We start from the raw sequence: 57,671 nt of genomic DNA, 5'->3' as shown, positions 1-57,671 counted from the left end.
CCAATTGCTGATCGGTTAGCTCCAGAATCTCATTATCAGGCATATATCTCGCCATACTCTCGATCGTTTGTTCATCATTGCTATTAATAAGTTGTTTGCGTAAGTTTGCTGAAATTCCTTTAAGTGTTGGCAGTGTTCGCATTACGGCAAGATCAAATGTCGCAATGTCTCGGCCTTCAAATGCAGCTACTTTGCCTTCATCCAGCATTTGTAACTCCTGAGCTAATTCTGGAGAAAGATTAGGGCGAAACAGCGCCCCCTTTTCCATCTGATTACAGACATTTCCTGCCATGCGAATATTACTTCGCTTAAACAACCCTTGCAGAGCATTCTCATCATTTATTACACCCCAGAAATATGCATCAGGATTTATTAGTACCAGCGCTTTTTTAATATTTTCAGTGTCATTTTTATCACTGGCGCGCACCGTGAATTCACTATTTGTCGAAGATACAACAACAGGTGCAATTATGTCATTGATAAATATCCCGCGCGCATTGATATTCCCCTTAATCGTAGACGGATTATCGTAATATGAGTCGATGAATACCAGTCCGCTTGCGTTTATCGAACCGGTAATTAGCAGTGGCGAATCTGTTACTATATTCGTTGCTGTCACGTTGCCGAGAATAACCCATGGGTTAGAAAGTGAGTAAGTGGAAATGTCACCCTTGACAGTCAAATTACCAAGAACAATCAACTTTTCATTACTTTCTATATTCCCTTCCACCACTAAATCACCACGATGCACTTTCCAGTCCGGTGCAGATAAACCGACGGGGACAAGATTAACGCTACCGTTGATAGCTTGTTCAACTTGCTGTTTATCTTCAGCTGTAGCCACAGAAAAAAATGGTTCAATATCAACTTCATTTGCAACACATCGAAGTTCCGCCTCTGCTGGAAGACTCAGCATAAACAGGGGAAGTAAACGTATCCAGCCGCAAATCCTGGCCTTAAACATATGCACTCCATGCCATTAAAAAGGGAAACAAAATGCTTCCCTGATGTGAAATTAGTTATTCTCGTGAAATGCTCTCTAACGTTGCCAGCACATCCGCAGAAAGATGCAATTTTTCAGCAGCCATATTCTCCCGTAGATGCTCAACAGATGACGTTCCAGGAATCAGCAAAATATTCGGTGAACGCTGTAACAGCCACGCCAGCGCCACCTGCATCGGCGTCGCGCCAAGGCTTGCAGCAACATCGGAAAGCGTGGAGGATTGCAACGGCGTAAAACCACCAAGCGGGAAGAACGGTACATAGGCGATACCGTCACGCGCCAGCGCATTGATCAACGCATCGTCGGCGCGGTGCGCGATGTTGTATTCGTTCTGCACGCAGACAATTTCCGCAATTTTACGCGCTTCAGCGACCTGCGTCGGCGTGACGTTGCTCAGGCCGATATGCTTCACCAGCCCCTGCTGTTGCAATTCGGCCAGTACGGTAAAGTGGGCTTCAATCGCCCCTTCTGCCGGGCCGTGACCGTCGCCGAGCATCACGCGCAGGTTAACCACATCCAGCACGTCCAGGCCGAGGTTACGCAGGTTATCGTGTACTGCTTGCTTGAGCTCCTCAGGGGAGAATGCCGGAATCCATGAAGCATCGTTCCCGCGACGCGCGCCAATTTTAGTGACAATTGTCAGATCGTCAGGATAAGGATGTAACGCTTCGCGGATAATCTGATTGGTGACATGCGGACCATAAAAATCGCTGGTATCGATATGATTGACGCCCAATGCCAGCGCTTCACGTAAAACCGTAATAGCAACATGGCGATCTTTTGGCGGCCCGAAAACACCGGGACCAGCCAACTGCATCGCGCCATACCCCAGTCGTATTACCGATTTTGAACCAAGAGTAAACGTACCACTGTTGTTGCTCATAACACCCTGTCCTGTTTAAGGCAGATTAAGAACCCACAGTATAGAAATGAACGCACTGGGAGGGCATGTGTAATAAATGCGAATGTGTAAAAAAACATGCAGGATGCGCTTTGCTTATCCGGCAAACTGATTTTCTACCCCCTGTAGATTAACGGTATTTCCTGTTCCCGTAACGTTGTTTCCGCGTTTCGTCTGTTGACTCAGTTGCAGTGGTATCCGCAGCCCATGTCTGGCTACTTAACGCCATCGCAACACATGCAGACAACAATTTTTCCCTATGCATATATAACTCCTTAAAAATAGTTCTCGTGTAACAAACTTCGCAAAACTTGAAGGCAGAAAGCACTAAATGCTTACAGCGAAATATTCAATAAACAAAAGTTATTTTATTTACATAGCGAACATTAAGGTGAAGCATATTTAAAATAACACCATGGCATTCGTTAAAATATATTGCACACAGAAAACAGTTCAAACAAACATTCAGGAAGAAGAGAGAAAATACATTAATGACGCCATTTGCGTAGCGAATGAATTATTTAATTACACCCATCGTAATAGTGAATTTCAATTAACCGCCGAGATAATAAAAGAGCATATAAGTAACATCGATAACAATAACTCACGCACTAATAATGACCGGCATTATAGAAACACTAATATAAATGTTTTGTTTCTAAAGGTAATTTATTTTCGCAACCATTTACCATTAATCCCCTGTACATATTCACCCGGCTTCGCGCGAGCGACAAGTTTTTGCCCTGCCAGTTTTGCTATCTCATCCGTGGATACCTTATTTTGCTTTGCCAGTTGCTGGTAGCTACGATTACGAGCTTCATTAATATCTCTTACTAATGCCTGTGTTTCGGCATCCGTTTCCAGCGCAACCACGTAACCGTTAAGCGTTTCACCGACCCGCCCCTGACTTCTGGCTTCGTTCAGGGTTAATGCCATCGCACTGCTGCTCATCAGGCCAATAATCCACACCATTATGAGTAATGTTCTTTTCATCGTTACCTCAAAAAAGATCGCTACGGGTTTTGAGCAAATCTTCAACGTCTTTGTCCGCCTTGATGACGATCTCATGCTCAATTTTAACGTTCATATTGATGGTAATCGGCTCTTTCGGCGCAGCCACTTCAATGCGCGGCGTACAGCCAACTAACATAAAAGAGGACGCCAACGTGGCTATCACTATTTTCATTGTTTTTCCTCACACTCTTTTCCTGATGGGCAGCCTGTTTCCGGCAGCCGGGCATTCTGCTCCAGCCATGCCTGGAGATTATCGCCAAAGCGTAAACTACGCCATAACATAAAAATATTCTCTTCATGACTGTAATTCAGATTCACCGTGCCTGTTTTGCCATCAACACGACTATTACCGCTGATCGTTGCCTGCATGGTTAACACACCAAGATTATCTAAATTAATTTTTGTCGATGAACGACTAATTTCCATATAACGCAACCAGTTAATGGCAGTTCCAGCGGTCATATTGTCTTTTGCTACTGCATCCGCCGTATCTTTATCCAGACGTAAGGTCATGGGACCTGAGTTTGCCAGCCAACCATCTTTTACAATCCATTTTTCATTATTCAGCCATAATGGTAATGCCCCACTAAATGCCCCTGACATCGCGAATTGTTTCGGGTTGACGGCGCTAACCAGTTCACTGGATGAGAGATTATTCAGGCGCAATAGTGCCGGATCGTGCTGCGGCATACGTAATTGTTTCATCAGCACGTTACCGCCTAAAACATCAACACTCACATTGGTCAGTAGCAAGGGTTCGTCTTCGGTCCACGGATAACGCCCCTGAAGATCGGCAGTAATATTTTTTGCCGTCACAAGGTTAACCACTTCAGCAATGCGTAATGATACAGGTCGCCGTGTTCCCAGATACCACGCACCGTCGCCAAAACGGAACGGTAGTACAAAATCGACGCCGTTGACCTGGTTATCAGGCATCCAGGCGCTGCCACCTTTTAATACGCCATGACCACCCGCACGGAAGCCTTGATCAGGCGCCGCGGAAAAGGCTACCTGAGCATACAACTCGCCATCGCGTAGTTTCATCTTCCAGTCAGGTGGCACTAGCGGCTGAAATACAGTGAGCGATTGTTTTGGCCACCAAGCGTTGCCACGCAGACGAATACCGTCCCAGCGCCCATTTACCCGTACCGGACCAATCTCGCCAGCATGTAAATCACCTTTGAAGAGGAAATACGTTGGTTCGCGCCCTTCAACACTAAATTTTAAGGTTGATGGCGGTAACACGCTGCCCCCCGTGAACAGCGTTTGCCCTGCATCCAGCGAAAGCGCACCACTAAAAGACGGATTCTGTGGGTCGCGTACCCAGACAACAGGTTTCTCAAGAATTAAGCGCGGCGTTTTCACCGTCATCGTGCCATATTGCAACTGATCGAAACCGGTCGAGAGATCGGTAAGCGTAATCGTGCTGTCATGCCACTCGCCTTTTCCTGCGACATCCCAGGTAGCATTCATCGGGGTAAAACTGCCTTTTCCCCAGTAACGCCACTGCCAGCGTCCTGCATCCGGGAGAAAATCTTTTGCCTGCCCATCCATGTGTAGTACAAAGTCGCCCAATTCATTTTCATGAGCCTGCAAAATGGCCTGCAAGCGACCGTCCACACCGCGCTGCGTCACTTTTACGCCAGCTAAAGGCCAGCGGATTTCGTCAATGTCCAGCGAATCGATGACTCTCCCTTTAGAGCGTAACAATGCGCCCGGTTCAAAGGCCAGCGTTGGGTCAGCCAGACTTCCGCTTAACTGTGCCGGTAAGCGGGCATATAAAATGAGATCTGCCTGTTTCGCCTCGCCTGTCAGTTGAAGTGGCATTTGGCTGTTATCCATGCTTAATTTTCCTGGACCAAAATTAAGCACCGCGTTGCCTTTTCCCGCTTGCCCCTGGGTCAACACACTCAGACGACCACTGACCAACGCGTCCTCAAGCCCTGCCTGCCAGTTGTCGACTTTGATACCCAGTCGCCCACTCAGGGGAAAACCTACATATGGCCAGCTCCAGCGACCATCACTTACCGTCAATTGCTGACGGGTAATTTCCCACGGTAAATCGAGCAACGGATCACCGTTATCTCGTGCCATCACAATCAATTGCCCACTATTTTCCTGCCATTCCAGCTCGGCATCCACCAGTGACGGTTCCTGCGGCAAATTCAACGTCGCGGTCGCATGACCACTTACCGGAAGCCCATCCGGCACTAGCGGCAGGGTAAATTCCCCCACCAGTTTTATCGGCGGCTGATTTTCAAACGCGGCGACATCCAGTTCACTGACGGTAAGTTGTTGCCCTTTAAGCTGGCCTTGAAATTTGACTTTTTCGCCCTGATAACGCAGTTGCTGGATATCAGCGGTCAATGCGAGAGAGAGTTTTCCCTGCCATTCCTGCCAGGGAGAAAAAATCAGTTTATCAATATTGATCCAGGTGTTAGGCAACATAGCTTGCCACTGCGCGAGGGTTTTCGGCGCTGCGGGAGAGGGTTCTTCCTGTGGCAGTTTCGCCAGGCAAGCAGAGTCAAGTTCTACAGAACCGACATTCAATAACCAACGGCTGGGATGTGAAAGGCTGGCGTTGGTGATATGTGCAAGCTGGCAATCTCCTACCAGATAACGGAGATCGGGAATGATTAAGCCTTTACGTGTAATACGTGGACTTTCATCCAATGCGATACGTGTACCGAGCGGTAGCCAGATACCCGCCAGCGTGGGAACCCACAACCCGAGCGTCATCAGTAGCGTCAACGGCACAAGAATAATCAGTAATAGCAGCGCGAGAACGGCTTTATATTTACCCAACATGGGTAGTTAATATCCTGATTTAGCGAAAAATTAAGCAGTCAAGACAGGTATTGTGGCATGTTTAACCGTTCAGTTGAAGGTTGCGCCTACACTAAGCATAGATGTTCCTGGAATTTTTAATATCGCCATAACTTTCAATTAAATTTGAAATTTTGTAAAATATTTTTAGTAGCTTAAATGTGATTCAACATCACTGGAGAAAGTCTTATGAAACTCGCCGTATATAGCACAAAACAGTACGACAAAAAGTACCTGCAACAGGTGAACGAGTCCTTTGGCTTTGAGCTGGAATTTTTTGACTTTCTGCTGACGGAAAAAACGGCAAAAACCGCCAACGGTTGCGAAGCAGTATGTATTTTCGTAAACGACGACGGCAGCCGTCCGGTGCTGGAAGAGCTGAAAAAGCACGGCGTTAAATATATCGCCCTGCGCTGTGCCGGTTTTAATAACGTTGATCTCGACGCAGCAAAAGAACTGGGGTTCAAAGTGGTGCGTGTCCCGGCTTACGATCCGGAGGCTGTCGCTGAACATGCGATTGGTATGATGATGACGCTGAACCGTCGTATTCACCGTGCATATCAGCGTACCCGTGACGCTAACTTCTCTCTGGAGGGGCTTACTGGTTTTACTATGTACGGTAAAACAGCGGGGGTTATTGGTACCGGTAAAATCGGTGTGGCGATGCTGCGCATTCTGAAAGGTTTTGGTATGCGTCTGCTGGCGTTCGATCCGTACCCAAGTGCAGCAGCGCTGGAACTCGGCGTGGAATATGTCGATCTGCCGACTTTGTTCTCTGAATCAGACGTTATCTCCCTGCACTGTCCGCTGACGCCGGAGAACTACCACCTGCTGAATGAGGCAGCGTTCGATCAGATGAAAAATGGCGTAATGATCATCAACACCAGCCGTGGTGCGCTGATTGACTCACAAGCGGCGATTGAAGCGCTGAAAAACCAGAAAATTGGATCGCTGGGAATGGACGTGTATGAGAATGAACGCGATCTTTTCTTTGAAGATAAATCCAACGATGTGATTCAGGATGATGTTTTCCGTCGTCTGTCAGCCTGCCATAACGTACTGTTTACCGGACACCAGGCGTTCCTGACGGCAGAAGCCCTGACCAGTATTTCCCAGACTACACTGCAAAACTTGAGCAATCTGGAAAAAGGCGAACCCTGCCCGAACGAACTGGTTTAATCTTACCGCTCCCCTGTCTTACAGGGGAGCTTATTCAGATAATCCCCAAAGATATTTGATCTTCTATTCTTAAAATATGTTTTAAGGACGGATAAGACGCAATCAGCGTTGCCTCCGGCAAGCAGCACCAAATTTATACCTTAAGTAGAGAACTAAAATGAAGAAAGTTGCCGCGCTAGTCGCACTAAGCCTGCTGATGGCGGGATGTGTAAGTAATGACAAAATTGCTGTAACGCCAGAACAGCTACAGCATCACCGTTTCGTACTGGAAAGTGTGAATGGTCAACCTGTTGCCAGCGAGAAAAACCCGCCAGAAATCAGCTTTGGCGAAAAGATGATGATTTCTGGCAACATGTGCAACCGCTTTAGCGGCGAAGGTAAACTTTCGGACGGAGAACTGAAAGTTAAAGGAATGGCAATGACCCGTATGATGTGTGCCAACCCACAGCTTAACAAACTCGATAACACCATCAGCGAAATGCTGAAAGAAGGTGCGCAAGTGGATCTGACCGCGAATCAGTTAACGCTGGCGACCGCGAAACAGACATTAACGTATAAGCTGGCGGATTTAGTGAATTAATAACTGCCACAACTTCCGGCGGCAAGCGACTGTTCGCTACAGCGTTTGCCGTTGGGTAATGCACACATCCCGATCGCTGTACCATCCAGTTGACGGGCAACGGAAAGCGAACCGCCAATCATTGCACAATTTGCCTCTCCGCTACTCGACATCGACGCTTTTAAACCAGGGGCCACATGCGCCGCGGTCGCCTGCTGAACAGGTTCACTACTACACGCTGACAACAATAAAACGGCAGCCCCAACGCACAACATTACTCGCATCTTTACTTCCTCAAATCTTTAAGTCCAACGAAACCGCCGTAATAATAGGCAGCATAAGCGGCTACGTCGAGAACTGTATTGCGAATTGCAACGTATTTTTACTATTTTGTGGCTTTTTTTTCGCCCAGGGCTTGATCAAAACATTCATTACGCGATGTAGAGAACACAAAAGCGAAAATGCAGCAGAAAGCCATTTGCTAAAATTAAAAGATTACTACTGGGCGCGCAGTTTTTTCGTGCGCCCCTCATTTGCGCAATGTAAGGGTGTCGTATGATCACAATTGACGGAAATGGCGCGGTAGCTTCGGTGGCATTTCGCACCAGTGAAGTTATCGCCATTTACCCTATTACCCCGAGTTCCACGATGGCAGAACAGGCTGATGCCTGGGCCGGAAACGGCCTGAAGAACGTATGGGGAGATACACCTCGTGTAGTTGAAATGCAGTCAGAAGCTGGCGCTATCGCAACTGTGCATGGTGCTTTGCAAACAGGCGCTCTTTCGACATCATTTACATCGTCGCAGGGTTTACTGCTGATGATCCCGACGCTGTATAAACTGGCGGGTGAGTTGACGCCGTTTGTACTGCATGTGGCTGCGCGTACTGTGGCCACTCATGCGCTCTCTATTTTTGGCGATCATTCAGACGTGATGGCGGTGCGTCAGACTGGCTGCGCCATGCTGTGTGCAGCAAACGTGCAGGAAGCCCAGGACTTTGCTCTCATTTCGCACATCGCCACGCTGAAAAGCCGCGTGCCATTTATTCATTTCTTTGATGGTTTCCGTACTTCCCACGAAATCAACAAAATTGTCCCACTGGCCGACGACACTATTCTTGAGCTGATGCCCCAGGCAGAAATTGATGCTCATCGCATTCGCGCACTTAATCCGGAACATCCGGTGATCCGCGGTACGTCGGCTAATCCGGACACTTACTTCCAGTCACGTGAGGCCACTAACCCGTGGTACAACGCGGTCTATGACCATGTTGAACAGGCGATGACTGATTTCGCTGCCGCTACAGGTCGCCAGTATCAGCCGTTTGAGTATTATGGTCATCCGCAGGCGGAACGGGTGATTATCCTGATGGGGTCGGCCATCGGCACCTGTGAAGAAGTCGTGGACGAATTGCTGACCCGAGGCGAAAAAGTGGGCGTGCTAAAAGTTCGACTTTACCGCCCTTTCTCCGCCAGACACTTACTGCAAGCATTGCCGAGCTCTGTACGTACTGTGGCGGTGCTGGATCGCACCAAAGAGCCTGGTGCGCAGGCAGAACCACTGTATCTGGATGTAATGACGGCGCTGGCTGAAGCCTTTAATAATGGCGAGCGCGAAACACTGCCGCGCGTCATTGGCGGGCGCTATGGCTTATCATCCAAAGAGTTTGGCCCGGACTGCGTGCTTGCAGTATTCGCCGAACTCAACGCAGCCAAACCGAAAGCACGCTTTACCGTCGGTATTTATGACGATGTAACCAATTTGTCGCTACCGTTGCCGGAAAATACTCTGCCGAACTCCGCAAAACTGGAAGCACTCTTTTACGGGCTGGGTAGCGACGGCAGCGTTTCCGCAACTAAAAACAATATCAAAATTATCGGTAACTCGACGCCGTGGTACGCACAGGGCTATTTTGTTTACGACTCTAAAAAAGCGGGGGGCCTGACGGTTTCCCATCTGCGCGTAAGCGAGCAGCCCATCCGTTCCGCGTATTTGATTTCGCAAGCTGATTTTGTTGGCTGCCACCAGTTGCAGTTTATCGACAAATATCAAATGGCCGAACGTTTAAAACCAGGCGGTATTTTCCTGCTCAACACACCGTACAGTGCCGATGAAGTCTGGTCGCGGCTGCCGCAAGAAGTCCAGGCTGTGTTGAACCAGAAAAAAGCGCGTTTCTATGTGATTAACGCGGCGAAAATTGCCCGCGAATGTGGGCTGGCAGCCCGCATTAACACCGTCATGCAGATGGCGTTCTTCCACCTGACGCAAATTCTGCCTGGCAACAGCGCCCTGGCCGAACTTCAGGGCGCCATTGCCAAAAGCTACAGCAGCAAAGGCCAGGATCTGGTGGAACGCAACTGGCAAGCTCTGGCGCTGGCGCTCGAATCCGTTGAGGAAGTACCACTGCAACCGGTAAATCCGCAAAGTGCCAACCGTCCGCCTGTGGTATCTGATGCCGCACCCGATTTTGTCAAAACGGTTACCGCTGCGATGCTCGCCGGACTTGGCGACACCCTCCCCGTTTCGGCGCTACCACCAGACGGCACCTGGCCGATGGGGACTACTCGCTGGGAAAAACGCAACATTGCTGAAGAGATCCCTATCTGGAAAGAGGAACTCTGTACCCAATGCAACCACTGCGTCGCGGCTTGCCCACACTCCGCCATTCGCGCGAAAGTCGTACCGCCCGAAGCGATGGAAAACGCTCCGGCCAGCCTGCATTCACTGGATGTGAAATCTCGTGATATGCGCGGGCAGAAATATGTGTTGCAGGTCGCACCGGAAGATTGCACCGGTTGTAATCTGTGCGTCGAAGTTTGCCCGGCGAAAGACCGTCAGGCTCCAGAGATCAAAGCCATCAATATGATGTCGCGTCTGGAACATGTAGAAGAAGAGAAAATCAACTACGACTTCTTCCTGAATTTACCAGAAATCGACCGCAGCAAACTGGAACGTATTGATATTCGTACTTCGCAGTTGATCACTCCGCTGTTTGAATATTCTGGCGCTTGCTCCGGCTGTGGTGAGACGCCGTATATTAAATTGCTCACTCAGCTCTATGGCGATCGGATGTTGATTGCCAACGCTACTGGTTGTTCTTCAATTTATGGCGGTAACCTGCCTTCCACGCCATATACCACCGATGCCAACGGTCGTGGACCTGCCTGGGCAAATTCTCTCTTTGAAGATAACGCCGAATTCGGCCTTGGTTTCCGCCTGACGGTCGATCAACACCGCGCACGCGTATTGCGTTTGCTGGATCAATTTGCCGATAAAATCCCGGCTGAGTTACTGGCGGCGTTGAAATCAGACGCCACGCCAGACGTTCGTCGTGAACAAGTCGCTGATTTACGCCAGCAACTCAACGATGTTGCCGAAGCACACGAACTGCTGCGTGACGCCGATGCGCTTGTTGAGAAATCAATCTGGCTGATTGGTGGTGACGGCTGGGCTTACGACATCGGCTTTGGCGGTCTGGATCATGTGCTGAGTCTGACGGAAAACGTCAACATCCTGGTGCTGGATACACAATGCTATTCCAATACCGGTGGTCAGGCGTCGAAAGCCACTCCGCTTGGCGCGGTAACTAAGTTTGGTGAGCATGGCAAACGCAAGGCACGCAAAGATCTTGGTGTTAGCATGATGATGTACGGTCATGTTTATGTCGCGCAGATTTCTCTTGGCGCTCAACTCAACCAGACGGTGAAAGCGATTCAGGAAGCTGAAGCGTATCCGGGGCCATCGCTTATTATTGCTTACAGCCCATGTGAAGAGCACGGTTATGATCTGGCATTAAGTCACGATCAGATGCGTCAACTCACCGCAACTGGCTTCTGGCCTCTGTATCGCTTTGATCCGCGTCGAGCCGATGAGGGTAAACTGCCGCTGGCGCTGGATTCCCGCCCGCCTTCAGAAGCTCTGGAAGAAACGCTTCTTCATGAGCAGCGTTTCCGCCGTCTGAACACGCAACAGCCAGAAGTGGCAGAACAGTTATGGAAAGATGCCGCCGCTGATTTGCAAAAACGTTATGACTTCCTGGCACAAATGGCCGGAAAGGCGGAAAAAAATAGCACCGAGTAAACTTTCTGGATAACGATTATCCAACTCAAAAAAAAGCCCGAACGAAAGTTCGGGCTTGTCTTTTTATTCATTGGAAGAACATTAGTAATGCAATGACCCAACCGAAAATAAAATCTGTGACAATAAAGGCATATAACCCGCGCAGAATAACCCATGCTTTATTAAATGTATAATTTTAATTTTGCATGAATCCTCAATAACACATTCATCAAACTTATCACTATTTCCGTAGAATTATTTGATTAAGGTTTTACTTAAGGCGTAACAAATGATATTTATCTGCTAACTGAACTTCTCCTTTAGGATGTTTTCATTCCCCAAGCAGGGGAAATTAATGCAAATAAAATAACTAAAGGATTTATTCAATGAAAAGCAAAGTACTGGCGCTCTTAATTCCTGCCCTGCTCGCCGCAGGTGCTGCACATGCAGCAGAAGTTTATAATAAAGACGGCAATAAATTAGACCTGTATGGCAAAGTCGATGGCCTGCATTATTTTTCTGATAATGCGAATAGCGATGGTGATCAAACTTATGTGCGTTTTGGTTTTAAAGGCGAAACCCAAATTACCGATCAACTGGTCGGTTATGGTCAGTGGGAATATAACGTTCAGGCTAATGGCTCTGAAAATGATAAAGGCGACTCCTGGACTCGTCTGGCATTTGCCGGTCTGAAATTTGGTGACTTCGGTTCATTTGACTATGGTCGTAATTATGGCGTGATGTACGACATCGAAGGCTGGACAGATATGCTGCCTGAATTCGGTGGCGACTCTTATACTAAAGCCGATAACTATATGACCGGTCGTGCAAACGGCGTCGCGACTTACCGTAACACCGATTTCTTTGGTTTGGTTGATGGCCTGAACTTTGCGTTACAGTATCAGGGAGCGAACGAAAACCAGGTTAGCCATGAGCAAGAAGGTACTGCAAACGGTGGCGATCGTAATATTAAGAATGCAAATGGCGACGGCTTCGGTATTTCCTCTACCTATGACTTAGGTATGGGGGTGAGCATTGGTGCTGCGTATACCAGTTCTGATCGTACCAACCAACAGGCGGAATTCTCTACAGCAAAAGGCGATAAGGCTGACGCATGGACGGCAGGGGCAAAATACGATGCTCACAATATCTACCTTGCAACCATGTACTCTGAAACCCGTAACATGACGCCTTACGGCAATTCAGCAAATACGATTGCCGACAAAACTCAGAGCTTTGAAGTTACAGCCCAGTATCAGTTTGATTTTGGCCTGCGTCCGGCTGTCTCTTTCCTGATGTCTAAAGGCAACGATTTGGTCGGGACTGATGGCGATAAAGATCTGGTTAAATACGCTGATGTTGGCGCAACATATTATTTCAACAAAAACATGTCCACCTATGTTGATTATAAAATCAACCTGCTTGATGAAGATGACGGCTTCTACGCTGCGAACGGTATCTCTACCGATGATATCGTTGCTTTAGGTCTGGTATACCAGTTTTAATCTTGCCTGCCCGCCGTTTGGCGGGCTTTTTCTTCATATTTTTCCGCCCTTGATCTAAATTAAAAATGTGAACTCCGTCATTACACAAAATGTGTCATCTGGCGTTACACTTTATGCGGATACTAAAACAGGAGGTTTTATGAACAGAACGATTCTTGTCCCTATCGATATTTCAGATTCAGAATTAACTCAACGCGTGATTAGCCACGTTGAGGCAGAGGCAAAGATTGATGACGCAGAGGTTCATTTCCTGACGGTAATACCTTCGCTGCCCTACTATGCCTCTCTGGGATTAGCGTATTCCGCAGAATTACCCGCAATGGATGACCTGAAAGCGGAAGCCAAATCGCAACTGGAAGAGATAATTAAAAAATTCAAACTGCCATCTGACAGGGTGCATGTTCATGTCGAAGAGGGTTCGCCAAAAGACCGTATTCTGGAAATGGCGAAAAAGATCCCTGCTCATATGATCATTATCGCCTCCCATCGACCGGACATCACCACCTACTTGCTGGGCTCTAACGCCGCCGCCGTAGTGCGTCACGCAGAGTGCTCAGTGCTGGTCGTACGCTAACACTAACGCCCGCAGATCGCTGCGGGCTTTTTGATTCATTTCGCAAATGTGCTGACATTTTCCCCTCTAATCCGTACCATACACGCCACAGTTTTTATATCAGATTTCTTATGCTGGACGTTCCGGCATGACGCATACTTTTCTGATGCCATATAACGAATTGAGTCGCTATTAAATGTCACAAAATCAAGAAATTAGTAAGAAAGAGCAATACAACCTGAACAAATTGCAAAAACGTCTGCGTCGTAACGTGGGCGAAGCCATTGCTGACTTCAATATGATTGAAGATGGCGACCGCATTATGGTTTGCCTCTCCGGGGGCAAAGACAGCTATACCATGCTGGAGATCCTGCGTAATTTGCAGCAAAGCGCGCCAATCAATTTCTCGCTGGTTGCCGTTAACCTTGACCAGAAACAGCCTGGCTTCCCGGAACACGTTCTGCCGGAGTATCTCGAAAAGCTGGGCGTTGAGTATAAGATTGTTGAAGAGAATACTTACGGGATCGTAAAAGAGAAAATCCCTGAAGGAAAAACCACCTGCTCACTGTGCTCTCGTCTGCGTCGCGGTATCCTTTATCGCACCGCAACAGAACTGGGTGCCACGAAAATCGCACTGGGCCACCACCGCGATGATATTCTGCAAACGCTGTTCTTAAATATGTTCTACGGTGGCAAGATGAAAGGGATGCCACCGAAACTGATGAGCGATGATGGCAAACATATCGTGATTCGTCCGCTGGCCTACTGCCGCGAAAAAGATATTCAGCGTTTTGCCGATGCGAAAGCCTTCCCGATTATTCCATGTAACCTGTGCGGCTCGCAGCCTAACCTGCAACGTCAGGTGATTGCCGATATGCTACGCGACTGGGATAAGCGTTATCCGGGACGTATCGAGACAATGTTCAGCGCAATGCAAAATGTAGTGCCGTCTCATCTGTGCGATACCAATCTGTTCGATTTCAAAGGCATTACCCACGGTTCAGAAGTGGTTAATGGTGGCGATCTGGCCTTCGACCGTGAAGAGATCCCACTGCAACCCGCAGGCTGGCAACCAGAAGAAGACGAAAATCAACTGGATGAACTGCGGCTGAATGTGGTTGAAGTGAAATAACCAGGATAGTGCCCGATACGCAAGCTTATCGGGCTACTCTTATGTAGGCCGGATAAGACGCGGCCAGCGTCGCATCCGGCAATTCAACATTTCGTTATTTTAACAACCGTACCCGGCACGTTTTCCCTTTAATCTTGCCGCCCTGTAACTGCTTCCATGTCTTATGGGCAACATACTGACGCACTGCGACATAGACATGCGCTGGATGCACGGTGATTTTGCCAATATCTGCGCCATCAAGACCAATATCACCCGTCAACGCACCTAACACATCGCCCGGTCGCATTTTGGCTTTTTTCCCGCCATCGATACACAACGTTGCCATTTCTGCCTCCAGCGGCACAATGTCCCTGCTGGCTGGTGGCGTTTGCCAGTTAAGTTTCATCTGCAACATGTCGGCTATGATATTGGCACGCTGTGCTTCTTCTGGCGCACAGAAACTGATCGCCAGACCACTATTTCCTGCACGCGCCGTACGCCCAATACGATGCACATGAACTTCAGGGTCCCACGCCAGCTCAAAGTTCACCACCAGTTCAAGCGATTTAATATCCAGTCCACGCGCAGCGACATCGGTCGCAACCAGCACGCGGGCGCTACCGTTGGCAAAACGCACCAGAGTCTGGTCGCGGTCACGTTGTTCCAGATCGCCATGTAAAGACAATGCACTTTGCCCTACTTCGTTCAGCGCGTCACACACAGCCTGGCAATCTTTTTTGGTGTTACAAAACACCACACAAGACGATGGCTGATGCACACTTAATAACCGTTGCAACAACGGAATTTTGCCCTTGCTGGATGTCTCATAAAATTGTTGTTCAACAGGCGGCAGAGCATCTGTTGTGTCTATTTCAATCGCCAGGGGATCTCGTTGTACACGACCGCTAATTGCGGCGATCGCTTCCGGCCAGGTAGCAGAGAAGAGAAGCGTCTGGCGAGAAGCAGGAGCAAAACCGATGACGTCATCAATTGCATCGCTAAACCCCATATCCAGCATACGGTCGGCTTCATCCATTACCAACGTATTCAACGCATCTAACGAAACAGTGCCTTTTTGCAGGTGATCCAACAAACGCCCCGGCGTTGCTACGATGATATGCGGCGCGTGTTGCAGTGAATCGCGCTGAATGCCAAACGGCTGACCGCCGCATAAGGTCAAGATTTTGGTATTTGGTAGAAAACGCGCCAACCGACGTAACTCCCCTGCGACTTGATCCGCCAGTTCACGAGTCGGACACAGCACTAAAGCCTGAGTCTGAAACAGCGACGCATCAATTTGCTGTAACAACCCGAGGCCAAATGCCGCAGTTTTTCCGCTGCCGGTTTTCGCCTGCACGCGAACATCTTTTCCGGCAAGGATAGCCGGAAGTGCGGCGGCCTGCACCGGTGTCATGGTTAAGTAACCCAACTCATTAAGGTTAGTGAGCTGGGCGGGAGGCAAAACGTTCAGGGTAGAAAAAGCGGTCACAATCTATTCTCGTGGTCATCAGCGCAAAGTTAGCAGGCGCGTATCCTCGCAGATCTACGCTCACGTTGCGACAATTTAATCGGTTCTTCATCGGGCGGCGGGTCGGGCATAGGTTGTGGACGAGGGATTGGATCGGGAACTGGGACGGGCTCGCCAGGAATCGGTTCAGGGACAGGAATTTGCAAATAAATGAGTGTCATCATATTTCCCTTTAGTCATTGGGTAGACTCTTAAAGGGTAGACGTTGACAGATAACAGGCAAAAAAAAGCCGACTTAGATAAGTCGGCGTCGTACGAATCAATTGTGCTATGCAGTAATTCAAAAAAGGAAGTAAGACAATATGGAGCGCAACGCCCATCGCTTGACGTTGCATTCACCTGCGTGAAAGATATTGCCCTGAATGGGTAGAGAGTTTATTGACTTCGCTCAAACTTTACGGCGTTTTTGTATACAGAAAGTAGACAAATTTTCTTTTGTTACAACCATTTACTACGGTGCAACCATAAAGCAACACCACCAATAAGAACAACTAACAGAATACAAAAAAGCGAAAAACCAAATTGCCATCCTCCACCAGGAATACCGCCGAGGTTAACGCCAAATAACCCAGTTAAAAATGTACTGGGTAAAAAGACCATTGCCATCAATGACATTGTATAAGTACGGCGGGCCAGATTTTCCTGCATCACTTGGGCGATTTCGTCCGCCATCACGCCAGTTCTCGCAATGCACGCGTCAATCTCATCCAGACCGCGCCCAAGACGGTCAGCAATATCCTGCATTCGGCGCCGTTGATCGTCATTCATCCAGGGCAGGCGCTCGCTGGCAAGGCGAGCATAAACATCCCGTTGCGGCGCCATATAGCGACGCATAACAATGAGTTGTTTTCGTAGTAGTGCCAGGAAACCGCGCGGCGGAATTTGTTGATCAAGTAAATTATCTTCTAAGTCGATAATTTTATCGTGCAGTTGCTCTATAAACTCATTGGAGTGATCGGTTAATGCATCACACACATCCACCAGCCAGCCTCCGCAATCGGTCGGGCCGGTCCCCTCTTCCAGATCGCTAACGACATCGTCTAACGCCAGTACTTTACGTTGTCGGGTCGAGACAATGAACCGACCGTCCATATAAACACGCATGGCGACCAGCTGGTCGGGACGTTCATCAGTACTGCCATTAATGCAGCGCAAAGTAATCAACGTCCCTTCGCCAAGACGGCTGACTCTGGGCCGCGTGCTTTCCCCTGCCAGTGCGTCACGCACGTTATTTGGCAGCAATGGTGTCGTAGCCAGCCACTGAGCGCTGTCATGGTGCACATAATTAAGGTGGAGCCAGCAGGGATGCTCTTCATCTATCTCATCTGTATTTTCCAGCGGTTTAACGCCGCCTTTACCATCCAACATCCAGGCAAATACTGCATCCGGTACATTTATGTCCGATCCCTTAATCGTATCCACAGTGCCTCCATTATCAATGCTTTATTTTGTAGTCTAGTCTTCTGGTCATCTTACGCAACATCTCCTCACTCCATTACCCTGAAATGATTAATAAAATCCTGTCAAAACTAAATACAGAAAGCAAAATACTTTTCATGATGAGAAAAGGGGTAAAGTGTTAAATAGCGTCTATCATTATCAGAATTATCTGATCATTTGTCGTGGCATTTTTTCGATCAGATAACAACAGAAAATTGATAAAAATAACGGGATTTCAATGACTACGCACAACTTCAGTACCCTGGACTTATTAACCAGTCCTGTCTGGATCGTTTCACCCTTCGAAGAACGGTTAATTTATGCTAATAGCGCAGCACAACTGTTGATGCAAGAACTCACTTTTAGTCAGCTACGAACCGGCCTCTATTCCGTCTCCTCCCAAAACGAACTACCAAAATATCTCGTAGACCTGCGTAACCAACTCGATATTGTAGAAATTCTCACGGTCAATCGTAATGGTGAAGAGACAGCATTAAGCTGTCGGTTGACCCTTAAAGAGATGAGTGATTATGGGGAAGTGATTATATTTGAAGGAATGGAGACACCCGCGAGTCTGGGCTTAAAAGCCAGCCGCTCTGCAAATTATCAGCGTAAAAAACAAGGGTTTTATGCGCGCTTTTTTCTGACTAACTCCGCGCCAATGCTGTTGATAGATCCCTCGCGTGATGGCCAAATTGTCGACGCCAATGTGGCCGCACTCAATTTCTATGGCTATAACCATGAAACAATCTGTCAGAAACACACCTGGGAAATTAATATTCTTGGGCGCCGTGTGATGCCTGTCATGCATGAAATTTCGCGTTTACCCGGCGGGCATAAACCACTTAACTTTGTCCATAAGCTGGCAGATGGCTCTACTCGTCATGTGCAAACTTATGCCGGGCCAATTGAGATTTATGGCGACAAGTTAATGTTGTGCATCGTGCATGATATTACCGAGCAAAAAAGGCTGGAACAGCAGCTGGAGCACGCTGCTCACCATGACGCATTGACGGGGTTGCTTAACCGCCGACAATTTTATGACATCACCGAGCAAGGCCAGATGCAGCATCTCGCAATCGCTCAGGATTACAGTTTGTTGCTTATCGACACCGATCGTTTTAAGCATATCAATGACCTGTACGGTCACCAGAAAGGTGATGAAGTTTTATGCACACTGGCGCGTACGCTCGAAAGCTGCGCTCGCAAAGGCGATATGGTGTTTCGATGGGGAGGTGAAGAGTTCGTCTTATTATTACCAAGAACTCCGCTGGATACCGCAATTTCTCTCGCTGAAACTATCCGATTGAGCGTGGCAAAAGTGAGTATTTCTGGTTTACCGCGCTTTACGGTCAGCATTGGCGTGGCACATCACGAAGGCAATGAAGGCATCGATGAACTGTTTAAACGCGTAGATGATGCGTTGTATCGGGCGAAAAATGACGGACGCAACCGCGTACTGGCGGCTTGATATTTTCAATAGCGCGGAAGCGTCAATGAATTATCGACTGCGTTTAGCGTGACGCTCCCAGTTTTCTTGTTTCGCCTGCGCTGTTTTACGCAGTGCAACGTAACACGCTCCGCTGCCGCCATGATGCGGTAGCGCGGTGCAATAAGCCTGTACGTCATCAAACTCTGTCAGCCAGCGTGCAACATAACTACGGACAATGTTGGCATGAGATTTATCATCTCTGCCTTTGCCGTGAATGATAAGTACATTGCGCAAACCATCCGCCCGCGCCTGATGAATAAAACTAAACACCATTTTGCGGCACTCTTCTACCGACTGGCGTAGTAAATTCAGGCTAGCCTGTTGCGGATATTTGCCGCTGCGTAGCTTATCGAGCACCCCATGTTGTAAGCCTTCCCGACGAAACTCCAGTGGCTGATTTAGCGGGATAATATCGAGAAATCCCGTGGTGAGGAAATTATCAAGTTGCAGCGTGTCTATACGCTGCGGCGCACGTTGGTTACGCACAGGATGCCAGTGGACATCAGTAGCGCGTTTCAGTGGTTGGACATCTTCCATGGCGTCAAGAAACAGCGATTTGTCGTCAAGGTTCATGTAACCTCCTATGTACCTTCGCACGTCGTGATTCAGACGGGTTAATCGTTCATACATCTGATACTTGCTGCATCGTTCACTTCGTAAGTTGAAACAACATTTTGCTCCATACCGGCAAGTGTCCCCCGCAGGCGGGGCATTTTATACCAGCCAGGTTGCAGTATCGAACAGTTTAGGCCGGGAGTGAGCCTGCACAGGCCCTAATTAAGGCGACTTGTCCATCACAGAACCAATATATGATGAAGGTAATTCGTTGCACTTCGCCTGAAATATACTTAAGCAAGTCATTCGACAATATGTTCAAACGCCGCACAGGTTAATCACCCGCTAAATTCACCAGTCGATTAACGATGCATGATTATTCAATCACGAGATGAACGGTTTAACTTATATTTTCGTGAAATCTGTCACTGAAGAAAATTGGCAACTGATGGGCAAAACCGTTATAACACTGTCACCGGCTGACAGGAAACAGGCCGGATTCAAGACGCGGATGCACTGCTGTGTGTACTGTAGAGTCTGGCGGATGTCGACAGACTCTATTTTTTATTCATTTGTTTGCATTGCAGAAAACTACATTTTCGCCGGTGTCGGGAGAAGTAACGAAGCGGCAGACGCATTTAGCCCGGAAATCCACTTCAGCACTATCGATAAAACCGGAAGCGAATCCAGGTACCTACTATTCATTAGTCTTACCGTACCCTCTTATCTTCTTGTGGTATGGCTGCTAATGTTGCTTGCGTGGTATCTTGTCGGTCAGCTGATTAGTCCGGGGGTTTACCCACATTTATCTTAAGAGAGAACGGATGCTGAGATTACTTGAAGAAAAAATTGCCACGCCACTGGGTCCTCTATGGATTATTTGCGATGAACAATTTCGTCTGCGGGCGGTTGAGTGGGAAGAGTATAGCGATCGCATGGTGCAACTGTTGGACATCCATTATCGCAAAGAAGGTTATGAGCGTATTTCTGCCACCAATCCCGGTGGGTTAAGCGATAAACTTCGTGATTATTTTGCCGGTAATCTAAGCATTATTGATTCCCTACCCACTGCCACCGGCGGCACGCCATTTCAGCGGGAAGTATGGAAAACGCTACGCACTATCCCGTGTGGACAGGTAATGCATTACGGTCAACTGGCAGAACAACTAGGCCGCCCAGGGGCCGCGCGTGCCGTCGGCGCAGCCAACGGTGCAAACCCGATCAGTATTGTAGTGCCTTGCCACCGGGTCATTGGCCGAAACGGCACAATGACAGGATATGCAGGCGGAGTGCAGCGAAAAGAGTGGTTATTGCGCCATGAAGGTTATCTTTTACTGTAAACATTAAGCAATTTGTGCCTGCTTGTTCACACTTTTACGTAAAGTCATCATTAACAATCTAAGGTTTTTCAATTAGATAGGTATAAATTTACATCTATTATCGGAATTCTCTGCTGTTAAGGTTTGCTTAGACTTACTTGCTCCCTAAAAAGATGTTAAAATTGACAAATATCAATTACGGCTTGAGCAGACCTATGATCCCGGAAAAGCGAATTATACGGCGCATTCAGTCTGGCGGTTGTGCTATCCATTGCCAGGATTGCAGCATCAGTCAGCTTTGCATCCCGTTCACACTCAACGAACATGAGCTTGATCAGCTTGATAATATCATCGAGCGAAAGAAGCCTATTCAGAAAGGCCAGACGCTGTTTAAGGCTGGTGATGAACTTAAATCGCTTTATGCCATCCGCTCCGGTACGATTAAAAGTTATACCATTACAGAGCAAGGCGACGAGCAAATCACTGGCTTTCATTTAGCAGGCGATCTGGTGGGTTTCGATGCCATAGGCAGCGGTCATCATCCAAGCTTCGCCCAGGCACTTGAAACCTCGATGGTGTGTGAAATTCCATTCGAAACGCTGGACGATCTGTCTGGTAAAATGCCAAATCTGCGCCAACAGATGATGCGTCTGATGAGCGGCGAAATTAAAGGCGATCAGGACATGATCCTGCTGTTGTCGAAGAAAAATGCCGAAGAACGTCTGGCTGCATTTATCTACAATCTGTCCCGTCGTTTTGCCCAACGCGGCTTCTCCCCTCGTGAATTCCGCCTGACGATGACTCGTGGCGATATCGGTAACTATCTGGGCCTGACGGTAGAAACCATCAGCCGTCTGCTGGGGCGCTTCCAGAAAAGCGGCATGCTGGCAGTCAAAGGTAAATATATCACCATCGAAAATAACGATGCGCTGGCCCAACTAGCCGGTCATACACGCAACGTCGCCTGATTTTTCCGCATAACTCACTATCCTTCTGTCATATCATTAAATTTTTCTCATTTATTGATCTGGCAGAAGGTTCATCACTGTTTCATTCACCAGATCTGGGTTACTCTTTTAATACAAACTGCATTGACAGTTGTTGTAAGGAGACTCTGTATGGCTATGTATCAGAACATGCTTGTTGTTATCGATCCTAACCAGGACGATCAACCCGCATTACGGCGAGCTGTTTATTTGCATCAACGGATTGGTGGCAAAATTAAAGCCTTTTTGCCTATTTATGACTTCTCATACGAGATGACTACCCTGCTCTCACCCGACGAGCGGACCGCCATGCGTCAGGGCGTCATTAGTCAGCGTACTGCGTGGATCCACGAGCAGGCGAAATACTATCTTAACGCTGGCGTTCCCATTGAAATTAAAGTGGTCTGGCATAACCGCCCTTTCGAAGCCATCATTCAGGAAGTACTTAGCGGTGGGCACGATCTGGTGCTAAAAATGGCGCACCAACATGACCGCCTGGAAGCGGTGATTTTTACTCCAACAGACTGGCATCTGTTACGCAAATGCCCAAGCCCGGTGTGGATGGTGAAAGACCAGCCGTGGCCGGAAGGAGGTAAGGCGCTGGTGGCGGTCAATCTCGCCAGCGAAGAGCCGTATCATAATGCGCTCAATGAAAAACTGGTGAAAGAGACGATCGAGCTGGCGGACCAGGTCAACCACACCGAGGTACATCTGGTTGGAGCTTATCCAGTAACCCCCATCAATATTGCGATTGAACTGCCGGAATTTGATCCAAGCGTTTATAACGATGCTATTCGCGGGCAACATTTACTGGCAATGAAAGCCCTGCGGCAGAAATTCGGCATTGACGAGAAAATGACGCATGTCGAAAAAGGTCTGCCGGAAGAAGTGATTCCCGATTTAGCGGAGCATTTACAGGCAGGCATTGTGGTTCTGGGAACCGTAGGACGTACTGGTATTTCTGCAGCATTCCTTGGCAATACGGCGGAACAAGTGATTGATCATCTTCGCTGCGACCTGCTGGTGATTAAACCCGACCAATACCAGACACCTGTCGAACTGGATGACGAAGACGACGATTAATCGTTCGTCACCTGCTTTCAAGGCCCGTAGTTACGGGCCTTTTCTTTTACTTACTTGTCCTCTCCACCGAGGAAATAGATACCCAGCGGGATTGCCAGTAACACGGTAAAGACCAGGCTATAGACAAAAATCATTGACGACTGAATCACATACATTGATGTCGTCCATTCGGACAGCGGGATATTGTATTGTTCAATAACACCACCAATAGTCGCGCGAGTCACTACCGACGCCGCAATAATGAAAACCGCCAACAAACCTACGAGAAACTTTCTTCCCTTCGCTGACTTCAGTTTCGCCATGATCATAATGTAATCCTTTTGCAGACAAACTCTTTGTTACTTGCGTGTAACAATACCATGACATTTTGACGTTGTCTGCTCTGAAAGAAATAGATTGTCGCGTAACATATCATCAACTCGTTGATAAATTCGCTAATGTTGCTACTTCCTTCCCTGTCTATTGATGATATGCATGAATTATCGCGATAAAATAACCCCGCCAGGGGTTTCCGGCATGACGTCAACAATCTGGAGGAGCCTGATAAAACAATGATCGCTGAACTGTTTACAAATAATGCGCTTAATCTGGTCATTATTTTCGGTAGCTGCGCAGCATTGATTCTTATGAGCTTTTGGTTTCGCCGTGGAAATCATAACAGAAAAGGATTCTTATTCCACGCAGTGCAATTTTTAATCTACACCATAATTATCAGTGCTGTCGGTAGCATCATTAATTATGTCATTGAAAACTACAAACTCAAATTTATCACCCCGGACGCTATTGATTTTATCTGTACGTCCCTGATAGCGCTTATCCTGACGGTTAAGTTATTCCTTCTAATCAATCAGTTTGAAAAACAGCAGATTAAAAAAGGCCGCGATATTACCAGTGCACGGATTATGTCGCGGATCATCAAAATCAGCATCATCGTCGTCATTGTTCTGCTCTATGGCGAACATTTCGGCATGAGCCTTTCTGGCTTGCTGACTTTTGGTGGAATTGGTGGTCTTGCAGTGGGTATGGCCGGTAAGGATATTCTGAGCAACTTCTTTTCCGGCATTATGCTCTACTTTGATCGCCCCTTTAGCATTGGCGACTGGATCCGTTCTCCTGACAGAAATATCGAAGGAACGGTGGCAGAAATTGGCTGGCGAATGACTAAAATCACCACATTTGATCATCGTCCGCTGTATGTGCCGAACTCGCTGTTTTCGTCTATCAGCGTAGAAAACCCCGGTCGAATGACCAACCGTCGTATTACTACGACCATTGGTTTACGTTATGAAGATGCGGCTAAAGTGGGCGCTATTGTCGAAGCGGTACGCGAAATGCTTAATAATCATCCCGCCATCGACCAGCGGCAAACTCTATTGGTTTATTTCAACCAATTTGCCGATTCATCGCTAAATATTATGGTTTATTGCTTTACTAAAACCACGGTTTGGGCCGAATGGCTTGCCGCCCAGCAGGACGTATATTTGAAAATTATCGATATTGTACAGTCGCATGGCGCGGACTTTGCCTTCCCCAGCCAGACGTTGTATATGGAGAATAACACACTACCAGAACAGGTGAAGTAACAACCCGCAGAAACTGGATGGCGATATGCTTATTCGCCATCCAGTCTTATTTATTATTCAATTAACAGCGGCCAGCGCGACATTATTCTCGCCAGCTTTAAACTGAGCATATTGTTCCTCAGTACCAAAGAAAACTTCCGACTCTGTACTGTGACCGATCCCCGGCACCGTTTCATTCCCTGAATATTGCCAAAGTGTCCAGGGATTACGCCCTTCAAGCTTCACACCAGCTTGTCCCCAATACCCCATCCACACCATATACTGCTCGAATCGGCTATCCATGAAATGTGACAGGTTATTATGATTACCATACAATATGGGCGTTTTATGATAATTCTTGTAGATTAAATCGGCAAAACGCAAAATATCATTACGTGCATTAGACATTCCCGATTTTTTAAAGCAGTTTAATTGAGTTGTATCTTCACCTTCAGGATTTACCAATAAAATGCCGGGCGGCAACATTTTCGGGTCTGCGGGCAGGAGACTTTTTGCCGTTTCCAATTGCGCCTCAGGTGTGCGACAAAAATCAAATTTGAAATAACCTCCACGGTCAAATTTGGAATCTGCTAATTGTTTCCAGTGAGACTTAAATGATGAATCGGGACCTCTCCAGCCAACCACTCTCGCATACACAAAACGCGCAAACGATTTTTCCTGGAATAATTTCCAGTCTATTTCACCATCGTTAGAAGAAATATCATGCCCGTGAATCGGGTAAATTTCTGGCGTTTTAAAAATACGAATGTCAGGACGGTTGGGAATTGCACTTACGGGGCCATAAGGAATCTCAATCGATTTATTATCTTTTTCCTGATTATCTGCGGGAACAGGGGCTGACTTATCAATCGAGAATGAGGCCACATCAATATTCGTAAACTCCCCTGCTTTACCCGCAGCCAACTGAGTCTTATTATCCAGACGACTTGCCGCAGGTTCATTGATGAAGAAGAATCCCCCAGGCCCCGCGGGCATTTCTGTTGCACCTATCCAGGCATCGCTTAAATGTAATCCCTTACCTTGTTCATCCAGTTTTTCATTAATATCTGAATATTGATCATTAACATAGATAAATAAACTCAACGTTCTGGTTATTCCTGCATAGTATTCCTTTTTTCCATCTACCTTTACCATATACGACTTACCAAAACGTTCGTCGGCAACACCATTCGTTACTCCTTTGATAATTGTATCGAAAAAGACACTACCGCGCTTTGCCTCCAGTGAGTAAACCTCTGTTTTATCATCGCCGGCAGCTATTGCATACGCACCAGGATTAGTGTACGAGTTAGAATTACCCGCTCCGATAGTCATGCCATACAAGCCAGAACCAAAGCAAGCATTGACTAAAGTCAGAACATGGAAATAACGCTTTGCCAGAATATTAATTTGTGTGTTCAGAGCTGGCATTTCATACATGCCTTTTGAACCATCAATATCCGTAGCGTTGCTCAATACAAACGCAGGTGCTTTATCAGAATTACCATTTTGAGTGCCAAAACGACCATGGCCTGAATAAGCAATTAACAAGCGAGCTTTCTTATCAAACATCGTCCCTCTGGCAGGTAAATACTCCTTTAAAAAATAATTAATATTATCTAATGAAGCTTCCTGATCTCTCAGTAAAATAACCTCATCAAACTTCTGTCCGTTGATAAGAAAATCAGCCATTCTTTGGCCATCCACCGCGGCTGCCGGAATATCTGCATGTAATAGTGGATATTTTGAAATTGCAATAATCAACCCGATGGAGCGAGTTTTCGCTGCATCCTGATCGGGTATTTTTAACGCATCACTGATCCGGATATCCAGTTTCCCTGGGTTCTCTGGCCCATAGTGGACAAAAAAATGACAATATTCATCAGGGACCATTGCCCCATTTTTGCAAATGTCATCTGCGCGGACATCAGTCATCCCCAGTGATATTCCTGCAATTAACAGCCCCAGGACCGTTTTACATAAATTTGGCCATCGCATGTTCATGATTTAAAACTCCTGCACACCCAGAGTGGAATAAAACTCAGCGGTCGGGCCCTTGTATATACTGGCATCGAATTTCTTACTTGATCCCAAATTAAGCTGCGCAGCATCAGTAAACTGCCAGATTGCCCATTTTGTCTGGTTAATTGAACGCGGCGTTTCGCTGGCCTGTGCCTGATTAGAATAATCAGCCAGCCACAGATTATGTTCTGCAACCTGGGCAAAACTTTTTTCTCCTCCGACGGCATCTTTCCACCACGCACGCGCAGTGTAGATAACCGGTTTACGCCCTAAATCGGCTTCTACCTGCGCGGTGAATGCTTTGATCATCGTGATTATTTCAGTGGGTTTACGCTTCTGCCAGCGGTCCTTACCCGTTGATGAATCTACATCCCACTCAACATCCACCGCCGGTGGCATATCTGTCGCCCTTAACCCACCGTTGGCTTTAATAACTTTAACAAACGTCATTGCCTGCTTGCGTCCCCACAATTCCGCGTCGTCTGCCGGTGTGCCACTGGAAAGAAAGTGGTAGGCCCCACGGTGAAGTTTTATCCCTCGCTCAGTATCTCCAGCCCGCTGCCAAAAACCGGCGAATTCAGGATCAACATAACGCGTTCCTTGACTGGACTTCATATACAAGAACACAGACTTATTTTTTGCCAACAGTTCGATCGGGAAGTTTTTACCGTTATGATGGCTGATATCCACTCCAAATAAAGAACTGGGTCGTGGTTGATTCAATACCGAATCGTAAGCGACATCAGCCGGAAATTTAAAATATTTTTTTACAGCAAAGGAATCAAACTCTTTATCACGAGAAGGATCCGATTCCAGTATTTTTACAAACAATTCTTGTCGAGAGAGATCATTCGTTAAGTTTTCCAGCCCCAACGACGTGGCATCGGGCAGTGATTCTGCGGCCAGACTTAAAGAAGGATAATGAAGGAGTAATAACGAGATAACTAAAGGAATAGCTAAGGATTTTTTCATTTCACCACCCCATTTTAGCTGTGTGTCTGTTTGCGAATGAAAATTTTCACAAGGAAAGCAATACGTCTTGCGTTGTAAAGAAAAGTAAAGCACAGCTTATATTGGGAGTATGTAATACACCTTTCAAATAAAATATTTGATTATTATTTATGCTGAACATTGGCAGAAAAAATCAAATAATTATCTTGGGAGTGCTTTTTTATAGGGGGGATTTTAAAAAAGAAGGTATTTTATCGGGGTTGTTAAATCTGACGCGCATAAACGCGCCAGATGACATCATATTAATGCTTCACAATATACATTGTGCGGCTATAGGCCACATCTTCCGGGTTATTAATTGGATAACCTTTCAACCACGGTTTGATTAATCGCCCATTGGTATACTGGTAAATCGGTGCTATAGGCGCTTGTTCTATGAGAATTTTCTCTGCCGCGTTGTAATCGGCATTGCGCGCTTCAACGGTATTTTCAGTCGATGCCTGGGCCAGCACTTTATCGTATGCCGGATTATTAAACCGTGAAATATTTCCCGAGTGCGTTGACGTTAACAGCGTCAGGAAAGTAGACGGTTCATTATAGTCCCCAACCCATGATGCGCGGATAACATCAAAATTACCGGTGTTACGACTATCGATATAGGTTTTCCATTCCTGATTCTGCAATTTGACATCCACACCAAGATTCTTTTTCCACATCGACGCTACGGCAATCGCAATTTTCTGATGGTTTTCTGAAGTGTTATACAACAGCGTCAGTTTCAACGGCTTCTGGGGTCCATAACCGGCAGCGCTTAACAATGTTTTCGCCTGGGCGTTCAGTTCTTCCTGACTCATTTGTTCAAACGGCGAAGGTTCCGGCGTAAATCCAGCGGTAACATCTGGCGTAAAATGCCATGCTGGTTTTTCACCAGTACCCAATACTTTTTCCGTCATCAGGCGGCGATCAATCGTCATACTTAATGCCAGACGGACGCGTTGATCTGCCGTCGGCCCTTTTTGCGTATTGAAGGCATAATAATAAGTCCCCAACTGCGGCGGCGTATAAACCTGTCCAGGAATATCCTTCAACAGCTTTTGATACATATTTTTCGGGAAGGATTCAGTGATATCAATGTCACCTGCAAGATAACGTTTCGTGGCAGCGGACTCCTGATTAATCGGCAGGAAAGTCACTTTTTGCAGCACCGTTTTTGCGTTATCCCAATAATGGGTATTCGGTACAACCACCAGCTTTTCATTCACCACGCGTTCTTTAAGCACATATGCGCCGTTGCCGATAAGTTTCCCCGGTTTCGTCCAATCTTTACCGCTTTCAACGTTGGCTTTCTGCACCGGGAAGAAGGCAAAATTGGCCGTCAAATTAACAAACCACGGTAATGGTTTATCAAGCTGGATTTTCAGGGTATGGGTATCAACGGCAGTGACGCCAAGTTGGTCAGGAGTGGCTTTACCATCAATAATCGCCTGAGCGTTGTTTATCCCCGCCAACGCGGCAAACCAGGCAAATGGAGACAACGTTTTCGGGTCTACCAGACGTTGCCAGCTATAGACAAAATCCTGCGCTGTAACCGGTGTGCCATCTGCCCATTTAGCATCATCGCGCAGAGTAAAGGTCCAGATACGGTTGTCATTGCTTTTCCACTGGGTGGCGACGCCGGGGACAATCTCCCCTTTTTCGTTCTGATTCACGAGTCCTTCAAACAAATCGCGAATCACCTGAATTTCCGGCAAACCAACCGCTTTCGCGGGATCCAATGATGCAGGTTCATCCTTAATATGACGCACCAGCTCCTGCTTGTCTGCCAGTACTGTGCCGCTCGGAACATCAGCAGCATACGAAAGAGAAATGCTGCTGACTAACAGCGCACAACAAGTTACTGAAACAGCGTGCTTCATAAGTTACCCTCAAACCGACGTTAATATTGATGCGTAATTATTTGTTTCTCCTTGAAGAAATGCAAATAACTTCCGGTAAAAAAGTGATAAAAGATCGATGACATATCGTTGTCGAAAAGGATTTGATAATCCACAAAATTTGCACAACACTGCCTGTAATACTTCTAATGTCAGAGACGATTATGACCGTGACCCGCCCACGCGCCGAACGGGGCGCTTTCCCCCCAGGAACTGAACATTACGGACGTTCATTATTGGGTGCGCCGCTGCTCTGGTTTCCGGCCCATGCAGCCAGCAGCGAAAGTGGTTTGATTCTTGCAGGTACCCATGGCGATGAGAATTCTTCCGTCGTTGCCCTCTCCTGCGCATTACGCACATTAACACCGTCTCTGCGCCGCCATCATGTTGTGCTCTGTGTGAATCCCGACGGTTGCCAGTTGGGTCTACGGGCCAATGCCAATGGCGTGGATTTAAACAGGAACTTTCCCGCCGCCAACTGGAAGGAAGGAGAAACGGTATATCGCTGGAACAGTGCCGCCGAAGAGCGCGACGTTGTCTTGCTGACCGGAGATAAACCCGGCTCCGAACCTGAAACCCAGGCGTTATGCCAACTCATTCACCGCATTCAACCCGCCTGGGTCGTCTCGTTCCACGATCCGCTGGCGTGTATTGAAGATCCCAGACACAGTGAATTAGGTGAATGGCTGGCCCAGGCATTTGAATTACCGCTGGTAACCAGCGTCGGCTACGACACACCCGGTTCCTTTGGCAGTTGGTGTGCTGATCTGAACTTGCACTGTATCACTGCCGAGTTTCCGCCCATCTCCGCCGATGAAGCCAGCGAAAAATATCTTTTTGCGATGGCGAATTTACTGCGTTGGCATCCTAAAGATGCAATTCGCCGGTCGTAAACTGGAGAGCCGGTTCCACATCTACCGCCAGCCAGGTCGGCCCGTCGAGATCGGCGAAGCTGACCTGCGGCACCAACGGTAACGCCGCGCTAATGGCGCGTGAGGTGCATAACATGCAGCCCAACATCAGGCTGAAACCTTGTGCACGCGCTTCTGTTGCCAGCGCCAATGCTTCCGTCAGGCCACCGGTTTTATCAAGCTTGATATTAACCATCTCATAGCGCCCTTTCAGCGCCTTCAGGTTGCTGCGGGTGTGACAACTTTCATCTGCGCAAATGGGTAATGGATGAACAAAATTCTCCAGCGCCGCATCGTCCTGAGCCGGAAGCGGTTGCTCCAGCATTGCGACGCCTAAATCGGCCAGCAACTGGCATCGCGCCGCCAGTCCTTCCGCACGCCAGGATTCATTGGCATCAACAATTAACGTCGCATCCGGTACTGCCGCGCGAATCGCCACCATCCGCTCGCTGATAAGATGATTATCCAGCTTCACTTTTAGCAATTTAGCACCAGCCTGCCATAATGCTGCGGCACTGCCTGCCATCTGATCCGGCGTACCGATCACGACGGTCTGCGCAGTGGTGATCGTTTCAGGAAGATATATACCGATAAGTTCAGTCAGCGTCTGTTGCTGTTGTCGTGCGGCAAGATCCCACAGTGCACAATCCAGCGCATTACGCGCCGCACCCGCAGGCAGAACTTTTTGCAACTCTGCGCGCGTCAGCCCTTTTTCCAGTTGTGGGACCACACTCATTATTTGCGCCATAACTGAGGCATCACTTTCGCCATAGCGCGGATAAGGCGTACATTCTCCCGTACCTTTGACGCCTTCTTCTTCCAGTTCAACCACCACAACGCGCGCTTCACTGCGGCTTCCTCGCGCAATAACAAACGGGGTATGTAACGGCCAGGCTTCCTCAAATACCTTAACGGTTCTCATCTTTACTCCTTGTTGCCGCGGTGGTCTGCGGATTAAGCGCAAATAGCGATTGCTGTGTTATTGACAGTTAGCATAAACTAGGTGTGACGTTAACTATATGTAAACAGGAAAGATAATCATGTCACAAATCGTTCATTTCCAGGGCAACCCGGTTACAGTCGCCAATTCCATCCCGCAAGCGGGTAGCAAAGCGCAGACTTTTACTCTCGTGGCAAAAGATCTGTCTGACGTCACCCTCGGTCAGTTTGCAGGTAAACGCAAAGTGCTGAACATTTTCCCGAGCATTGATACCGGTGTTTGCGCCGCATCAGTACGTAAGTTTAACCAACTGGCAACCGAAATCGACAACACGGTTGTGCTGTGCATCTCCGCCGATCTGCCGTTTGCCCAGTCTCGTTTCTGCGGTGCGGAAGGTCTGAACAACGTTATCACTCTCTCCACTTTCCGTAACGCTGAATTCCTGCAAGCTTACGGCGTTGAGATCGCTGAAGGCCCACTGAAAGGTCTGGCGGCACGTGCGGTTGTCGTGATTGATGAAAATGATAATGTGATTTTCAGTCAGTTGGTAAATGAAATCACCACCGAACCGGATTACGAAGCAGCTCTCGCGGTACTGAAAGCGTAAATTATTATGCCTGATGGCATTGCGCCATCAGGCATTTATCCCACTTATTCTTCGCTCTTCTTCTGACTCAATCCATATTCCCGCAACTTATTGGCAATCGCGGTGTGTGAAACGCCCAAACGTTTTGCCAGTTTACGCGTACTGGGGTAATTGCGATAAAGTTGAGTTAATACCGAACGTTCAAAACGGCTGGTAATTTCGTCCAGCGAACCTTCCATTGCATCTTCACCAACGGCCACAGTTGCAGCGTCATAATCCGGCAGCAAAATATCCTGCGGACGCAGTTCATAACCTTCCAGTTGCGTCAGTGCGCGGTAAATGGCGTTTTTCAACTGCCGCACGTTACCCGGCCATGCATAACGCGTAAGCACGGTATTCAGATCTGCAGCTAATTTCGGACGCGGCACTCCCTGCTCGTCAGCAAATCGGGCAACAAACAGCTCGGTTAACGGCATGATGTCCTGTGGACAGTCGCGAAGCGGCGGCAGATTTAACGTCAGCACGTTCAGACGATAATAGAGATCTTCGCGGAACATGCCTTTTTGCACCAGCTCAACCAGATTCTTCTGCGTCGCGCAAATTACCCGCACATCGACATGCACTTCGTGGTCTTCCCCAACGCGACGGAAAGTGCCATCGTTGAGAAAACGCAATAATTTTGCCTGCATTCGCGGCGACATCTCGCCAATCTCATCCAGCAAAACCGAGCCGCCGTTCGCCTGTTCAAAGAATCCTTTTTTCCCCTCCGGCGCATGCCCGAACAGTTCGCTCTCTACAGCATCTTCTGGAATAGAAGCACAGTTCAGCGCCAGATATGGTTTACTCGCACGCGGGCTTGCCTGATGACAAGCGTAAGCAAAGAGATCTTTACCCGTGCCAGTATCACCCGTGATCAGCAGCGGTGCGCTTAACATTGCCAACTTTTGCGCCTGCTCTACCGCGTGCTTCATTTTAGGACTGATGGCGACAATCTGACTAAAGGCGCTGACATCCTGCGCAGCCACATTTTGCAACTGACGGCCCATACGGATTGTTGAGCGCAGCATCACTACCGCACCGGTCAGGACATGCTGGTCGTTTTCATCCTGAAGATAGACAGGCGTTATTTCCATCAGGAAATTTTGTCCATTAATCACTACATGTTCGTTATGTGAATCCTGCGGGTCGCTCTCAAGCCAACGTAAAAAATTAAATCCGTTAATCAATTGCGCAGCGGTATGATTGCGCAAGCGCTCCAGTTTTTGCCCGAATAGCTGACAGCTCGCCGGATTTGCCATGTCCACCTTGCTTTTCATATCGACAGAAAGCACGGGTTCAGGCAATGCTTCAAGCAATGCGCTCAACGCCTGATGTTCTCGCTCGGAAGGCATCCACGGCACAGTCCGCACATCGGTAACGCCCGCAATACGGCGTATTTCCGCCATCAAACTGCTGAAACTGTCAAAATCCAGTTCGGCAAAATTCAGGTAAATCCGCCCGATTGGGTCAATCTCAATACCGCGTAAATCGATGCCTCTTAGCACCAGCAGGTCGAGCAATTCGCGGGTCAGACCGAGTCGGTCTTCACAAAAGACTTCCAGACGCATGGGAACCTTCACATGAAAAAGAACAATAAATATGATGATATGACACTATTTGAGTAGCAGGAAGGTTTCTGTCAACAAACATTGACACAACGATGGATAAACGGGCACTTCGGCGTAAAGGTATCCGATCAGCGCCCGAAAGTGCACTATTTTTCGCCGGACGATTTGCTCTTTTGTAACGTCTCTTTTACCTGACCGATGAGCTGACGGCGGAAATCACCCAGACGTGGTTTGTCATTGTCAATCCACGGCAGCGGACGGCAAAGTTCCATGGCTTTAATCCCCAGTCGGGCGGTCAGTAACCCTGCCCCTATTCCCTGGGCGGCGCGGGTAGACAAACGCGCGGCAAGATCCTGCGACATCCAGTCCATCCCCACTTCACGCACCAGTTCGCTGGCACCCGCGAAAGCAATATTCAGCAAGACCAGTTTAAACAGGCGCAGGCGGCTGTAATAGCCAAGCTCAATGCCATACAGAGTGGCGATGCGGTTAATCAGGCGCAAATTACGCCAGGCGATGAAGGCCATATCCACCAGCGCCAGCGGACTGACCGCAATCATCAACGTCGATTCCGCCGCCGAACGGCTGATTTCCCGACGTGCCTGTGCATCCAGTACTGGCTGAACAAGATGGGCGTACAAACTAACCACTTCACGATCGTTCTGCGTTTCATGGATTGATGCATACCAGCGTTGCAGCGCCGGATGTGACTGATCGATTCCCGCCTGCTGCGCCAGTTTCTCGCAAAACGCACGCCCTTTCCCGGTGCCGTGACTGTGCAATAGATCGCGCGCTTCGTCGCGTTCATGCGCACGCTGACGCAAGCGCCATAAGCGCCGCCACTCGGTCACCACCGATCCCACACCTGCGCCGATAATCATTGCCCCGGCGGCACAACCGCCCAGCGCTACCCAGTCCTGAGTTTGCCAGGCATTCATCGTCCACTGCACACCCTGGCCAACAACGCTCACGCCAAACAGCGCCAACCCGCCCATCACCATTTTACGCCACAGGCTGCGTTTCGGGCGTAAAGCAGCGTCCATCACCGCTTCAACTTGCCCCTCTTCTTCCTGTGCTTCTTCGAGCGTGGCCGGGGCAAAATTTTGCGCCTGACTTTCGTCAAAGGTCTGCTGCGCCTTAAATTTAGGGTTCTGATCGACCTCCAGCGGACCGTCGAAATCAATACGTGGTTTTAACGGTTCGGTCATCGCAATTTATCTCCTATTAAAAATTCCAGCGCAGCATCAAGGCGAATGTGCGGCAGCGGTTTGTCGACATCCATTACCTGCGGACGAAACGCTTCAAACTGGAAGCCCTGATTATCCCAAAATGCCTGACCGGGTAAACGCGCGGGGACCTCACCTGGGTAAACGGTTAGCGGCGCACCGTCGCTGAGTCTATTACCACGCAAAGCCGGGATTTTCTCGCCGTTAACGTCGATAATGCCGCTGGTGGTCGCCTGTACCGAGGCCAGCCCCAGACAGTCCATACTGATCCCTTCGAACGCCGCATTTTGCCAGGCATCCTGAATCAGTTGTTGCAGTAATGAAACCATATTGGCGTGCTGATCGATGGTCACATGATCCGCTTTAGTCGCGGCAAACAACAGCTTATCGATAACCGGTGAGAACAAGCGCCGGAACAGCGTACGCTGCCCGTAATGGAAACTCTGCATTAATTGCGTCAACGCCAGACGCATGTCATTAAATGCCTGTGGTCCACTGTTGAGCGGTTGCAGGCAGTCCACCAGCACAATCTGGCGGTCAAAACGCAGGAAGTGATTTTTATAGAATCCTTTCACCACCTTCTCGCAGTAATAATTAAACCGCTCGCGCAGCATTCCGGCGTTGGTGTGCTTATCGGCCTGCGCCAGTTTCGACTCGCCCCAGGCATCGACATCCGGCCACGGGAAGAATTGCAGCGCAGGAGCTCCGGCCATATCGCCAGGCAAAACAAAGCGTCCTGGCTGAATAAAGTGCAGCCCCTGCTGTTTACAGTGATGGAGATAATCGGTCCACGCGGCGGCAATATCCGCCAGTCGGTTTTCGTCGGCAGGCGCTAACGGGTCCAGGCCTTCGCACATCATCCGCCATTTCGCCGACCACACGCCGCGCTGACCATTAAGCAAGCCAGTCATCTGCCGCGACCAGCTTAAGTAATCCTGCGCCAGCATCGGCAGGTCTAGCAGCCATTCGCCTGGATAATCCACAATCTCCAGATACAGCGTGGAGGTGTCTTTGAAGTGACGCAGCAGTGAATCATTCGATTTATAACGCAACGCCAGACGAATTTCGCTGACGCCGCGCGTTGGCGTCGGCCAGGCGGGAGGATCGCCATATAACTGCGCCAGACCTTCGTCGTAAGTAAAACGCGGGATGCCGAAATCACGTTGAGGAATACGCTTCACACCCAGCAGGCGCTCTTCACGCACCGCGCTTAATAGCGGCAACCTGGCTCCTGCATGAATATTAAGCAACTGATTTACCATCGCGGTGATAAATGCCGTTTTGCCGCTGCGGCTAAGTCCAGTAACGGCCAGTCGCAGGTGTCTGTCGACACCCCGATTCACCAGCGCATTGAGTTCATTTTTAAGTCGCTTCATTGCTGTCCTGTGCTGCCCTGAAGACCAGAAAACCATGATTAAGGTTATAAATGTGGGGACCATGCCACTGATTATCAACCTGGCCGTGTTGTCATCAAGGGGCGAACTTCATAAGATGTGCACCATTCACGTTCGGACGGAGTTCCTGACCTATGTCCCCTACTATTTATGATATCGCCCGGGTTGCAGGCGTATCAAAATCTACCGTATCACGCGTGCTGAATAAGCAAACCAATATCTCTCCAGAAGCGCGTGAAAAAGTGTTACGAGCAATTGAAGAATTAGAGTATCAGCCGAACAAACTGGCTCGCGCACTGACTTCTTCAGGTTTTGATGCAATTATGGTTATTTCCACCCGTTCCACCAAAACCACCGCAGGGAATCCATTCTTCTCGGAAGTATTACATGCCATTACCGCCAAAGCAGAAGACGAGGGGTTCGATGTGATACTGCAGACGTCGCATAATCCTGCGGAAGATCTGCAAAAATGCGAAAGTAAAATTAAGCAGAAAATGATTAAAGGCATTATAATGTTAAGTTCGCCTGCGGATGAATCGTTTTTCGCTCAACTCGATAAATATGATATTCCGGTGGTGGTAATTGGCAAAGTTGAAGGTCAATACTCCCATGTTTATTCAGTCGATACTGATAATTATGGTGACAGTATTGCGTTGACCGATGCATTAATTGAGAACGGACATAAAAATATTGCCTGCTTGCATGCTCCGCTCGATGTCCATGTTTCAGTTGATCGCGTTAATGGCTATAAGCAGAGTCTGAGAACACATAATGTTGCAGTACGTGACGAATGGATTATCGATGGCGGTTATACTCATGAAACGGCATTAAAAGCAGCAAGACAATTATTAAGTCAATCCCCGTTGCCTGAAGCAGTGTTTGCCACTGACAGTTTAAAATTAATGAGCATTTATCGTGCTGCGGCAGAGAAAAACATTGTAATTCCCCAACAGTTAGCGGTGGTTGGCTACAGTAATGAAACGCTATCCTTTATATTAACGCCTGCGCCGGGCGGTATTGATGTCCCGACGCAGGAATTAGGCCAACAAAGCTGCGAGTTATTATTCCGCTTAATTACAGGAAAACCATCAGCGCAGAATATCACTGTTGCCACACATATGTCGTTGAAATAAAAGTCTGATGTAGGCCGGATAAGGCGCTTGCGCCGCATCCGGCAATTTACAACAGTATCAGAACGAGTAATTCACCCCGACACCCGCATAATGGAATTTATCGCTGTCGCCTTCGTCGTGATCCTGCCACTCAAACGCATACTCCAGCGAAACGGAAAGACCATTCTTGAAATCATAACCGTAAAATAAACCAACACGGTTAAAATCATGGCCTTCGCGTTCGATATCATCCTGCCAGTCCCAGTTACTCCAGCGATCCAGCCCAATCCGCGTATACGGCGTCACCGAGTGGTTGCCGAGCGTCAGCGGCAAATAGGCGCGAATTTCTTGCGTGGAAAACTCACCGTTATTACGGCTGTCGTCCATATTGAAACCGCGCTCGAGATAATAGTTCACTCGCAAGGCAACTGTTTCGTTGAAGGTATATTGCAGACCTGTTTCCGTTTCTACACGGGTATCTGCATAACCAGTCGTGTTCAGATCGTTGGCAAATTTATACATCGACAGCCAACCGTTGAAACGTAAATCGTCAGTCAGTTTCACATCCCAGTCTGGCGCGATTTTCCAACGCTGCATATTCGCCGTGTCTTTACCCGGCTCATCAACATAGTGATAACCATAATTACGGAAACCGCCGGTCAGGCCGAAACTGAAATCATCGCTTTCAAGGAACTGATAATGTACTTCCAGTTCCGGGCGATCAAACCATGTTCCACGTTTACCCGCACTATAATCTACCGGCCCTTCCTGATAATAGGCCAGCGAGATTCTCCATGGACCGTTGGCGGCATTAAAATAGATAGACGGTTCGGCCAGTCCATCCATATCTTCGCCATAACCCTCGACATTTTCTATTTCGTACATCGCACCAATATTAAAGTGCCAGTCGTTCTTTTCCTCAGCCTGTGCGCAGGCCATTCCCGCACACATTACCAGTGCGGTACAGGGTAATAACTTTTTCATTATTGTTCCTTATAATGTTCTGGGGGAATCACTTCCCCCTTTTCTTTTGTTCAGCGAATCGCAATTTCCGTTTCTGCATCAAAGAAATGACATTTGGTCATATCAAAATGGATAGTAATATTTTCTCCTGCATGATAATCATTTAACGCACCGGCACGGACCACTAACTCATGCCCCCCAACCGTGGTGTAGAGCATAAATTCCGCACCGGTTAATTCCGCCACGCTAATTTTGGCGGAAATGTTATTTTCCTCTTGCGCGTCCGGAAGAATATCTTCCGGGCGTATTCCCATTACAATGGGCTTATGCAAACTTTCCTGCGTTTTCAGAACCGCTAATTTCTCTTCGGGAATGGTTAATTTAAGCGTTTCCGTAACAAATTTATCGCCATCGATCGTGCCGCGAATAAAATTCATTGCTGGTGATCCAATAAATCCGGCAACAAACATATTTGCCGGTTGGTTATAAACCGTTTTCGGCGCACCTACCTGCTGAACAATCCCATCCTTCATAATCACAATCCGCGTCGCCATGGTCATCGCTTCGGTCTGATCGTGGGTCACGTAAATCATGGTGGTGTTCAGTTTCTGATGCAGCTTGCTGATTTCTGCGCGCATTTGCACACGCAGCTTGGCATCAAGATTAGAGAGCGGTTCATCCATTAAAAACACGCCCGCTTCGCGCACTATCGCTCGCCCGAGCGCCACACGCTGGCGTTGCCCGCCAGAAAGCGCCCCCGGCTTGCGTTTCAGGTATTCACGCAGGCCGAGAATTTGCGCCGCCCAGTTAACGCGCTCATCAATCACCTCTTTGGCGATTTTCTGCATCTTCAGGCCAAACGCCATGTTGTCGTAAACCGTCATATGCGGATAAAGCGCGTAGTTCTGAAACACCATCGCGATATTGCGTGCTTTGGCCGGAACGTCATTCATTCGTTTGCCGTCTATCAACAAATCGCCGCCGCTAATCTCCTCCAGCCCGGCAATCATGCGCAGCGTGGTCGATTTACCACAGCCCGACGGACCAACAAATACGATGAACTCTTTATCGGCAATCTCCAGGTTGAAGTCCTTCACCACATGCACCTGGTTATCGTAGATTTTTTGAATATGTTGTAACGAAAGCTGTGCCATGTTGATTCCTTTGCTATACGTTTTGCCAGAAGGCCGATAACCGCGGCCAGGTCAGAGATTCCGTAGAGGGCAACAGTAATTGCGCCCCGGTTAAGCCCGCGCCGATCCCAACCGAACGCATTCCGGACGCATTAATCGCGTCAATACCCGCCTGCGCATCTTCAATGCCGATACATGCCTGTGGCGGCACGCCCAGTCCTGCACAGGCGGCGAGAAAGATTTCCGGATCCGGTTTCGAGTTTTTAAGCTGTGAGGCATCCGCGCAGAAAGTGAAAAACTCGTTCAGCTCCAGCGCCGCTAAGATCGTCGGGGCATTCAGGGAGACAGAAGCCAGCCCTACCGGGATCTGTTGTGCGCGGAGATCTGCCAGCAAAGAGCGAATGCCAGGCAGAACGGCGTTAACCGTCAGTTCACGCAGTGAGTGGACGTAAAGCAAATTTTTGCGATACGCCAGTTGCGCCCGCTCCTGAGAGTTAAAGTCGCCCTCTTTGCCCCCGTGTTGCAGAATGCGACGCAGGGATTCATCACGGCTGATCCCTTTTAAAGTCTCGTTAAATTGCGCATCTATGGTGATGCCAATTTCGGCGGCAATCTGCTGCCACGCCTGAAAATGCAGGTGCGCGGTGTCGGTAATCACGCCATCCAGATCGAAAATTACCCCTTGCAGTTTCATTCATCCTCCTTATTCGTGGTAGCGGTCCCATTGAAAGGCAAAATAAAATCACCCAAACAGAAGACAGACTCTTCGGCCACGGTAATAAGCTGACCATTTAACCGCAGTGAAACGGGCGCAGAAGTCCGAATCGCAATACGCTGCGCGTCGAGAGTGACCTGTAATTCACAGCCCTGCCAGTACAGAGGGAATGACAAATGTTGCCACTGCTCAGGTAATGCCGGATTCAAATGTAATTCACCGTCACGCACACTCACCCCGGCAAAACCCTGAATCGCGCCCAGCCAGATAGCCCCGGTTGCAGCAGCGTGGATGCCGTCGTCACAGCTATGCGGGTCAGCGCCAAGGTCAATTTCAGTACCCTCGCGCCAGAACTGATAACTCTGCGCCAGCAGGCCGCAACGAGCGGCAACAATGCCGTGGATCGCTTTACTCAATGACGAGTCGTGAATGGTGCGCGGCTCATAAAATTGCAGATTGGCCAGACACGATGCCGCTGAAAATTGCTCTGGCAGCATGTAATTGAGCATCACCACATCGGCCTGCTTGAGGATTTGCATCTCGTTCACTTCTGCGCGTGAATAATCCAGCAGAATGGTTTGCTTCCCCGCCGCCGCTTTGTATTTCGCCAGATTTATCACCTGTTTAGCCATAAACGAATCATCCTGCGGCAAAACGCCGTCAGGCTGAATTTCTGGCATCCACAGTTCTTTGAGGAACATTTCGGCGCGATGAACAAACACGTCGTCGCTACAGCCGAATTGGCGGGCAATATTCAGCGCCTGTTGGACGTTGTAGCAGGCCATATAACTGGTGTAAGCGTTATTATTGACATGTTCGGTATATTCGTCTGGCCCAATAACATCATGAATCTCCAGACGGTCGTTAACTCTCACCGCGCGGCTAATCCAGAATTTCGCAGTCTCCAGCAGTAGCGCCATACCTTCATGAGCAATGAAACTTTCATCCCCCGTGACCTGCCAATATTGAATAACCGCCCAGGCGATATCGGCGACCAGATGGTGTTCCGCCTGCGCCGAGGCCACTTTTTGCCGTAGCCCGGTACGGATGTTAATGGCGGCAAATTCCGGCGTCTCTTCTTCACCGCTGCGAGCGCTCTCCCACGGAAACAGCGCTCCCTGCCAGCGATTACGCCGTGCTTTCTCCTGTGCGCCAGGCAAGTTGTGCCAGCGATAGCGTAGTAAACTTCGGGCAATCGTCGGGTCACTAAACAGATGGAACGGCAGCAAGAACACTTCCGTATCCCAGAATACGTGACCTTTGTAACCTTCCCCGGTTAAGCCTTTCGCCGCAATGCTGCTGCGCTCGTCGTGGGCGGGCGTCATGATACGCAGATGATAAAGCGCATAATCTAACGCTTGCTGATCGTGCTCATCGCCACTACTCACCGTAACGCGTCGTTTCTGCCACCACTGACGCCAGTTTTCCGTTGATGCCTCAAGAAGCTGGTCGTAACTCTGCTGTGCGCACGTTTCAAGCTGGCGAAGCGACGCGCTGCCCCACTCTTCTAAAGCGGCTTGTCGGTCGTCCCGCCAGTCGATCCACACCAGCTTTTGTAGCGTCAGTGTCTCGCCTGCGTGAAGCTGCGCACTGGTATGTTGCAGTAAACGGCGCTCTTTGGCGGTATAGCATTGCTGAACGTCACCGCTCACCTGGCAGCAACAGCTGATTGCTACATCACTGCGTCCATCCTGAGTGGTATAGATCCCCTGCATCAAATGCTGGCCAAACACTCGCACCTGGGTTTCGTCGAGATGCTGGCGACCGTGGTTAGTTTGCGTGGCGTCAATACCGGTTGAGATCAGCACTGACGTGTCGGCGTCCAGCGGTGTAATAGTGATTTCCAGCGCTATCAGCGACAGTTGTTCTGCCGAGACAAAGCGACGGCTGGCGATGGTGTAACGCGCGCCATCGCTGGTGCGCCAGATAACGCTGCGGCGTAATTCTCCGCTGGCAAAGTCAAGCTCGCGCTGCCACTCTTCACGGTCTAAAGAGAAAATCTCGCCATTCAGTAAAAGCGCCATCCCCACAACATCAGGCAGATTCACCAACTCGTTGATGTCACTTTTCCCCGCGCGATGATAAAGCCCCGCCAGATACATGCCGCGCGTCTGGCGCGTATAGTCCTCTTCATGGCTGGCGCGTAGCCCCAGGTAGCCGTTCCCTTGCGCCAGCAACGAAGCATATTTGTTCAGAGTATGCAGGCTGAAATGGGGTTCTGATAAGGTTACTGGCCTGGTCATAATTCCACTCGCGTCCCTGTTTCTGCGGATTGATACAACGCCGCCACCAGTTGCTGGATGATGTATCCCTGCTCGGCGTCAGCAATCATCACGGGCTTTCCCTGTACGTGGTTGATAAAGGCTTCCATGCTACGCAGATGGCGGTTGTTGTCTGCGATTTCCCGCTGCATCAGCGTCATCAACTCGCCGTTATTATCGGTATAGATATGTGCCGGAAATAGCGTCGCCCCGGCTTTATCACCGCAAAAGCTGACGTTCATAATCGACTGTTCGCGGATGTTGAGTGCAAATGACGTTTCCAGCCACAGAATGCCGCCGTTATGAAACTCGATAGTGCCAAACAGCGAATCTTCGACGCTATAAGTTGCCGGGTCCCACTCGCCAAATTGACCACAGCTCTTTTGCGTGCCGATCTTTTGAAAGCTATGCGCAGTGACGCTTTTCACCGCCGGAAAGCCCAGCACGTACATCGCCGCATCCAGCATGTGAATGCCGATATCGATCAGCGGGCCGCCGCCTTGCTGTTCTTTGTTGGTAAAGACGCCCCAGCCGGGAACGCCGCAGCGACGCAGGGCGCGAGCAGTGGTGACGTAGATTTCCCCCAGCACGCCATTAGTCACCTGTTCGCGCAGTTGTTGCGTGTCGAGAGCAAAACGATGGTGAAAATCATATGCCAGCACCTTGCCCTGTTTGTGCGCGGTATCACACATCTCCCGCGCCTGTTCCGGCGTCATGGCGGGCGGTTTTTCGCACATCACGTGGCAGCCCGCTTCCAGCGCCATCAGGGTATGTTGATAGTGAAAACGGTTAGGTGAACAGACGCTAACCACGTCGGGTTTCACCGCCAGCAGCATCGCTTGCGGATCGTCCCACACGGATGCATTACCGTATTTTTCTGCCAGCGCCTGCGCCTGGGAGAGGCGACTGTCACAGACAGCCACCAGTTCCAGATCGTTGCGGGTGCAGTAGTACGAAGCATGAACTTTATCCGCCACCTGACCCGCGCCTATTATCGCGACCCGCAGCGGAGAGCTTGTCATTGCACTTTTCACAAAGACCTCTTAGCAGGTACGCAACCAGGTCAAAGAATCACGGTACGCCTGGGCAGGATCTTCTGCCCGGATGCGCCCTTCATACACCACATAGCCCTGATAGTTGTCGGCGCGCAGCTGTTCAAACAGCGCGTGGAAATCGAGGGTGCCGCTACCCGGCTGGTAGCGATGGTTATCTGCAATATGCACATGTCCGAGCAGATCGCGGTTGTCGTGCAGCGCCTGCGCCAGATTATCTTCTTCGATATTCATGTGATAGAAATCGCCGATAATCTGTACATGTTTAAGATTGTTTTCGACGATGTAACGACGAGCATCGGCGAGGGTATTGATCATGTGATCCTGATAGCGGTTTAACGGTTCGAGATAAACCACCGTTCCAGTACGCGCGGCCACCTGTTCCAGTACGCGCAGGGAATCACTCACCATTTTACGATCGCCGTCCAGGCTGCGCGGCGAGGTCATCGGCGGTAAGCGGAAGGTAAACATGCCCCACGCAGCTGGCACGACGATACCTTTACCGCCCACTTCTGCCAGCGCTTCGAGAATGCGCTCGATCTGCTTTAAGCCATTAAGACGACGCTCTTCGATAAAGTCGCCAATCCAGCCGTCATAGCCGCCGCAGGCGGTGGTCACTGGTAAACCGGTTTCTTTAATTGCGGCTTTGACTTCATCGATATTATTAACCAGCAGTTTGCCGTCAATCTCAAAACCATCGAAACCCATCTCTTTGATATAACGAAATTTCTCGCGGATATTTTCCGGGAAGAACGCCTGATTCTGTGTGCCTATTTTCATTTTTCCAGTCCTTAGAATTAAAACGTGACGCCCATTTTGATGCTCTGTTCCGGATGCTGGTCGACATACTGCATGTAGCTTTCCGGGCTGTTGGCAAAGGTCACCACCGGGTCGATTAAATCTTCACAATTGAGATAACCGTTCATCAGCAATTCCCAGCAGGTTTCTTCGATACGCTTGCGACTCCAGCGCGGATAATCCGGGTTCGGTTCGCTGCACGCGCGCGAGAAGACAATTTTGGCGTTATTGAAATGTGCTTCGCGTCCGAGGTTAAAACCTTCGGCAAACGGTTTGGCAAACGCGACATAAGAGATGGTGCCGCCGTAGGCCAGGCCACGCAGCGCCGATTGCAGCGCGTCGGCGTAGCCGCTGGTTTCGATAATCACATCGGCCCCCTGCTTTCCGGTCAGCGTTTTAATCTCTTTACCTACGTCAGTGCCGATGGGGTTAAGGCAGAAATCCGCGCCGTGGCGACGAGCGATATCACAGCGATGAGCGATAGGATCGACGCCAATCACCACCGAAGCGCCAGCACGTTTTGCCAGTTGAATGGCAATTTGACCGATCGCGCCAAGGCCCACTACCACTACAAAGTCACCCACGCGCACATTGGCATCGCGCACACCGCTCATGGCAAACTGCGCCGGGTCATAGCAAACGGCGTTTTTCCACGAGCTACCTGTCGGCATCTTGCGCAGTTTGTAGTTATTCACCGCGTTAAAGATGACCGTTTCGGAAAGCGGACCATAACCGCATACGCTGTCGCCCACCGCGTAGTCGGTAACGTCGCTGCCGCATTCGATAATGTCGCCCACAACCATATTGCCAAGCTGGAACTTACCGAATTCAATGCCGCGCGGCGCATCTGCCGGACGCGGGGTGAACATCTGCCATTCGCCATTAAAGTCTTCATCGATAAACGGGCTGGCGGCGCGAAAATCGACCACTTCCGTCCCGTGCTTCGGCGCGCCGAAACGCACGCGAATATTCACTTCATTGGCTGAAATCGCCCGATCTTCATACTCAACCAACGCAGCAACGCGCGGTGCTGTGGCTACTAACTTTTTCATTTAAAACTCCTTGTTAAGAAACTGGCCGCTTTAGCCCTTCACGCCACCGGCGGTCAAACCACTCTTAATAAAACGTTCTGAAAGCGCATACATAATCACCACCGGCAATGCGGTCACCAGCGAGGCAGCCATCATCCGTCCCCAGATGTAATCAGGCGTACTGAACAGCGCGTTCAGGCCCACCGGTAAGGTGAAGTTGCTGGCGCTGGAGAGGAAAATCGATGCAAACAGATAGTCGTTCCACGCCACCATAAAGCAGTAGACGAACACGGATATCAGCCCGGACATCGCCAACGGCACGGTGATGCGGAAGATGATTTGCAGACGGTTGAGGCCATCCATCATCGCCGCTTCTTCAATCTCGTCAGGGATGGTGTCGAAGTAGCTTTTCAGCATAAACACGGCTGTGGGCAGGGTTTGCGTCACCATGGTGATGATGAGTGCCATCTCGGTGTCGTAAATACCAAGCGCGGTGATGATTTTGAACAGCGGCACCACCAGCAAAATGCCGGAAAACATATACACCGTGTAAAAGCTGGCGTTGATGGTCATCCGCCCTTTAAAACGCAGGCGGGAAAGCGCGTAAGCTCCGAGAATGCCGAGAAATACCGCCACCACCGACGAAGCCACCGACACCACCATGCTGTTACGGAAGTAGTCGACAAAGGGGAAAATCACCGGATTAAAAATGTCGACGTAATGCTCCAGCGTCCACTGCTGCGGCAGCAGCGTAGGATGCAGCGAGATCGCCTCTTTCGCGCTCTTGAACGACGTCATCAGCATCACAAAAAACGGAAACAGCGTGATGATGAGAAACAGCGCCAGCCCGCAGTAAAAACCGATACGACTGAGTGTGCGTTTATTTGTTGCCATTGAGGTTCACCCGTTTCCTGGTCAGCAGAATGACAGCGAAAATAATGATGAAGAGCACCACCGAGATCGCCGCCGCTTTGCCTAAGTCATTAAAGGCAAAGGCGGTTTTGTAGAGATAAACGCCGAGAATATCGACCTTAGTGGTCAGCAGATAAACATCCGCGAACATGTAGAACATCCAGATGGTGCGCAAGGTCACCACCGTCGCCAGGACCGGCATAATTGCGGGCAGCGTGACAATACGAAACCGTTGCCAGGCATTGGCGCCATCCATCTCTGCCGCTTCGTACAGCGATTTATCGATGGTCTGCAAAATTGCCAGAAACGAGATAAAGGCATACGGGAAGTAGCGCCAGATGGCGAACAGCACCACCAGCACAAAGCTACTGCCCGGATTATCGAACCACAGCGGCGCCTGCTCATAGAGATGCAAAAGATCGACGCCGAGGTAGTTCACAATGCCGTAGCCGTTGTTGAACATGTATTTCCAGGCGAACACCAGCGAAATGGACGGCGTGACGTAGGAGAGGATCACCAGCGAACGCGCGGTTTTACGCAGGCGGAACTCGCGGTTGAAAAACATCGCCACCGCCAGCCCGAGCACCGTGCTACCTGCCACCACCAGCGCGGTATACCAGACCGTCATCCACAGCGAATGCCAAAAGCCGGGATCGGAGAGAATACGCACATAGTTGCTCACGCCAACAAACGTTGCCTCGATGTTGGGATTAAGCGGCAGACGTAAAAAACTGATTTCGATATTCGACACCATCGGCCAGGCCACCAGACCGCCCAGCAGCAATAAGCTGGGCGCGAGAAGCAGCAGCGCAAAGGGCATATCGGAACGACCTGAAAAAAGCCTGTTCATTGCAGATTCCTGTCCTGGGTTTAGTGCTGTTCGACCAGCTCATCCAGCTTTTTCTGGCTCGTTTGCAGCGTGGTAGCGAGATCGGCTTTGCCCACGGTGACGTTATGCACCATTGAACTGACCACGCCAGACCCCGTCACATCGCCCATGCGGGTAAAGTTTTTATCCCCTACTGCGCCAAAGACCTGAATATTCGGCAGTTCGCTGATTAATTGATTCGGCAATTCTCCCAGCGCCTTGATAACGTCGTTGTCTTTCCACGTGGCGGTAGTCACAACCGCTTTGTTCACCGGTAGCGCCGCACCTGGCGACATCATTACCCAGTCGGCAATGTTGTCCGCCTGCTCCATAAAGGTGACGAATTTTTCTGCTGCTTCCGTCTCTTCGGTCTTTTGCCCGGCGGTAATGGTCAGCGAGGTCAACATGCCGTAGACCGCAGAGTTTTTCTCGATTGGTACAACGAAACCAACATTTTTCGGGTCGCCTTCTTTAATTACAGCCGGAAGGATATAGGTGGAGTAAATCGCCATCGGCGCAGTGCCGTTCATAAAGGCATCTTTCACTTCCATAATGTCGTTGGACCCCGGCATGGTGTTGGCGGCGAGATCGCGGTAATAGGTCAGTGACTGCATCATCTGTGGCGTATCAAGGGTAATTTTGCCTTCGGCATTAAAAACGTTGGCCTGATTGGATAACGCAAACTGGGAGAAAGATTGTTCTGTCAGCACGCTTTCTGCTGTAGGTAGTGCAATGCCATATTTTTTATTCGCCGGGTCATTCAGTTTCTGTGCGACGTCCAGCAACTGTTGCCAGTTTTTCGGCTCCTCCAGCCCCGCCTTAGCCAGCACATCCTTGCGATACCAGATACCGCCTATCCATGCGCTGACTGGAACACCAGTCCAGGCGCTGCCATCTTCGGTGCGCACAATCCGCAGAACACCGTCATAGAACGCGCCTTCACCGACATTACTGATGACCGTAGCAACCGCTTTGCGATCGATAAGTTGTTCTTTATCCATGACTTTGGCGTAGTCATGGCTGGTTTCGATCACTTCCGGCAGCGAGCCGCTACGTGAAAGGGTAATCACTTTGGTGTTATAGGCATCTTCTTCCACCGGCACCTGTTTAACTGTGATGCCTGGGTTTTCTTTTTCAAAACGGGCAATCAATTTACTGATAACGGCCTGGCGCTCCTGCTCCACCGAAGAATGCATAAATTCGATGGAGACATGATTTTTATTTTCTTCTTTACAACCTGAAATCAGGGCGCAGGAAACCAGTGCTGATAACAGCACGATTTTTGATTTAATCATGAGATATTCCTTTTTATTTAATCCACATAACCTGCCAGGGACGCAGCGTTATTTTATTACCCAAAATATCGACTTCACTAATCAGATCCCGACCGTGCAGGTTAATAACATTTATATGCTGAATGTTTTCACTGACATTAAATAATCCCGTCAGACAATCGCCATCTGCATTGCTTCTTTGAATTCGCATTACAAATGAATTAACCGTATCGATGGAAAAATTATTATCCGGATGAAACTCTTTATTGCTGCGACGAAGCGTAATTAAATGCGATAACTCATGATATACTGAGTGCCTTAATGTCGCATTATTGTTCAGTTCTGCCGCAATCTCTTCACTGGTGTATTTTTTACGATTAATCGCACGGTTATACCCCAGTTTTTCGACACCTGCATAATCATTACGTGAACCCAGAATACTTTGAATATATATCGCTGGTACGCCGGGGAAACTTAATAAAATCGCATGAGCAAGAATAAACCTGGCGCACCGTTCTTCGTCGCTACACTCGCGGCGGCTTAACGCATCCATATAGGTGACATTCATTTCATAGGGGCTGCGTGTACCGTCGGGATTGTTTTTCCAGTTTACTAACGCACCTTCCTGCTGTAAGGCTTCTACCAGTTGCACTATTTCGCTCTCTGGCAACAAGCCACGCAGTGGATTAAGCCCGATACCATCGTGTGACGCAAGGAAGTTAAACCAGGTGGTGTTACTGGAAGGCAACGTCAAGTTTTGCGCCCACGCACATAGCGCTTCAACATTCTGTTTTTGCACCGCATGCAGCACCAGCGGCGGCAGCGAGAACTGATACACCATATGCGCTTCGTCATCGCCGTTGCCAAAGTAAGCAATGTTGTCTTTGTGCGGAACATTTGTCTCGGTAATGATCACTGTACCCGGCGCGACGTCATCAATAATTGCCCGTAACAGTTTGATTATCAGATGCGTTTTTTCCAGATGGATGCAGCTTGTTCCCGGCTCTTTCCACATAAAGCCAACGGCATCCAGTCGAACATACTCGGCACCCTTTTCAAGGTAACAAAGCAAAACATCCACCATCGCCAGCAACACGTCGGGGCTACGGTAATTGAGGTCAATTTGATCGTCGCTAAAGGTGGTCCATAAATGGCGCGTTGAATTATCGCTCATCTGAAATGGCGTTAATAACGGTAACGCACGTGGGCGAGTCACTGCACTGAGATCGGTTTGCGGGTCAACGGCAATAAAGAAATCTTCAAAACCCGGTTGCTGTTGTAAATAGTTTTTAAACCATTCACTTTTTGCCGACATATGGTTACAGACAAAATCAAACATTAAATGGCTGCATTCGCCGAGCTGCTGAATATCCTGCCACTCCCCTGCTTCACTGGCGACCTGATGATAATCAATCACCGAAAATCCATCATCAGATGACCATGGATAAAATGGTAATAAATGAACATGAGAAAAAATGCCTTGTAGCCATTCATGGTAAAACTGATTAAATGTTGGCAGTGGTTTTAAACCATTACTGTGAAATTGATCAGCATAGGTAATTAACACAACATCACTTTCATCCCAGTGTTTTTTACATCGCTGTGTAATTAATCGTTGCGCACTATCAAGACGTGTTACAAGTTTCTGTAAATGAGTTGCGGTAAATGTTCCACCGTAAATTTCGCCCAGGTAATCCGTAATTTTCTGCTTCATGTCGCCTTTCCGTGGTAGCGGTCCCATGAAACAAAAGACTACTCCGCAGAAAATAAACTGTCAATTGAGCACATGGGCTTTAATCACGCATGAAATCAATTTTTCTCAAGGAAAAAGCGTATTTGTGAGCTGACGCAAATAATCTATGGGGATGTAAATAAGGTGTGACAGAAAAAGAAAACGGCGCCTAAGCGCCGCCTGTTGTGAATTCTTTTAACCTTTGACCTTCGGCATTTCGATGTCTTTCAGGCCACCGACGTTCTCAACGTGGGTATATCCCATCTCGTTGAGGATCTCTTTTGCTTGCCCTGACTGACGTCCGGCGTTGCAATATACTTTCACGGTGTCGTTTTTATCCGGAACTGCGGTAGCTATGCGCTCTTTCACTTCCTTCAGAGGAATATTGATGGCTCCCTGGACGTGCTCTTGCTGATACTGTTCTGGAACACGAACATCTATCCAGTGTTCAGCGGCAAACACGGGCAGTGAAAACACCAGTGTCAGAGCAAGTAACCCTTTTTTAAACATGTGAGCGTCCTTCTATGGATGAAAATTGCCATCCATTATACGCCTGAGATTTAACAATTTTTGCGAAACTCCCCTCACCTTTTGTAACGCTGTGCCAGTTTATTGGCGGCCCGACTTAATAGCGGTTCCAGCGCCACAGCCAGCAACATTTTCAGCGGTCGGCGAGCAACAGATTTTATCGCCCAGCCAGCCACGCCCGCCGGGCCATAGCGCAGTGCGGTAAGAAGTACCAGCTTGCCTGCTAATTTGAAACCAGGCTTCATCTTTTGCCCGGCATGTTGCCAGCGAGTATTCATAACTTTCCTCACAGTTGACGGAAACGACTACGTAGCGTGAAGGTGTCGGAAGTGACATAACGTTCCATCTCGCGTAAACGCGTTTCACTGGCCGCCAGTTCACGATCGACTTCATCCAACAATTCGCTGCTGGAAGGCAGATGTTCACCAAATGCCATGTTGTCAGGCATTGGATCAAGCGCAAATGACAAAATGATGTAAGCAACCAGGGTAAACAGCGCCAGACCGAAGAAAATCGACAGCACCACCAGGATACGGACCAGTTTTACCGGTACATCAAAATAGTTAGCAATCCCGGCACAGACCCCGCGCACCATGCCCTGTTGTGGAATGCGCCATAATTTTTTATTGAGATTAATACCCGCCATTAGCGATCCCTCCAGTTCGGATGTTCAGCATCAAGAATGGATTCCAGCGCCTGAATACGCTCGCGCATCCGTTTTGCTTCATCAGCCAGTTGCGCTAATCGCTGTTGTTCGCTTTGTGAAAGCTCTCCACGACTGGAACGGTTGCTGTAATGCAGCCATAACCAAATCGGTAAAACAAACAGCACAAAGATGGTTAACGGAATAGCCAGAAATAGCGCGCTCATAAGTACTCCTTAAGGGATGAGCGGCGGCGCGTTCGGACGCCGCCTGGGTGTTATTATTGATTGTCTTGCTTCATTTTGGCTTTTAATTGTGCCAGTTGCTCGCTGATTGCATCATCGGCTTTCAGCTCGGCAAACTGATCGTCCAGCGATTTTTGTTTGCCGAAACTGTGGCTTTCCGCTTCTGCTTCCATCTGATCGATACGGCGCTCAAAAGATTCGAAACGGGCCATCGCTTCATCCAGTTTGCCACTGTCCAACTGGCGACGCACATCGCGTGACGAGTTTGCAGCCTGATGACGCAACATCAATGCCTGCTGGCGAGCACGAGTTTCGCTCAATTTGTTTTCCAGCTCACCAATCTCTTTCTTCATACGCACCAGCGTATCGTCCACCAGCGTCACTTCATGTTCCAGGGACTTAATCAGATCGGTCAGCTTCTGTTTTTCAATTAACGCGGCACGCGCCAGATCTTCTCTCTCTTTCAGCAGTGCCAGTTCGGCTTTTTCCTGCCACTCAACTTCACGCGCCGACGCTTGTTCAATACGGCGAGTCAGCTGTTTCTTTTCAGCCAGCGCACGTGCCGAAGTGGAACGCACTTCAACCAGCGTGTCTTCCATTTCCTGGATCATCAGACGCACCAGTTTCTGCGGATCTTCCGCTTTCTCTAACAGAGCGTTGATGTTGGCATTCACGATGTCGGCAAAGCGAGAAAAAATACCCATAATGTTGTCCTCTTGATTTCTTCGTTCAGGATTGTCCTGCTGAACTGTTAATACAATTTGCGTGCCAATTTTTTATCTTTTTGATTTATAAAGATCTGATTGAAGATTCAACAGCAACATGCCAGGATGAATTAGCGAATTACACTAACAAGTGGCGAATTTCATCATGGCAGAATACAAAGATAACTTACTCGGTGAAGCGAATAGTTTTCTCGAAGTGCTGGAGCAGGTGTCGCATCTCGCACCGCTGGACAAACCAGTGCTTATCATTGGCGAGCGCGGCACGGGTAAAGAACTGATTGCCAGCCGTTTGCATTATCTCTCCTCCCGTTGGCAGGGGCCGTTTATTTCCCTTAACTGCGCGGCGTTAAATGAAAATCTGCTGGATTCTGAATTGTTCGGTCACGAAGCGGGCGCGTTTACTGGCGCGCAAAAACGTCATCCCGGACGATTTGAACGTGCCGATGGCGGTACGCTGTTTCTTGATGAACTCGCTACGGCACCGATGATGGTGCAGGAAAAGTTATTGCGCGTGATTGAGTATGGCGAACTGGAGCGCGTCGGCGGCAGCCAGCCATTGCAGGTCAATGTGCGGCTGGTATGTGCGACAAATGCCGATCTTCCGGCGATGGTCAATGAAGGTACATTTCGCGCGGACCTGCTGGACCGCCTGGCTTTCGATGTAGTGCAACTGCCGCCACTGCGCGAACGCGAAAGCGACATTATGTTGATGGCAGAACACTTTGCCATCCAGATGTGTCAGGAAATCAAATTGCCTCTGTTCCCGGGCTTTACGGAGCGCGCCAGAGAAACGTTGCTGAACTATCGCTGGCCGGGAAATATTCGCGAATTGAAAAACGTGGTGGAACGTTCAGTGTATCGCCATGGCACCAGCGATTATCCGCTTGATGAGATCATTATTGATCCCTTTAAACGGCGCCCGCCTGAAGAAGCCATCGCCGTTTCAGAAACCACCTCGCTTCCGACGCTGCCGCTGGATTTACGCGAGTTTCAGATGCAACAGGAAAAAGAGTTGCTGCAACTCAGTTTGCAACAGGGAAAATATAACCAGAAACGCGCTGCTGAATTGCTGGGGTTAACCTATCATCAGTTCCGCGCGTTGTTGAAAAAGCACCAGATTTAGCATTTGGGCAATGCAACTTGCCGGATGCGGCGTGAACGCCTTGTCCGGCCTACAAAATCAATACGTCGTTTGTAGGCCTGATAAGCGCAGCGCATCAGGCATTATTGCGTTGGCATTAATCTCTCAGCGCATCCTGCAAAATTTTCATTCCTGCATCGAACTGCGCATCCGGGATGGTCAACGGATACAGGAAACGAATCACGTTGCCGTACGCGCCGCAGGTCAGCAGTAACAATCCCTGCGCCAGCGCGCGTTGCTGGATTTTCTGCGCAATGGCGGCTGACGGCTCGCCCGTTTGCGGGTCGTTAAACTCTGCCGCAATCATCGACCCCAGACCGCGTACCGCAGCAATAGCCGGAACGCTTTCTTTGGCATCAATCAGCGTTTGCGTCAGGCGCTGGCCCAGTTGATTCGCGCGTTCGCAAAGTGATTCTTTGTCGATAATGTTGAGCACCGCATGCGCGGCAGCGACCGCCAGCGGGTTCCCGGCGTAGGTGCCGCCAAGCCCGCCCGGCGCGGGCGCGTCCATAATATTCGCGTTACCCACCACGCCCGAAAGCGGCATCCCGCCCGCGAGGCTTTTCGCCATGGTCATTAAATCCGGCTTATCGGCGTAGTGATCCATGGCAAACAGCTTACCGGTACGCGCAAAACCGCTTTGCACTTCATCGGCAATCATCACAATGCCATGCTCATCGCACAAGCGGCGAATGGCAGAAACCAGCTCTTTTGGCGCCACGTTAAAACCGCCCTCGCCCTGTACCGGTTCGAAAATAATGGCTGCGACCTGCTTCGCTTCAATGTCCGATTTAAACAAGCGTTCGATGGCATCGAGGGAATCTTGCATCGACACGCCATGCAAGTCTGATGGATACGGCACGTGATACACCGAACCGGGGAACGGGCCGAAGCCGATTTTGTACGGCGCGACCTTTCCAGTTAACGCCATAGTCATGTACGTGCGACCGTGGAAGCCGCCGCTAAACGCAATCACGCCGGGGCGTCCGGTATGGGCGCGGGCGATTTTCACCGCGTTCTCAACCGCCTCCGCACCGGTAGTGAAGAACGCGGTTTTAGCCTGCCCGCTAACCGGGGCAAGGGCGTTGATTTTCTCCGCCAGGGTGACGTAGCTTTCATACGGTACAATCTGATATGCCGTGTGGGTAAACTGTTGCAGTTGCTGCTCCACCGCCGCGACCAGTTCAGGATGGCGATGCCCGGTATTCAGCACAGCAATGCCTGCGGCGAAATCGATGTATTCGTTGCCTTCAACATCCTTCAGCGTGGCGTTTTCTGCCGACTGGGCGAAGAAGTTACACATCACACCAACCCCGCGTGGGGTGGCAGAAAGACGACGCTGATGGAATTCATTGTTGCTCATGTTTCACACCTTTTGACTCTTCACTGTTAATCGGAAATTAAACGCCCAGACGATCGCGCAGGCTGTAATAAGCCGCGCCCATCGCGGTAAACGGCACGCGAAGCGTGCGCCCGCCGGGGAACGGATAATGCGGCAGATTGGCGAAGGCGTCGAAACGCTCGGCGTCGCCGCGCAGCAGTTCAGCAATCAGACGCCCGGCGAGATGGGTACAGGTGACGCCGTGGCCGCTGTAGCCCTGCATGTAATAGATGTTGGTATCAAGGCGACCAAACTGAGGCATACGCGAAAGCGTTAGCAGGAAGTTGCCCGTCCAGCGATAGTCGATTTTGACGCCCTTCAGCTGCGGGAAGGTTTTCAGCAGTTTTGGCACCACAAGGCGCTCAACGTCATCCGGGTCACGTGCGCCATACACCACGCCACCGCCGTACAGCAGGCGGTTGTCAGCTGTCAGACGGTAGTAATCAAGCAGATAGTTACAGTCTTCAACACAGTAGTTTTTCGGGATCAGCGAACGGGCTAACTCATCGGAAAGCCGCTCGGTGGTGATCACCTGCGTGCCGCACGGCATACTGCGTTTCGCCAGTTCCGGCTCCACTTTATCGCCCAGGTACGCATTTCCGGCGACAATCACATACTTCGCCGTCACCTGACCTTTGGCTGTGCGCACAACGGCTGGCGTGGTGTGCTGGATCTGCGTCACCGCAGAAAGTTCATACACGCGCCCGCCATTCAGGCGGATGGCGTCCGCTTCGCCAATGGCGAGGTTCAGCGGGTGAATATGCCCGCCGCTGTGATCCAGCAGCGCGCCACTGTAGCGATCGCTCGCCACTTCGCGGCGAATGGCGTTGGCGTCCAGCATCTCAAGCTGTTTATTGCCGTAGCGCTCCCAGTTCTCTTTCTGCTCTTCGAGCGTGGCGAGCTGTTTATCATTCATCGCCACAAACAGGCCACCGGGACGGTAGTCGCAGTCAATTTGATAGCGTTTGATGCGCTCGCGGATGATCTCTCCGCCTTCGAACATCATGCTGCCGAGCATACGGGCGGTGTCCATGCCGTAGCTTTTTTCGATAACGTCGATGTCGCGGCTATAAGAGTTCACAAGCTGCCCGCCGTTGCGCCCGCTGGCGCCGAAGCCGATGCGTGAGGCTTCGAGAACCACCACATCAAAGCCCGCTTCCGCCAGATGCAGCGCGGAGGAAAGCCCGGTATAGCCGCCGCCAACCACGCAAACATCACAGGTGATTGACTCATTCAGCGTGTCGAAAGGGGCATATTTATTCGCACTGGCGGCGTAATAACTGCTGGTATGTTCGGTCATTTCAGGCCTCCAGGCTTATCCAGATAGTTTTCAGTTCGGTGAATTTTTCAAGAGCATGCAGGGATTTGTCGCGACCGTTGCCGCTCTGCTTATAGCCGCCAAACGGCACGGTCATATCGCCGTCGTTGTAGTTATTGACGAAGACGGAACCGGCTTTCAGGCGGCGGCTCATACGGTGCGCACGGGAGAGATCGCGCGTCCACACCGCCGCGCCCAGGCCGTACTGGCTGTCGTTGGCAAGCAGTAGCGCCTGGTCTTCTGATGTGAAACGGGTGACTACCAGTACCGGGCCGAAAATCTCTTCGCGGCTTAACGAGGCGTTCGGGTCCACATCCACAAAGATGGTCGGGCCGATGGCCGCAGCCAGTTCGGCATTACGACCATCCAGAAGCAGTTGCCCTTTACCTTCGCCTTCACGAATAAAGCTATGGACCGAGTCGGCGTGAGCGCAGTCGATTAAGGTGCCCATGGTGGTTGCGGGATCAAGCGGATGGCCCGGCTGCCAGTTTTGTGCCTGCTGTTTTAACAGGGCTAAGAATTCATCGGCGATACTCTCTTCCAGCAACAAACGCGTTCCGGCGATGCACACCTGGCCCTGGTTGTAGAAGATGCCTGCGGCGGTCGCACTCGCCGCTTTTTGCAGATCCGGGCAGTCGGCGAAAACGATGTTGGCGCTTTTGCCGCCCGCTTCCAGCCAGACGCGTTTCATGTTGCTGTCGCCAGCATCTTTCAGCAGTTGTTTGCCGGTACGCGTGGACCCCGTAAAGGCGATGGCATCGATATCATCATGGCGCGAAAGCGCCTGCCCCGCCTCATGACCAAAACCAGTCACCACGTTCAGTACGCCATCCGGCAGACCCGCTTCTTTCGCCAGCCCGGCGAGACGAATCGCACTGAGCGGTGATTTTTCAGACGGTTTCAGGATAACGCTGTTACCCGCCGCCAGCGCCGGGCCAAGTTTCCAGCAGGTCAGCAACAGCGGGAAGTTCCACGGCACAATGGCAGCAATCACGCCGACCGGTTCGCGCACGATCATCGCCAGTTCATGGCGACTGGTGGCGGCGACTTCACCGTACACTTTGTCGATGGCTTCGGCGTACCAGCGAATGGCGCGCGCCGCGCCGGGAATATCATCACGCAGGCTGTGGCGAATCGGTTTGCCTGTGTCGAGCGTTTCCAGCAGCGCCAGTTCTTCTGCGTGGGCTTCCATTAAATCAGCCAGTTTATTCAGTACCGCTTTGCGTTTTGCCGGAGCGGCCTGCGACCAGTCGCCGCGTTCAAATACGCCGCGCGCCGCACTCACCGCACGGTCAATATCGGCACTCTTGCCGCGCGCAATATTCGCCAGCGGCGCCTGCGTGACCGGATCACATGTTTCAAAGGTTTCATTTTCCGCCGCAGCGGAATATTCACCGTTAATAAATAAGCGGGTTTCAATGGCGAGACTTAACGCTTTATCCTGCCAGTAAGCCAGATGATGAAAATTCATTATGACTCCTGTTTCACGTCTATCAGATATATGCAGTTTGTGAACGTCAGGGCGCAGAGATCCCCGGGCGATGAGCCCGTTTATTTCCGGCGACATTCTCTGTTGATTGCCGGGCGCATTGC

General features: G+C 49.6%; 52 protein-coding genes and 2 pseudogenes (1 of these 54 only partly in view). 16 read left to right on the top strand and 38 right to left on the bottom strand.

What is annotated here, in order from left to right:
- From A9180_RS06925 to A9180_RS06905, 6 genes and pseudogenes are all read right to left on the bottom strand, one after another.
- On the bottom strand, positions 1–964 hold the 5' end (the start) of the coding sequence (locus A9180_RS06925; protein ID WP_064527379.1) for a DUF2773 domain-containing bactofilin. 1,343 nt of this gene lie to the left of the window's left edge; 964 of the gene's 2,307 nt are visible here — the first part of the coding sequence; its start codon is at positions 962–964; its stop codon lies off the left edge, out of view.
- A gap of 55 nt (positions 965–1,019) precedes the next feature.
- The gene (locus A9180_RS06920; RefSeq protein ID WP_064527377.1) at positions 1,020–1,886 is read right to left on the bottom strand and encodes an aldo/keto reductase family oxidoreductase; all 867 of its coding nucleotides are present in this window, start codon (positions 1,884–1,886) and stop codon (positions 1,020–1,022) included.
- Between the two features lie 178 nt (positions 1,887–2,064).
- A pseudogene (locus A9180_RS24995) lies at positions 2,065–2,169 on the bottom strand (hypothetical protein); the annotation flags it as partial.
- A gap of 404 nt (positions 2,170–2,573) precedes the next feature.
- Positions 2,574–2,897 (bottom strand): YdbL family protein, encoded by a 324-nt coding sequence (locus tag A9180_RS06915; RefSeq protein WP_064527375.1) that lies wholly within the window; start codon positions 2,895–2,897, stop codon positions 2,574–2,576.
- A gap of 7 nt (positions 2,898–2,904) precedes the next feature.
- The gene (locus A9180_RS06910) at positions 2,905–3,090 is read right to left on the bottom strand and encodes a YnbE family lipoprotein (RefSeq protein ID WP_064527373.1); all 186 of its coding nucleotides are present in this window, start codon (positions 3,088–3,090) and stop codon (positions 2,905–2,907) included.
- Positions 3,087–5,726 carry a YdbH family protein gene (locus A9180_RS06905; protein ID WP_064527372.1) on the bottom strand — a complete coding sequence of 880 codons (2,640 nt, stop codon included), beginning with the start codon at positions 5,724–5,726 and terminating at the stop codon, positions 3,087–3,089. The genes A9180_RS06910 and A9180_RS06905 overlap by 4 nt, the downstream gene beginning before the upstream one ends.
- Positions 5,727–5,933: 207 nt before the next feature.
- Here A9180_RS06905 and ldhA point away from each other — a divergent pair, with 207 nt between their 5' ends.
- Entirely contained in the window at positions 5,934–6,923 is a 990-nt protein-coding gene (gene ldhA, locus A9180_RS06900) for a D-lactate dehydrogenase (RefSeq protein ID WP_064527367.1), read from the top strand.
- 157 nt (positions 6,924–7,080) lie between these two features.
- Positions 7,081–7,503: a heat shock protein HslJ gene (gene hslJ, locus A9180_RS06895; RefSeq protein WP_064527365.1), complete on the top strand. Its 423-nt coding sequence runs from the start codon at positions 7,081–7,083 to the stop codon at positions 7,501–7,503.
- Here hslJ and A9180_RS06890 read toward each other — a convergent pair.
- Complete coding sequence (locus A9180_RS06890; protein ID WP_064527363.1) at positions 7,500–7,766, bottom strand: DUF333 domain-containing protein; 267 nt, start codon at positions 7,764–7,766, stop codon at positions 7,500–7,502. The genes hslJ and A9180_RS06890 overlap by 4 nt on opposite strands.
- Before the next feature lie 271 nt (positions 7,767–8,037).
- Here A9180_RS06890 and nifJ point away from each other — a divergent pair, with 271 nt between their 5' ends.
- From nifJ to ttcA, 4 genes are all read left to right on the top strand, one after another.
- On the top strand, positions 8,038–11,562 hold the full coding sequence (gene nifJ, locus A9180_RS06885) for a pyruvate:ferredoxin (flavodoxin) oxidoreductase (RefSeq protein WP_064527361.1): 3,525 nt from the start codon (positions 8,038–8,040) through the stop codon (positions 11,560–11,562).
- A gap of 365 nt (positions 11,563–11,927) precedes the next feature.
- Positions 11,928–13,046 carry a porin OmpC gene (gene ompC / locus A9180_RS06880; protein ID WP_064527359.1) on the top strand — a complete coding sequence of 373 codons (1,119 nt, stop codon included), beginning with the start codon at positions 11,928–11,930 and terminating at the stop codon, positions 13,044–13,046.
- Between the two features lie 139 nt (positions 13,047–13,185).
- Positions 13,186–13,620, top strand: coding sequence for a universal stress protein UspF (gene uspF, locus A9180_RS06875; RefSeq protein ID WP_064527357.1), 435 nt, complete (start codon positions 13,186–13,188; stop codon positions 13,618–13,620).
- Positions 13,621–13,795: 175 nt separating this feature from the next.
- Positions 13,796–14,731 (top strand): tRNA 2-thiocytidine(32) synthetase TtcA, encoded by a 936-nt coding sequence (ttcA, locus tag A9180_RS06870; RefSeq protein ID WP_064527356.1) that lies wholly within the window; start codon positions 13,796–13,798, stop codon positions 14,729–14,731.
- A gap of 94 nt (positions 14,732–14,825) precedes the next feature.
- Here ttcA and dbpA read toward each other — a convergent pair whose 3' ends face one another.
- From dbpA to zntB, 3 genes are all read right to left on the bottom strand, one after another.
- Positions 14,826–16,199, bottom strand: a complete 1,374-nt coding sequence (dbpA, locus tag A9180_RS06865; RefSeq protein WP_064527354.1) for an ATP-dependent RNA helicase DbpA — start codon at positions 16,197–16,199, stop codon at positions 14,826–14,828.
- Positions 16,200–16,228: 29 nt separating this feature from the next.
- Entirely contained in the window at positions 16,229–16,402 is a 174-nt protein-coding gene (ynaL, locus tag A9180_RS24905) for a protein YnaL (RefSeq protein ID WP_064527351.1), read from the bottom strand.
- A 274-nt stretch (positions 16,403–16,676) separates the two neighbouring features.
- Positions 16,677–17,660 carry a zinc transporter ZntB gene (zntB, locus tag A9180_RS06855; RefSeq protein WP_064527345.1) on the bottom strand — a complete coding sequence of 328 codons (984 nt, stop codon included), beginning with the start codon at positions 17,658–17,660 and terminating at the stop codon, positions 16,677–16,679.
- Between the two features lie 256 nt (positions 17,661–17,916).
- Here zntB and A9180_RS06850 point away from each other — a divergent pair, with 256 nt between their 5' ends.
- The gene (locus A9180_RS06850) at positions 17,917–19,149 is read left to right on the top strand and encodes a sensor domain-containing diguanylate cyclase (RefSeq protein WP_064527343.1); all 1,233 of its coding nucleotides are present in this window, start codon (positions 17,917–17,919) and stop codon (positions 19,147–19,149) included.
- Positions 19,150–19,179: 30 nt separating this feature from the next.
- Here A9180_RS06850 and smrA read toward each other — a convergent pair whose 3' ends face one another.
- A complete protein-coding gene (gene smrA / locus A9180_RS06845; RefSeq protein WP_064527341.1) occupies positions 19,180–19,743 on the bottom strand; it encodes a DNA endonuclease SmrA in 564 nt (187 codons plus the stop codon).
- Between the two features lie 653 nt (positions 19,744–20,396).
- On the opposite strand from smrA, the pseudogene A9180_RS24520 reads away from it, so the two are divergent.
- The 4 genes and pseudogenes from A9180_RS24520 to uspE all read left to right on the top strand — a co-directional run.
- Positions 20,397–20,539 (top strand): annotated as a pseudogene (locus A9180_RS24520) (AbgT family transporter); the annotation flags it as partial.
- Between the two features lie 10 nt (positions 20,540–20,549).
- A complete protein-coding gene (ogt, locus tag A9180_RS06830; protein ID WP_064527339.1) occupies positions 20,550–21,065 on the top strand; it encodes a methylated-DNA--[protein]-cysteine S-methyltransferase in 516 nt (171 codons plus the stop codon).
- 194 nt (positions 21,066–21,259) lie between these two features.
- Positions 21,260–22,012 (top strand): fumarate/nitrate reduction transcriptional regulator Fnr, encoded by a 753-nt coding sequence (gene fnr, locus A9180_RS06825; RefSeq protein WP_000611911.1) that lies wholly within the window; start codon positions 21,260–21,262, stop codon positions 22,010–22,012.
- A 150-nt stretch (positions 22,013–22,162) separates the two neighbouring features.
- Positions 22,163–23,113 (top strand): universal stress protein UspE, encoded by a 951-nt coding sequence (gene uspE, locus A9180_RS06820; protein ID WP_064527333.1) that lies wholly within the window; start codon positions 22,163–22,165, stop codon positions 23,111–23,113.
- A gap of 50 nt (positions 23,114–23,163) precedes the next feature.
- Here uspE and A9180_RS06815 read toward each other — a convergent pair whose 3' ends face one another.
- Complete coding sequence (locus A9180_RS06815; RefSeq protein WP_064527331.1) at positions 23,164–23,421, bottom strand: DUF2534 family protein; 258 nt, start codon at positions 23,419–23,421, stop codon at positions 23,164–23,166.
- Between the two features lie 243 nt (positions 23,422–23,664).
- On the opposite strand from A9180_RS06815, the gene ynaI reads away from it, so the two are divergent.
- The gene (ynaI, locus tag A9180_RS06810) at positions 23,665–24,696 is read left to right on the top strand and encodes a low conductance mechanosensitive channel YnaI (RefSeq protein WP_064527329.1); all 1,032 of its coding nucleotides are present in this window, start codon (positions 23,665–23,667) and stop codon (positions 24,694–24,696) included.
- A 57-nt stretch (positions 24,697–24,753) separates the two neighbouring features.
- On the opposite strand, the gene A9180_RS06805 is transcribed toward ynaI, so the two are convergent.
- From A9180_RS06805 to mppA, 3 genes are all read right to left on the bottom strand, one after another.
- Positions 24,754–26,679 carry a GH25 family lysozyme gene (locus tag A9180_RS06805; RefSeq protein WP_064527327.1) on the bottom strand — a complete coding sequence of 642 codons (1,926 nt, stop codon included), beginning with the start codon at positions 26,677–26,679 and terminating at the stop codon, positions 24,754–24,756.
- Between the two features lie 3 nt (positions 26,680–26,682).
- Positions 26,683–27,669, bottom strand: coding sequence for a glycoside hydrolase family 25 protein (locus tag A9180_RS06800; protein ID WP_064527325.1), 987 nt, complete (start codon positions 27,667–27,669; stop codon positions 26,683–26,685).
- A 281-nt stretch (positions 27,670–27,950) separates the two neighbouring features.
- The gene (gene mppA, locus A9180_RS06795) at positions 27,951–29,564 is read right to left on the bottom strand and encodes a murein tripeptide ABC transporter substrate-binding protein MppA (RefSeq protein ID WP_064527323.1); all 1,614 of its coding nucleotides are present in this window, start codon (positions 29,562–29,564) and stop codon (positions 27,951–27,953) included.
- A 182-nt stretch (positions 29,565–29,746) separates the two neighbouring features.
- On the opposite strand from mppA, the gene mpaA reads away from it, so the two are divergent.
- A complete protein-coding gene (mpaA, locus tag A9180_RS06790) occupies positions 29,747–30,475 on the top strand; it encodes a murein tripeptide amidase MpaA (protein WP_064527321.1) in 729 nt (242 codons plus the stop codon).
- Here mpaA and ycjG read toward each other — a convergent pair.
- Complete coding sequence (ycjG, locus tag A9180_RS06785; protein WP_064527319.1) at positions 30,450–31,415, bottom strand: L-Ala-D/L-Glu epimerase; 966 nt, start codon at positions 31,413–31,415, stop codon at positions 30,450–30,452. The genes mpaA and ycjG overlap by 26 nt on opposite strands.
- Before the next feature lie 118 nt (positions 31,416–31,533).
- Between ycjG and tpx the strand changes: the two genes are divergently transcribed.
- Positions 31,534–32,040, top strand: a complete 507-nt coding sequence (tpx, locus tag A9180_RS06780; RefSeq protein ID WP_064527317.1) for a thiol peroxidase — start codon at positions 31,534–31,536, stop codon at positions 32,038–32,040.
- A 44-nt stretch (positions 32,041–32,084) separates the two neighbouring features.
- Here the strand turns inward: tpx and tyrR are convergent, their stop codons facing one another.
- The 3 genes from tyrR to A9180_RS06765 form a co-directional block, all read right to left on the bottom strand.
- A complete protein-coding gene (gene tyrR, locus A9180_RS06775; RefSeq protein ID WP_064527315.1) occupies positions 32,085–33,626 on the bottom strand; it encodes a transcriptional regulator TyrR in 1,542 nt (513 codons plus the stop codon).
- Between the two features lie 146 nt (positions 33,627–33,772).
- Positions 33,773–34,834: a YcjF family protein gene (locus A9180_RS06770; protein WP_064527313.1), complete on the bottom strand. Its 1,062-nt coding sequence runs from the start codon at positions 34,832–34,834 to the stop codon at positions 33,773–33,775.
- Entirely contained in the window at positions 34,831–36,228 is a 1,398-nt protein-coding gene (locus A9180_RS06765) for a YcjX family protein (protein WP_064527311.1), read from the bottom strand. Before A9180_RS06765 ends, A9180_RS06770 begins: the two co-directional genes overlap by 4 nt.
- 152 nt (positions 36,229–36,380) lie before the next feature.
- Between A9180_RS06765 and A9180_RS06760 the strand changes: the two genes are divergently transcribed.
- Positions 36,381–37,379, top strand: coding sequence for a LacI family DNA-binding transcriptional regulator (locus A9180_RS06760; protein ID WP_064527309.1), 999 nt, complete (start codon positions 36,381–36,383; stop codon positions 37,377–37,379).
- 57 nt (positions 37,380–37,436) lie between these two features.
- Here the strand turns inward: A9180_RS06760 and ompG are convergent, their stop codons facing one another.
- The 16 genes from ompG to pspA form a co-directional block, all read right to left on the bottom strand.
- Positions 37,437–38,342, bottom strand: coding sequence for a monomeric porin OmpG (ompG, locus tag A9180_RS06755; RefSeq protein WP_064527308.1), 906 nt, complete (start codon positions 38,340–38,342; stop codon positions 37,437–37,439).
- A gap of 50 nt (positions 38,343–38,392) precedes the next feature.
- Entirely contained in the window at positions 38,393–39,475 is a 1,083-nt protein-coding gene (locus A9180_RS06750) for an ABC transporter ATP-binding protein (RefSeq protein WP_064527306.1), read from the bottom strand.
- 13 nt (positions 39,476–39,488) lie between these two features.
- Positions 39,489–40,148, bottom strand: a complete 660-nt coding sequence (pgmB, locus tag A9180_RS06745) for a beta-phosphoglucomutase (RefSeq protein ID WP_064527304.1) — start codon at positions 40,146–40,148, stop codon at positions 39,489–39,491.
- A complete protein-coding gene (gene ycjT / locus A9180_RS06740; RefSeq protein WP_064527302.1) occupies positions 40,145–42,412 on the bottom strand; it encodes a kojibiose phosphorylase in 2,268 nt (755 codons plus the stop codon). Before ycjT ends, pgmB begins: the two co-directional genes overlap by 4 nt.
- Positions 42,409–43,464 carry a Gfo/Idh/MocA family protein gene (locus tag A9180_RS06735; protein WP_074399467.1) on the bottom strand — a complete coding sequence of 352 codons (1,056 nt, stop codon included), beginning with the start codon at positions 43,462–43,464 and terminating at the stop codon, positions 42,409–42,411. Before A9180_RS06735 ends, ycjT begins: the two co-directional genes overlap by 4 nt.
- Before the next feature lie 9 nt (positions 43,465–43,473).
- Positions 43,474–44,262 (bottom strand): sugar phosphate isomerase/epimerase family protein, encoded by a 789-nt coding sequence (locus tag A9180_RS06730; protein ID WP_064527298.1) that lies wholly within the window; start codon positions 44,260–44,262, stop codon positions 43,474–43,476.
- Between the two features lie 17 nt (positions 44,263–44,279).
- The gene (locus A9180_RS06725; protein ID WP_064527296.1) at positions 44,280–45,332 is read right to left on the bottom strand and encodes a zinc-dependent alcohol dehydrogenase; all 1,053 of its coding nucleotides are present in this window, start codon (positions 45,330–45,332) and stop codon (positions 44,280–44,282) included.
- Positions 45,333–45,362: 30 nt separating this feature from the next.
- Positions 45,363–46,205 carry a carbohydrate ABC transporter permease gene (locus tag A9180_RS06720; RefSeq protein ID WP_064527294.1) on the bottom strand — a complete coding sequence of 281 codons (843 nt, stop codon included), beginning with the start codon at positions 46,203–46,205 and terminating at the stop codon, positions 45,363–45,365.
- Positions 46,192–47,073: a carbohydrate ABC transporter permease gene (locus A9180_RS06715; RefSeq protein WP_001080777.1), complete on the bottom strand. Its 882-nt coding sequence runs from the start codon at positions 47,071–47,073 to the stop codon at positions 46,192–46,194. The genes A9180_RS06720 and A9180_RS06715 overlap by 14 nt, the downstream gene beginning before the upstream one ends.
- A 20-nt stretch (positions 47,074–47,093) precedes the next feature.
- Positions 47,094–48,386: an ABC transporter substrate-binding protein gene (locus tag A9180_RS06710; RefSeq protein ID WP_064527292.1), complete on the bottom strand. Its 1,293-nt coding sequence runs from the start codon at positions 48,384–48,386 to the stop codon at positions 47,094–47,096.
- Positions 48,387–48,399: 13 nt separating this feature from the next.
- Positions 48,400–50,079 carry a sugar phosphorylase gene (locus A9180_RS06705; RefSeq protein ID WP_064527290.1) on the bottom strand — a complete coding sequence of 560 codons (1,680 nt, stop codon included), beginning with the start codon at positions 50,077–50,079 and terminating at the stop codon, positions 48,400–48,402.
- Between the two features lie 213 nt (positions 50,080–50,292).
- The gene (gene pspE, locus A9180_RS06700) at positions 50,293–50,607 is read right to left on the bottom strand and encodes a thiosulfate sulfurtransferase PspE (protein WP_064527288.1); all 315 of its coding nucleotides are present in this window, start codon (positions 50,605–50,607) and stop codon (positions 50,293–50,295) included.
- 74 nt (positions 50,608–50,681) lie between these two features.
- Positions 50,682–50,903, bottom strand: a complete 222-nt coding sequence (pspD, locus tag A9180_RS06695; protein ID WP_064527286.1) for a phage shock protein PspD — start codon at positions 50,901–50,903, stop codon at positions 50,682–50,684.
- A gap of 8 nt (positions 50,904–50,911) precedes the next feature.
- Positions 50,912–51,271, bottom strand: a complete 360-nt coding sequence (pspC, locus tag A9180_RS06690) for an envelope stress response membrane protein PspC (protein ID WP_064527284.1) — start codon at positions 51,269–51,271, stop codon at positions 50,912–50,914.
- Positions 51,271–51,495, bottom strand: coding sequence for an envelope stress response membrane protein PspB (pspB, locus tag A9180_RS06685; RefSeq protein ID WP_001274965.1), 225 nt, complete (start codon positions 51,493–51,495; stop codon positions 51,271–51,273). The genes pspC and pspB overlap by 1 nt, the downstream gene beginning before the upstream one ends.
- Positions 51,496–51,548: 53 nt before the next feature.
- Positions 51,549–52,217, bottom strand: a complete 669-nt coding sequence (pspA, locus tag A9180_RS06680; RefSeq protein ID WP_000511033.1) for a phage shock protein PspA — start codon at positions 52,215–52,217, stop codon at positions 51,549–51,551.
- A 166-nt stretch (positions 52,218–52,383) separates the two neighbouring features.
- On the opposite strand from pspA, the gene pspF reads away from it, so the two are divergent.
- Entirely contained in the window at positions 52,384–53,361 is a 978-nt protein-coding gene (pspF, locus tag A9180_RS06675; protein ID WP_064527518.1) for a phage shock protein operon transcriptional activator, read from the top strand.
- 115 nt (positions 53,362–53,476) lie between these two features.
- Here the strand turns inward: pspF and puuE are convergent, their stop codons facing one another.
- The 3 genes from puuE to puuC are packed head-to-tail and all read right to left on the bottom strand — an operon-like array spanning position 53,477 to position 57,549.
- On the bottom strand, positions 53,477–54,742 hold the full coding sequence (gene puuE / locus A9180_RS06670) for a 4-aminobutyrate transaminase (protein WP_064527281.1): 1,266 nt from the start codon (positions 54,740–54,742) through the stop codon (positions 53,477–53,479).
- A gap of 37 nt (positions 54,743–54,779) precedes the next feature.
- Positions 54,780–56,060, bottom strand: coding sequence for a gamma-glutamylputrescine oxidase (puuB, locus tag A9180_RS06665; protein WP_064527279.1), 1,281 nt, complete (start codon positions 56,058–56,060; stop codon positions 54,780–54,782).
- A gap of 1 nt (position 56,061) precedes the next feature.
- Positions 56,062–57,549, bottom strand: a complete 1,488-nt coding sequence (puuC, locus tag A9180_RS06660; RefSeq protein WP_064527277.1) for an aldehyde dehydrogenase PuuC — start codon at positions 57,547–57,549, stop codon at positions 56,062–56,064.
- Between the last annotated feature and the right edge of the window lie 122 nt (positions 57,550–57,671).

The sequence above is a fragment of the Escherichia sp. B1147 genome (genome assembly GCF_001660175.1).
Lineage (GTDB): Bacteria > Pseudomonadota > Gammaproteobacteria > Enterobacterales > Enterobacteriaceae > Escherichia > Escherichia whittamii.
The sequence above is the reverse complement of the archived record's forward strand: the minus strand, read 5'-3'. Positions and strand labels throughout refer to the sequence as shown.

Coding starts and splice junctions, on each gene's coding strand:
- A9180_RS06920 (WP_064527377.1), bottom strand. CDS start 1,886: ATGAGCAACAACAGTGGTACGTTTACTCTTGGTTCAAAATCGGTAATA.
- A9180_RS06915 (WP_064527375.1), bottom strand. CDS start 2,897: ATGAAAAGAACATTACTCATAATGGTGTGGATTATTGGCCTGATGAGC.
- A9180_RS06910 (WP_064527373.1), bottom strand. CDS start 3,090: ATGAAAATAGTGATAGCCACGTTGGCGTCCTCTTTTATGTTAGTTGGC.
- A9180_RS06905 (WP_064527372.1), bottom strand. CDS start 5,726: ATGTTGGGTAAATATAAAGCCGTTCTCGCGCTGCTATTACTGATTATT.
- ldhA (WP_064527367.1), top strand. CDS start 5,934: ATGAAACTCGCCGTATATAGCACAAAACAGTACGACAAAAAGTACCTG.
- hslJ (WP_064527365.1), top strand. CDS start 7,081: ATGAAGAAAGTTGCCGCGCTAGTCGCACTAAGCCTGCTGATGGCGGGA.
- A9180_RS06890 (WP_064527363.1), bottom strand. CDS start 7,766: ATGCGAGTAATGTTGTGCGTTGGGGCTGCCGTTTTATTGTTGTCAGCG.
- nifJ (WP_064527361.1), top strand. CDS start 8,038: ATGATCACAATTGACGGAAATGGCGCGGTAGCTTCGGTGGCATTTCGC.
- ompC (WP_064527359.1), top strand. CDS start 11,928: ATGAAAAGCAAAGTACTGGCGCTCTTAATTCCTGCCCTGCTCGCCGCA.
- uspF (WP_064527357.1), top strand. CDS start 13,186: ATGAACAGAACGATTCTTGTCCCTATCGATATTTCAGATTCAGAATTA.
- ttcA (WP_064527356.1), top strand. CDS start 13,796: ATGTCACAAAATCAAGAAATTAGTAAGAAAGAGCAATACAACCTGAAC.
- ynaL (WP_064527351.1), bottom strand. CDS start 16,402: ATGATGACACTCATTTATTTGCAAATTCCTGTCCCTGAACCGATTCCT.
- A9180_RS06850 (WP_064527343.1), top strand. CDS start 17,917: ATGACTACGCACAACTTCAGTACCCTGGACTTATTAACCAGTCCTGTC.
- smrA (WP_064527341.1), bottom strand. CDS start 19,743: ATGAACCTTGACGACAAATCGCTGTTTCTTGACGCCATGGAAGATGTC.
- ogt (WP_064527339.1), top strand. CDS start 20,550: ATGCTGAGATTACTTGAAGAAAAAATTGCCACGCCACTGGGTCCTCTA.
- fnr (WP_000611911.1), top strand. CDS start 21,260: ATGATCCCGGAAAAGCGAATTATACGGCGCATTCAGTCTGGCGGTTGT.
- uspE (WP_064527333.1), top strand. CDS start 22,163: ATGGCTATGTATCAGAACATGCTTGTTGTTATCGATCCTAACCAGGAC.
- A9180_RS06815 (WP_064527331.1), bottom strand. CDS start 23,421: ATGATCATGGCGAAACTGAAGTCAGCGAAGGGAAGAAAGTTTCTCGTA.
- ynaI (WP_064527329.1), top strand. CDS start 23,665: ATGATCGCTGAACTGTTTACAAATAATGCGCTTAATCTGGTCATTATT.
- A9180_RS06805 (WP_064527327.1), bottom strand. CDS start 26,679: ATGAACATGCGATGGCCAAATTTATGTAAAACGGTCCTGGGGCTGTTA.
- A9180_RS06800 (WP_064527325.1), bottom strand. CDS start 27,669: ATGAAAAAATCCTTAGCTATTCCTTTAGTTATCTCGTTATTACTCCTT.
- mppA (WP_064527323.1), bottom strand. CDS start 29,564: ATGAAGCACGCTGTTTCAGTAACTTGTTGTGCGCTGTTAGTCAGCAGC.
- mpaA (WP_064527321.1), top strand. CDS start 29,747: ATGACCGTGACCCGCCCACGCGCCGAACGGGGCGCTTTCCCCCCAGGA.
- ycjG (WP_064527319.1), bottom strand. CDS start 31,415: ATGAGAACCGTTAAGGTATTTGAGGAAGCCTGGCCGTTACATACCCCG.
- tpx (WP_064527317.1), top strand. CDS start 31,534: ATGTCACAAATCGTTCATTTCCAGGGCAACCCGGTTACAGTCGCCAAT.
- tyrR (WP_064527315.1), bottom strand. CDS start 33,626: ATGCGTCTGGAAGTCTTTTGTGAAGACCGACTCGGTCTGACCCGCGAA.
- A9180_RS06770 (WP_064527313.1), bottom strand. CDS start 34,834: ATGACCGAACCGTTAAAACCACGTATTGATTTCGACGGTCCGCTGGAG.
- A9180_RS06765 (WP_064527311.1), bottom strand. CDS start 36,228: ATGAAGCGACTTAAAAATGAACTCAATGCGCTGGTGAATCGGGGTGTC.
- A9180_RS06760 (WP_064527309.1), top strand. CDS start 36,381: ATGTCCCCTACTATTTATGATATCGCCCGGGTTGCAGGCGTATCAAAA.
- ompG (WP_064527308.1), bottom strand. CDS start 38,342: ATGAAAAAGTTATTACCCTGTACCGCACTGGTAATGTGTGCGGGAATG.
- A9180_RS06750 (WP_064527306.1), bottom strand. CDS start 39,475: ATGGCACAGCTTTCGTTACAACATATTCAAAAAATCTACGATAACCAG.
- pgmB (WP_064527304.1), bottom strand. CDS start 40,148: ATGAAACTGCAAGGGGTAATTTTCGATCTGGATGGCGTGATTACCGAC.
- ycjT (WP_064527302.1), bottom strand. CDS start 42,412: ATGACCAGGCCAGTAACCTTATCAGAACCCCATTTCAGCCTGCATACT.
- A9180_RS06730 (WP_064527298.1), bottom strand. CDS start 44,262: ATGAAAATAGGCACACAGAATCAGGCGTTCTTCCCGGAAAATATCCGC.
- A9180_RS06725 (WP_064527296.1), bottom strand. CDS start 45,332: ATGAAAAAGTTAGTAGCCACAGCACCGCGCGTTGCTGCGTTGGTTGAG.
- A9180_RS06720 (WP_064527294.1), bottom strand. CDS start 46,205: ATGGCAACAAATAAACGCACACTCAGTCGTATCGGTTTTTACTGCGGG.
- A9180_RS06715 (WP_001080777.1), bottom strand. CDS start 47,073: ATGAACAGGCTTTTTTCAGGTCGTTCCGATATGCCCTTTGCGCTGCTG.
- A9180_RS06710 (WP_064527292.1), bottom strand. CDS start 48,386: ATGATTAAATCAAAAATCGTGCTGTTATCAGCACTGGTTTCCTGCGCC.
- A9180_RS06705 (WP_064527290.1), bottom strand. CDS start 50,079: ATGAAGCAGAAAATTACGGATTACCTGGGCGAAATTTACGGTGGAACA.
- pspE (WP_064527288.1), bottom strand. CDS start 50,607: ATGTTTAAAAAAGGGTTACTTGCTCTGACACTGGTGTTTTCACTGCCC.
- pspD (WP_064527286.1), bottom strand. CDS start 50,903: ATGAATACTCGCTGGCAACATGCCGGGCAAAAGATGAAGCCTGGTTTC.
- pspC (WP_064527284.1), bottom strand. CDS start 51,271: ATGGCGGGTATTAATCTCAATAAAAAATTATGGCGCATTCCACAACAG.
- pspB (WP_001274965.1), bottom strand. CDS start 51,495: ATGAGCGCGCTATTTCTGGCTATTCCGTTAACCATCTTTGTGCTGTTT.
- pspA (WP_000511033.1), bottom strand. CDS start 52,217: ATGGGTATTTTTTCTCGCTTTGCCGACATCGTGAATGCCAACATCAAC.
- pspF (WP_064527518.1), top strand. CDS start 52,384: ATGGCAGAATACAAAGATAACTTACTCGGTGAAGCGAATAGTTTTCTC.
- puuE (WP_064527281.1), bottom strand. CDS start 54,742: ATGAGCAACAATGAATTCCATCAGCGTCGTCTTTCTGCCACCCCACGC.
- puuB (WP_064527279.1), bottom strand. CDS start 56,060: ATGACCGAACATACCAGCAGTTATTACGCCGCCAGTGCGAATAAATAT.
- puuC (WP_064527277.1), bottom strand. CDS start 57,549: ATGAATTTTCATCATCTGGCTTACTGGCAGGATAAAGCGTTAAGTCTC.